Source organism: Pseudomonas sp. G1002, assembly GCF_013385455.1.
GTDB lineage: Bacteria > Pseudomonadota > Gammaproteobacteria > Pseudomonadales > Pseudomonadaceae > Aquipseudomonas.
In genome coordinates this window covers 19,909-63,503 of record NZ_JACAPY010000058.1, presented here as the reverse complement: position 1 = coordinate 63,503, position 43,595 = coordinate 19,909, and the positions used below count along the sequence as shown (strand labels likewise).

30 protein-coding genes are annotated in these 43,595 nt (G+C 63.4%); 13 read left to right on the top strand and 17 right to left on the bottom strand.

What is annotated here, in order from left to right:
- Positions 1–107: 107 nt before the first annotated feature.
- The 5 genes from HX801_RS30850 to HX801_RS30830 form a co-directional block, all read right to left on the bottom strand.
- Complete coding sequence (locus HX801_RS30850) at positions 108–881, bottom strand: enoyl-CoA hydratase-related protein (protein ID WP_177023352.1); 774 nt, start codon at positions 879–881, stop codon at positions 108–110.
- On the bottom strand, positions 878–2,035 hold the full coding sequence (atuD, locus tag HX801_RS30845; protein WP_003209038.1) for a citronellyl-CoA dehydrogenase: 1,158 nt from the start codon (positions 2,033–2,035) through the stop codon (positions 878–880). Before atuD ends, HX801_RS30850 begins: the two co-directional genes overlap by 4 nt.
- 71 nt (positions 2,036–2,106) lie before the next feature.
- On the bottom strand, positions 2,107–3,723 hold the full coding sequence (gene atuC / locus HX801_RS30840) for a geranyl-CoA carboxylase subunit beta (protein WP_008431693.1): 1,617 nt from the start codon (positions 3,721–3,723) through the stop codon (positions 2,107–2,109).
- A gap of 3 nt (positions 3,724–3,726) precedes the next feature.
- Positions 3,727–4,599, bottom strand: a complete 873-nt coding sequence (locus tag HX801_RS30835; RefSeq protein ID WP_177023351.1) for an SDR family oxidoreductase — start codon at positions 4,597–4,599, stop codon at positions 3,727–3,729.
- 12 nt (positions 4,600–4,611) lie between these two features.
- Positions 4,612–6,390, bottom strand: coding sequence for an acyclic terpene utilization AtuA family protein (locus tag HX801_RS30830; protein WP_177023350.1), 1,779 nt, complete (start codon positions 6,388–6,390; stop codon positions 4,612–4,614).
- A gap of 154 nt (positions 6,391–6,544) precedes the next feature.
- Here HX801_RS30830 and HX801_RS30825 point away from each other — a divergent pair, with 154 nt between their 5' ends.
- The 3 genes from HX801_RS30825 (at position 6,545) to HX801_RS30815 (ending at position 9,136) form a co-directional block, all read left to right on the top strand.
- Positions 6,545–7,168 (top strand): TetR/AcrR family transcriptional regulator, encoded by a 624-nt coding sequence (locus HX801_RS30825; protein WP_087695088.1) that lies wholly within the window; start codon positions 6,545–6,547, stop codon positions 7,166–7,168.
- A 99-nt stretch (positions 7,169–7,267) separates the two neighbouring features.
- Positions 7,268–8,056 (top strand): ABC transporter substrate-binding protein, encoded by a 789-nt coding sequence (locus tag HX801_RS30820; protein ID WP_102369610.1) that lies wholly within the window; start codon positions 7,268–7,270, stop codon positions 8,054–8,056.
- A gap of 66 nt (positions 8,057–8,122) precedes the next feature.
- Positions 8,123–9,136 (top strand): GNAT family N-acetyltransferase, encoded by a 1,014-nt coding sequence (locus HX801_RS30815; RefSeq protein WP_177023349.1) that lies wholly within the window; start codon positions 8,123–8,125, stop codon positions 9,134–9,136.
- A 138-nt stretch (positions 9,137–9,274) separates the two neighbouring features.
- Here HX801_RS30815 and HX801_RS30810 read toward each other — a convergent pair whose 3' ends face one another.
- Positions 9,275–9,826: an RNA polymerase factor sigma-70 gene (locus tag HX801_RS30810; RefSeq protein ID WP_003209024.1), complete on the bottom strand. Its 552-nt coding sequence runs from the start codon at positions 9,824–9,826 to the stop codon at positions 9,275–9,277.
- A 278-nt stretch (positions 9,827–10,104) separates the two neighbouring features.
- On the opposite strand from HX801_RS30810, the gene HX801_RS30805 reads away from it, so the two are divergent.
- From HX801_RS30805 to HX801_RS30795, 3 genes are all read left to right on the top strand, one after another.
- Complete coding sequence (locus HX801_RS30805) at positions 10,105–10,863, top strand: thioesterase II family protein (protein WP_177023348.1); 759 nt, start codon at positions 10,105–10,107, stop codon at positions 10,861–10,863.
- Positions 10,864–10,923: 60 nt separating this feature from the next.
- Positions 10,924–23,862 carry a non-ribosomal peptide synthetase gene (locus HX801_RS30800; RefSeq protein WP_177023347.1) on the top strand — a complete coding sequence of 4,313 codons (12,939 nt, stop codon included), beginning with the start codon at positions 10,924–10,926 and terminating at the stop codon, positions 23,860–23,862.
- 132 nt (positions 23,863–23,994) lie between these two features.
- The gene (locus tag HX801_RS30795; RefSeq protein WP_177023346.1) at positions 23,995–26,583 is read left to right on the top strand and encodes a hypothetical protein; all 2,589 of its coding nucleotides are present in this window, start codon (positions 23,995–23,997) and stop codon (positions 26,581–26,583) included.
- A 61-nt stretch (positions 26,584–26,644) separates the two neighbouring features.
- Here the strand turns inward: HX801_RS30795 and dsbG are convergent, their stop codons facing one another.
- Genes dsbG through dsbD form a run of 3 tightly spaced genes read right to left on the bottom strand, consistent with a single transcriptional unit; the run spans position 26,645 to position 29,981 of the window.
- Complete coding sequence (gene dsbG, locus HX801_RS30790) at positions 26,645–27,406, bottom strand: thiol:disulfide interchange protein DsbG (protein WP_003209017.1); 762 nt, start codon at positions 27,404–27,406, stop codon at positions 26,645–26,647.
- A complete protein-coding gene (locus tag HX801_RS30785; RefSeq protein WP_087695093.1) occupies positions 27,382–28,251 on the bottom strand; it encodes a TlpA disulfide reductase family protein in 870 nt (289 codons plus the stop codon). Before HX801_RS30785 ends, dsbG begins: the two co-directional genes overlap by 25 nt.
- On the bottom strand, positions 28,251–29,981 hold the full coding sequence (gene dsbD / locus HX801_RS30780; protein WP_177023345.1) for a protein-disulfide reductase DsbD: 1,731 nt from the start codon (positions 29,979–29,981) through the stop codon (positions 28,251–28,253). The genes HX801_RS30785 and dsbD overlap by 1 nt, the downstream gene beginning before the upstream one ends.
- 175 nt (positions 29,982–30,156) lie before the next feature.
- Between dsbD and HX801_RS30775 the strand changes: the two genes are divergently transcribed.
- The 5 genes from HX801_RS30775 (at position 30,157) to HX801_RS30755 (ending at position 34,909) form a co-directional block, all read left to right on the top strand.
- On the top strand, positions 30,157–30,837 hold the full coding sequence (locus tag HX801_RS30775) for a response regulator (protein WP_003209011.1): 681 nt from the start codon (positions 30,157–30,159) through the stop codon (positions 30,835–30,837).
- A complete protein-coding gene (locus HX801_RS30770; RefSeq protein ID WP_008431673.1) occupies positions 30,837–32,156 on the top strand; it encodes an ATP-binding protein in 1,320 nt (439 codons plus the stop codon). The genes HX801_RS30775 and HX801_RS30770 overlap by 1 nt, the downstream gene beginning before the upstream one ends.
- 123 nt (positions 32,157–32,279) lie before the next feature.
- Positions 32,280–33,053 (top strand): N-acetylmuramoyl-L-alanine amidase, encoded by a 774-nt coding sequence (locus HX801_RS30765; RefSeq protein ID WP_003209007.1) that lies wholly within the window; start codon positions 32,280–32,282, stop codon positions 33,051–33,053.
- A gap of 150 nt (positions 33,054–33,203) precedes the next feature.
- A complete protein-coding gene (locus HX801_RS30760; protein ID WP_177023344.1) occupies positions 33,204–34,604 on the top strand; it encodes an aspartate aminotransferase family protein in 1,401 nt (466 codons plus the stop codon).
- A gap of 80 nt (positions 34,605–34,684) precedes the next feature.
- Positions 34,685–34,909: an MbtH family protein gene (locus tag HX801_RS30755; protein ID WP_003209001.1), complete on the top strand. Its 225-nt coding sequence runs from the start codon at positions 34,685–34,687 to the stop codon at positions 34,907–34,909.
- 149 nt (positions 34,910–35,058) lie between these two features.
- Here HX801_RS30755 and HX801_RS30750 read toward each other — a convergent pair whose 3' ends face one another.
- Genes HX801_RS30750 through HX801_RS30715 form a run of 8 tightly spaced genes read right to left on the bottom strand, consistent with a single transcriptional unit; the run spans position 35,059 to position 41,213 of the window.
- Positions 35,059–36,006, bottom strand: coding sequence for a metal ABC transporter solute-binding protein, Zn/Mn family (locus tag HX801_RS30750; protein WP_003208999.1), 948 nt, complete (start codon positions 36,004–36,006; stop codon positions 35,059–35,061).
- Positions 36,006–36,905 (bottom strand): metal ABC transporter permease, encoded by a 900-nt coding sequence (locus tag HX801_RS30745; protein WP_177023343.1) that lies wholly within the window; start codon positions 36,903–36,905, stop codon positions 36,006–36,008. Before HX801_RS30745 ends, HX801_RS30750 begins: the two co-directional genes overlap by 1 nt.
- A complete protein-coding gene (locus HX801_RS30740) occupies positions 36,902–37,648 on the bottom strand; it encodes a metal ABC transporter ATP-binding protein (RefSeq protein WP_003208997.1) in 747 nt (248 codons plus the stop codon). Before HX801_RS30740 ends, HX801_RS30745 begins: the two co-directional genes overlap by 4 nt.
- On the bottom strand, positions 37,645–38,565 hold the full coding sequence (locus tag HX801_RS30735) for a metal ABC transporter substrate-binding protein (RefSeq protein WP_023659272.1): 921 nt from the start codon (positions 38,563–38,565) through the stop codon (positions 37,645–37,647). Before HX801_RS30735 ends, HX801_RS30740 begins: the two co-directional genes overlap by 4 nt.
- A 26-nt stretch (positions 38,566–38,591) precedes the next feature.
- Complete coding sequence (locus tag HX801_RS30730; RefSeq protein ID WP_177023342.1) at positions 38,592–39,152, bottom strand: DUF6162 family protein; 561 nt, start codon at positions 39,150–39,152, stop codon at positions 38,592–38,594.
- A complete protein-coding gene (locus tag HX801_RS30725) occupies positions 39,149–39,478 on the bottom strand; it encodes a hypothetical protein (RefSeq protein ID WP_003208992.1) in 330 nt (109 codons plus the stop codon). Before HX801_RS30725 ends, HX801_RS30730 begins: the two co-directional genes overlap by 4 nt.
- A complete protein-coding gene (locus HX801_RS30720) occupies positions 39,475–40,014 on the bottom strand; it encodes a hypothetical protein (protein ID WP_008431660.1) in 540 nt (179 codons plus the stop codon). Before HX801_RS30720 ends, HX801_RS30725 begins: the two co-directional genes overlap by 4 nt.
- Positions 40,011–41,213 (bottom strand): PepSY domain-containing protein, encoded by a 1,203-nt coding sequence (locus HX801_RS30715; protein WP_008431658.1) that lies wholly within the window; start codon positions 41,211–41,213, stop codon positions 40,011–40,013. Before HX801_RS30715 ends, HX801_RS30720 begins: the two co-directional genes overlap by 4 nt.
- Before the next feature lie 251 nt (positions 41,214–41,464).
- Here HX801_RS30715 and leuC point away from each other — a divergent pair, with 251 nt between their 5' ends.
- Positions 41,465–42,886 carry a 3-isopropylmalate dehydratase large subunit gene (leuC, locus tag HX801_RS30710; RefSeq protein ID WP_003208986.1) on the top strand — a complete coding sequence of 474 codons (1,422 nt, stop codon included), beginning with the start codon at positions 41,465–41,467 and terminating at the stop codon, positions 42,884–42,886.
- Entirely contained in the window at positions 42,883–43,497 is a 615-nt protein-coding gene (gene leuD, locus HX801_RS30705) for a 3-isopropylmalate dehydratase small subunit (RefSeq protein WP_177023341.1), read from the top strand. The genes leuC and leuD overlap by 4 nt, the downstream gene beginning before the upstream one ends.
- The last annotated feature ends 98 nt before the right edge of the window (positions 43,498–43,595 follow it).

Here is a 43,595-nt window from a genome sequence, read left to right as displayed (position 1 = left end):
GTGGTGGGGCAAGAGCGTTTTGGTTACTTTTGCGCTTTTCAAAAGTGACCCGCTGTAAGAGCGGAACCCATAGTCGCCATTACAAAAATAACGGATATGCCCCCGATTCATCGCGCCCACCCCGGCCTGCGCTTCTGCACAAACGCCTGAGTCCCCTCAACCCCTTCCTCACCACAAACCGCCTCGGCAAACCACTCGGCAGCCTGGTCCAACAACGGCCCCAAAACCTGCTCACCACTGGCCAGCAGCAACGTCTTGGTCCGCGCATTAGCCCCCGGAGCGCACCGCAAAACCTGCCCCAACACCTCATCCAGCCGCTCCGCCAACGCCTGCGGATCGTGCTCCACAAAATGCACCAACCCCAACCGCAGCGCCTCAACCCCATCAAACCGCGCCGCCGTCAAAGCCAGCCGCCGCGCCTGGGTCAGCCCGATACGCTTCACCACGAACGGGGCAATCTGCGCCGGCAATAACCCGAGGCCGGTCTCCGGCAACCCAAACTGCGCCTGATGATCCGCAATCGCCACATCACTGACACACACCAACCCAAACCCACCGCCCAGCACGGCACCCTCAAGCACCACAATCACCACCTGCGGCAGCGCCTCCACTTCCTGCAACAGCGTACCGAACGCCCGGTTCAACGCCTGCAAGCCACCCGCGGCTCCCGCGCGAGCCATGTCCTTCACATCGCCACCGGCCGAAAAATGCCCACCCGCGCCGCTGATAACCAACGCCCGCACGCTCTTGTCCCCAGCCACATCGGCCAGTACCGCACGCAGTTCGTTGACCATTTCCAGGCTCATGGCATTGCGGCTGTCCGGCCGATTGAGGGTCACATGCAGCACCCCGTTATGCGGTTCCAGCAACAACGTGTTCACGACTTCTTCCCCGGCAGGGTGCCCATCAATTTGCAGATGATCCCCAGCATGATCTCGTCCGCCCCACCACCAATCGACACCAGCCGCACATCGCGATAAGCCCGGGCCACCGGGTTGTCCCACATGAACCCCATGCCGCCCCAATATTGCAGGCAACTGTCGCTGACTTCCCGGCCCAGGCGGCCGGCCTTGAGCTTGGCCATGGAGGCCAGGCGCGTCACGTCCTGGCCCTTGATGTACTGCTCGGTGGCCTGGTACACCAGCGCCCGCAGGCATTCGATTTCGGTGGACAGTTCGGCCAGGCGGAAGTGGATCACCTGGTTGTCGATCAGCGCCTTGCCGAAGGTCTTGCGTTCCTTGCAGTAATCGATGGTGCTGTCGATGCAGTACTCCAGGCCCTTGACCATATTGGCCGCGCCGAACAGCCGCTCTTCCTGGAACTGCAGCATCTGCATCATGAATCCCGCACCTTCATGGCCGATGCGGTTGCGCTGGGGGATGCGCACGTCGTCGAAAAACACCTGGGCGGTTTCCGAGCTGTGCATGCCGAGCTTTTCCAGGGGCGGGCTGACGCTGATGCCGGGGGTGTTCATCGGCACCATGATCAGCGACTTGTTGATGTGCGGCTTGTCGTCCGAGGTGTTGGCCAGCAGGCAGATGAAGTCGGCGCTCGGTGAGTTGGTGATCCACATCTTGCTGCCGTTGATCACGTAGTCAGTGCCGTCCTTGCGGGCATGGGTTTTCAGCCCGGCCACGTCGGAGCCGGCGCCGGTTTCCGAGACGCCGATGCAGCCCACCTGTTCGCCGCTGATGGCCGGGCGCAGGAATTCTTCGCGCAATTCATCGGAGCCGAAGCGGGCGAGGGCCGGGGTGCACATGTCGGTCTGCACGCCGATGGACATCGGGATGCCGCCGCAGCGAATGCTGCCGAACTCTTCGGCGGCGACGATCGAGTAGCTGTAGTCGAGGCCCATGCCACCGAATTTTTCCGGCTTGGAAATACCCAGCAAACCGAGGTCGCCGGCCTTGCGGAAGATCTCGTGGATCGGAAAGCGTCCGGCCTTTTCCCACTCATCCACATGCGGGTTGATCTCGCGCTCGACAAAGCCACGGACGGTGCGACGCAGTGCTTCGTGTTCCTGGGTGAAGATCATTTTTATTGTTCTCCCTATGGGGACGCGGGGCGTCCCGGGCTGCATTCCCACGCGGGGCGTGGGAACGATCATCAAAACCGCGCTGCACCAAAGCTGTTGGGCTGTAGTTGCCGCACCTCGGCCTCGTGGCAGATGTCCAGCAGAAACCCGAGCAAGGTCCGTGTATCCCGTGGGTCAATCAGCCCGTCGTCCCACAGGTTCGCGCTGCCATAAAGGGCGGTGGACTGGCTGTCGAGTTTCTGTGCGGTGACCTGTTCGAGCATGTCGAGCACCTTGGGGTCGGGCACCAGGCCGTCTTTCAGTTGCTTGGCTTCGGTGACGATCCGCAGCACCTTGCCCGCCTGGGCGCCGCCCATCACGGCGGTGCGGCTGTTGGGCCAGGCGAAGATAAAACGCGGGTCGAGCCCACGGCCGCACATCGCATAGTTGCCGGCACCATAGGAGCCGCCGACGACGATGGTCAGTTTCGGCACCCGGGCATTGGCCACCGCCTGGATCATCTTCGCGCCGTGCTTGATCACGCCTTGCTGTTCCGACTCGGTGCCCACCATGAAGCCGGTGGTGTTGTGGAAGAACAGCAGCGGTGTCTGGCTCTGGTCGCACAGCTGGATAAATTGCGCGGCCTTGCTCGCACCCTTCGGGGTGATCGGCCCGTTGTTGCCGATAAAGCCACAGGCGCGGCCCTGGATATGCAGGTGGCCGCAGACGGTGTGCGGGTCGAACTCGCCCTTGAATTCGAGGAAGTTGGAAGCGTCCGCCAACCGCGCGAGGATTTCGCGCACGTCGTAGGGCTTTTTCGGATCGTCGGGGATCAGCCCCAACAGCTCGTCAATCGGGTACAGCGGCTCGCTGTAAGCGCGCTTTGGCACAGGCGGCAAGCGGTCATCCCACGGCAACAGGCTGACAATCTCACGCACGATGCGCACGCCGTCAGCGTCGTTTTCCGCCAGGTATTCAGCGGTGCCGGCGGTTTGCGCATGCATCTCGGCGCCGCCCAGTTCTTCATCGGTGGCGACTTCGCCGGTGGCGGCCTTGAGCAGCGGCGGGCCGGCCAGGAACAGCTTGGCCTTGCCACGCACCACCACCACGTAATCCGAAAGACCCGGCTGATAAGCGCCGCCCGCCGTGGCCGAGCCATGCACCACGGTGATCTGCGGCAGGCCCATGGCCGACATCCGCGCCTGGTTGGCGAAGCTGCGGGCGCCTTCGACGAAAATCTCGGCGGCGTAGTTGAGGTTGGCGCCGCCGCTTTCTGCCAGCGTCACCACCGGCAGTTTGTTTTCCATGGCGATCTGTTGCAGGCGCAGGGATTTTTTCAGGCCCGAGGGGGAAATGGTCCCGCCCTTGATCGCGCTGTTGTTGGCCACCACCAGCATCCGCACGCCGCTGACGTAGCCGATGCCGGCGATCAACCCGCCCCCAGCGGCGCTGCCGTCCTTGTCATCGTGCAGTTTGTAGCCGGCCAGGCTCGCCAGTTCGAGGAACGGCGCGCCGGGGTCGAGCAATAAATTCAGGCGTTCCCGTGGCAGCAGTTGCCCGCGCTTGTCGAACCTGGCCTTGGCTTCGGCGGCCTTGCCCAGCAGGTTTTGCTCCAGCTGGCGCAATTGATTGACGCCCGTGAGCATCGCTTCGCGGTTCTGCGCGAATTGCGGGCTGTGGGCGTCGAGTTGCGAGTCGATCACCGGCATGGCTTATTTCTCCTCCTTGAGCACGTCCGGCAAGTAAGCCCGGTGGAAACCATTAAAGGACACGCTCGGCGGTTGCGCCTTGTGCAGCGGCCAGGCGCGGCTGCCCAGGCTGGCGGCGCCGTCGATGCGCAAGGTGCTGCCGCTGACGAACGCGGCGGCGGGGCTGAGCAAGAACACAATCGCCGCGCTGACTTCCGATTCGGTGCCGATGCGCTTGAGCGGCACGTGTTCGCGCAAGGTCGGGATCACCGCCTTGAATGCGCCTTCGTAGGTGTCCATGCCGCTGGAGGCAATCCAGCCCGGCGCCACGGCGTTGACCCGCACCCCGGCGTAACCCCATTCAACGGCGGCGGTCTTGGTGAGGTTGTCCATGCCCGAACGTGCCGCACCGGAGTGGCCCATGCCGGGCATGCCGCCCCACATGTCGGCGAGCATGTTGACAATGGACCCGCCGTGCTTGCTCATGCTCTGGTTGAACACTTCCCGGGCCATCAGGAAACCGCCCACCAGGTTGGTGCGCAACACGGTTTCAAAGCCCTTCTGGTTGATCGACGCGAGCGGCGAGGGGTACTGGCCGCCGGCGTTGTTCACCAGGCCATGAATCGGGCCGTGCTCCTGCAGGACCTGGCCGACCAGCGCCTTGACCGCTTCTTCATCACGAATATCGCAGGCCTGCCAGCTGGCGCGACCGCCGTCCTCACTGACCTCCGCCGCCACCGTTTGCAGTTTTTCCGGCTTGCGCCCCACCAGGATCACATGGGCGCCGAGGGCTGCCAGCTCGTGGGCGGTGCAACGGCCAATGCCACTGCCGCCGCCGGTAACGATGATGGTCTGCCCCTGGAACAGGTCGGCTTTGAAGATCGAGTCGAAGGCCACGGCGCGGGTCCTTTAAGTGAATTGATCGGCAATGTGCTGCGGCACGGCAATCGGGATTTCCAGCAGTTGCTGGGCGAAGGCCTTGCCTTGGGGATCGATGCGCAGGCTGGCAATCCCGCCGCCACCCAGGGCGTTTTCCAGCAGGAAGTTCAGGCTGTGGCTGCCGGGCAAATACCAGCGCTCGACGCGGCCGTGGATCGGGTCGAGCACGTGGCTCATCCAGTCGACGATCACTTCGGGCGTCAGCGCCTCGGCGATCCACGGCAGGTACTCGGGCTCGCGGGCGATCACCCCGATGTTGCTGTGGTTGCCCTTGTCGCCGGATCGGGCCACGGCCAGCTTGACCAGCGGCACGTTGGCGTCGGCGCGGCCTTGGGGTTTGGGCGGGTCGATCAATGCGATCGAGGTGTTCAGCGGTTTGGTGACGGGCAATTCGCAGGCATGCCGTTCGCCAAGGAAGTCGACCTGCAATTGGCAGGCGCTTTTATCGATCAGGAATGAAAACAACCGAATCAGCGGGTACACCGTGGGTCGCCCGCCGACGATCCCGGTGAGCCCCGGCGCCATGCCGGTGGCCGCCTGGGCAATCTCCCGGGCGAACAGCACCAGCGCCTGTTTGCTGGGGTGACGCACCGCCAGTTTCACCACCACTTCGCGGCAGTCCTGGCGTTGGGCATGGGGGCCATAGGTGGTTTCGCTGCCCAGCAGTTCGATGTTGATGTCGGTGTAGGGCGCCCAGCCGCGCTGGCTGAACAGCTCTGAGGTCTTGTTGATGATCGCCTGGCTGACCCGTTCGGCCTTGGCCACCGCGTCGATCCCGGCGATCAGGCAACTGGCGGTGCAGCGAAAACCATCCGGGTAGGTGGCGCTGACCTTGTACTGGTCGGTGGGCGGCAGGCCTTTGGCGCCGTGCAGGTGCACGCGGTTTTTGCCTTGTTGCCGGAGCTTGACCTGGCTGAAGTCGCAGATCACGTCGGGCAACAGGTAGGCGCGCGGGTCGCCGATTTCATACAGCAGTTGCTCGGCGACGCTCAGTTCGCTGATCAGTCCGCCGGTGCCCTCGACCTTGCTGACGGTGAACTGGCCGTCGGCACTGACCTCCACAATCGGGAAACCGATGTGTTCGTAGTCCGGCACCTCCCGCCAATCGGTGAAGTTGCCGCCGGTGCACTGCGCGCCGCATTCGATGATATGCCCGGCCAATGCCGCCTGGGCCAGGCGGTCGTAGTCCTGCCAGGACCAGTCGAACTCATGCACCAGCGCCGCGCTGACCACCGCGCTGTCCACCACACGGCCGGTTATCACGATATCGGCACCCAGCTCCAGCGCCTGCACGATGCCGGGCGCGCCGAGGTAGGCGTTGGTGGATACGCACATCGGCGGCAAGGGCGCGCCGCTGAACATGTCGGTGACGCCTTGCAGTTGCTTGAACTGCGGTTGCAGGTCATCCCCCAGTAGTACGGCGATCTTCAACGGGATTCGGGCCTGGTCGCAGGCCGCCTGCAACGCGGCGGCGCAGGCCTGGGGGTTGATCCCGCCGGCGTTGCTGATCACGCGTATGCCCTGGCGCTGGATATCCGCCAGCAGCGGCGTCAGCACCTCGACGAAATCCGTGGCATAGCCGGCCTGGGGGTCTTTCATTCGCGCTCCGGCGAGGATCGACAGGGTGACTTCCGCCAGGTAGTCGAACACCAGGTAATCCAGCGTGCCGCCGTGCACCAACTGCGCGGCGGCGGTGCAGGTGTCGCCCCAGAAGGCGCTGGCGCAGCCGATGCGTACCGTCTTGTTCATGGGGCGTCCTTCCTCTGGTTTTCTGGCACCCACACTACCAAGCAAGCGCTTGGTTTGTAAACTCTGGTCATAACTTTGCCCCAAGCGCTTGCTTGGTTGGCTGCCACGGCCTAAATTGCCGCCCAAGACGTAAACAGAAGTTAAGGAGAGCAGCATGGATGAGCAAAAAGCCCTGCGGGTGATGCGCACCATGGTCGACGCCGGCCAATTGACCGACCCCGACAGTGCCCGTGGCAAGCTGCTGCAAACCGCGGCCCACCTGTTTCGCAACAAGGGTTTTGAGCGCACCACCGTGCGTGACCTGGCCGGCGCGGTCGGGATCCAGTCCGGCAGCATCTTTCATCACTTCAAGAGCAAGGACGAAATCCTGCGGGCGGTGATGGAGGAAACCATCCACTACAACACCGCCCTGATGCGCGCTTCCCTGGCCGAGGCGAGCAACGTGCGCGAGCGGGTGCTGGCGCTGATTCGTTGCGAATTGCAGTCGATCATGGGCGGCAGTGGCGAGGCCATGGCGGTGCTGGTGTATGAATGGCGTTCCCTGTCGGCCGAGGGCCAGGCCCAGGTGCTGGCCTTGCGCGACATCTACGAAGAGATCTGGTTGCAGGTGCTGGGGGAGGCGAAAAACGCCGGTTACATCAAGGGCGATGTGTTTATCACGCGGCGTTTCCTGACGGGCGCCTTGTCCTGGACCACCACCTGGTTTCGCGCCCAGGGCAGCATGACCCTGGAGCAACTGGCCGACGAAGCCTTGCTGATGGTGTTGAAAGCTGACTAGCCCTTTCGCGCAAGCTATTAATTGTGTGGCAGAAAGTTGTCTCGATAGACAAAAACGCCTAGCTTAGCGGGATCAAAGTTTTCGACGGTGTGTGCCTTGATGTTTTCGCCTTGGCGATTGGCTGCAGGACTCTCAATATGGGCACTTGGCGCACTGTGGCTGATGCCTGCCTCGGCCGCCCAACTGGTGAGGGTCGGTGCTGCGCATTTCCCGCCATACACCGTGCGCCCGGAGCAGGGCGCCGACACCGGGTTGCTGCCGCAACTGGTGGAAGCCTTGAACGCCCTGCAAACCGACTACCAGTTTGTGCTGGTACCCACCTCGATTCCCCGGCGTTTTCGCGACTTCCAGCAAGGTCGGGTGGACATGGCGATCTTCGAAAACCCCAAGTGGGGCTGGCAGGATATTGCCCACACCGATGTCGACATGGGCCTGGAGGATGCGGAAATCTTCGTGGCCCAGCAGGAGCCCGGTCGCGACCAGTCGTATTTCGCTGACCTGACCGGCAAGCGCCTGGCGGTGTTCAGCGGTTATCACTACGCGTTCGCCAACTTCAACCCCGACCCCAAGTACATGGCGGAGCACTTCAACGCCACCTTGACCTATTCCCACGACAGCAACCTGCTGATGGTCGCTCGGGGCCGGGCCGACATCGCCCTGGTGACACGTTCCTACCTCAGTGATTTCCTGGTGCGCAATGCCGATACGGCGGCGCAGTTCCTGGTGTCCGAGCGGATCGACCAGGTGTACCACCACTATGCGTTGCTGCGGCCCAAGGCGCCGATCTCGGGGCCGGCGTTCGCCGGGCTGCTCAAGCAGCTGAGGGACAACGGCCAGTTGCTGAAGATCTTCGAGCCTTACCGCATCGATGTAATGCCGGTACCGTGATCGTCTAAATTTTTGCCCTCGGCTCACGTCACTTGTTGAACTGTCGACGATTCGTGAGCCCATCCCATGTCCTATCTGAATGACCTGTCAGTGCTGCCCTTGCCGGCGGGACCCGCCCTGAATGCTGATGAAACTGATAGCCGCCTGAGCCTCACCCTTGAGGGCCAGCCGCTGATTCGCCTGCGCCTTGAGCGGGGTGATGAGGTGCAGGTGCATTTGCAGGAGCCCGCCAGTGTGCCGGCTGCCCGTGCCTTGTGGGCGGCGTGTTATTGGCTGTTTGCCAGGGAGCCCGGGCGTCAGCGACTGGTCTGGTGTCTTGAGCATGCGCCGGAAGATGCCTTGCGCAGTGGGTTGCTGGTGGCGACCGGGGTTGCCGGGCAGTTTCATTGCGAGCGCACGTTGTTCTGGCAGTTGCCGCAACCGTGGCTGGGGCAATCTCTCACGGGGACTTATCCGCAGCAGATGATCATCAGCGGTGGCAAGCGTCATCCTGCCCGTGCGCCGAAGCCGCGGGGCGAGGTGTATCGACGGTTTGATGCGCGGCTGGGGGCGTGGATTTCACTGCGTACGGTGGAGATTGATGTTGATCTGGCGCGCTTCAATCGTTGGCAGAACAGTGCGCGGGTGGCGAATTTCTGGCAGGAAACTGGCAGCCTGGAACAGCATCGGGAGTATCTGGACAAGCTGGAAGCGGATCCCCATGCGTTGACGTTGATTGGCTGTTTCGATGATGAGCCGTTTGCTTATTTCGAGGCGTATTGGGCGAAGGAGGATCGGATTGCGCCGTTTTATGATGCGGCGGATTACGATCGCGGGATTCATATGCTGGTGGGCGAAGAGCACCACCGTGGTCCGCACAAGGTAGCGAGCTGGTTGTCGGCGCTGGTGCATTACTTGTTTCTCGATGATCCGCGTACGCAGCGTGTGGTGGCTGAGCCTCGGGCGGATAACGGGAAGATGATTGGGCATATGCAGAATCAGTGTTTCCACTGTGAGAAGGAGTTTGATTTTCCTCATAAGCGGGCGGCGTTGATGATTCTGGGGCGGGAACGGTTTTTTGAGCGGTGTGGGTTGGTTTGACTGAGCAAAAAATCTGAGTGCACGAAGATCAAATGTGGGAGCGGGCTTGCTCGCGAAAGCGCAGTGTCAGTCAATGCATGTGTGACTGATCCACCGCTTTCGCGAGCAAGCCCGCTCCCACATGGGATGTGTGGCGCGTCAGGCCCGCCGCGCAAACGTGTCGCTATGGGTCCCGGAAACCTTCCGGCAATGCACCAGCGCATCGCGAATCATAAAGTTCACCAACGTCGGTGAAACCCCCAGCTCCTTGGCAATATCCTTCTGCGGCACCCCGTGCAGCCGGTACATCTCAAACGCATAACGCGTGCGCTGAGGCAACTCGGTCAAGGCGTCGGCAATGTTCTCCAGCGTCGAAAAGTTGATGTGCGAGGTCTCAGGTGAAGCGCCGTGAATAACCACATTCAAGCCTTCCTCTTCCGTGCCGGAATATTTCAGCTCCAGCGCCTGCTTGCGGTAGTGATCAATAGCCAGGTTGCGCACGATCTGGAACAGGTAACTGAGCTGCGCCTTGAACGATGACGTGATGGTGGGGGCCGATTGCAACCGGAAGTAGGCGTCTTGCACCACGTCTTCGGCGCGGGATCGGCAGCCGGTAATACGCGCTGCGATCTTGACCAGGATCAGTCGATTGTCGACGAAGGCCTGGAGTAGGGGTGAGTCGCACCTGCCTGTGGATACTTGTTCCGTCATGGAAATCACCTTGTTGCAAGAGAAGGTTGGGGGAGGGCGTCCTTGCTGAGGCCTCCTACACATCGGGCAACAAATTATGCTTAATGATAATGATTGTCAAATGAGAAGACGAACTAATCTTATGCTTTATCGAGAGGTGTGAACGGCGTCTCGCTGACTAATTATTTCCCGGTGCCATCCGTTCTCATGGGTGAAAGGCCAGTTAACAAACCGGCCAAGGATCAGCGCCTGGAGGAGGACAAAATGGGTTTTTATCGTGTGAGCGGGAGTGGTCTGAAATGAACACGCCGGCTCGATTACGCCTGTTTTGCCTGCCTTACTCCGGCGCCAGCGCCATGGTCTACAGCCGCTGGCGGCGGGCGCTGCCGGAGTGGTTGCAGGTGCGGCCGCTGGAGTTGCCGGGGCGCGGCATGCGCATGGACGAGCCGTTGCAGCGCGATATCAAAAAACTGGCCGGGCAACTGGCTGATGAGATCCGCGCCGAGCTGGACGGCCCCTACGCCTTGTTCGGCCACAGCCTCGGCGGCCTGCTGGCCTTCGAGCTGGCCCATGCCCTGCGCGAACGGGGCGCGCCGCCGCCATTGGCGCTGTTTGCCTCGGGTACCGCCGGCCCGGCCTGTCGCGATGTCAGCGAATACGCCATCGAGAAAAACGACGAACAACTGATCGCCCGCCTGCGAGAACTCAAGGGCACGGGCGAAGACGTGCTGGCCAACGCCGAACTGATGCAGTTGATGCTGCCGATCCTGCGGGCCGACTTCCTGCTGTGCGGCAGTTTCGAATACGGCGAGCGTGAGCCGCTGAGCCTGCCCATCCATGTATTCGGCGGCAAGCAGGACACGGTGCGCGCCGATCAACTGCTGGACTGGCAGCAAGACACCGCCAGCGGTTTCTCCCTCGACATGTTCGACGGTCACCACTTCTTCCTGGTGCAGCACGAGAGTTCCGTACTGCGCTGTGTGCGGCGTTACGCCGACGAACACCTGGCCCGCTGGCGCAACGACGCCGCGCGGCAGATGGCCCGGGCGACCGGCTGAACAAGCCCCCGGCCACACATTCCCCGATTTCCCAGTAAGCCGATTTCAGGCAGGAACCCCATGATGGACGCCTTCGAACTTCCCCGCACCCTGGTTCAGTCCCTTCAACGCCGCGCCGCGCAAACCCCGGATCGACTGGCATTGCGCTTCCTTGCCGAGACGGCCGAACAGAGCGTTGTCCTCAGTTACCGCGACCTCGACCTGCGCGCCCGCACCATTGCCGCCGCCTTGCAGGCCGACGCCGGGCTGGGCGATCGTGCGGTGCTGCTGTTCCCCAGCGGGCCGGATTACGTCGCGGCGTTCTTTGGTTGCCTGTACGCCGGGGTCATCGCGGTGCCGGCCTATCCGCCGGAGTCCGCCCGCCGCCATCATCAGGAGCGGCTGCTGTCGATCATTGCAGACGCCGAGCCGCGGTTGCTGCTGACCACGTCCAGCCTCGGTGATTCGCTGGCGCAACTCGAAGGCGCGCCGCAGTTGCTGTGCGTTGACAGCCTCCATGCCGAAATCGCGGGCAATTGGATCGCGCCCAACTTGCAGGACGATGACATCGCCTTCCTGCAATACACCTCCGGCTCCACTGCGTTGCCCAAGGGCGTGCAAGTGACCCACGGCAACCTGGTGGCCAACGAATTGCTGATCCGTCGCGGCTTCGGCATCGACCTGAACCCCGACGACGTGATCGTCAGCTGGTTGCCGCTGTACCACGACATGGGCCTGATCGGCGGGCTGCTGCAGCCGATCTTCAGCGGTGTGCCGTGCGTATTGATGTCGCCGGCGTACTTCCTTGGCCGGCCATTGCGCTGGCTCGAAGCGATCAGCGAATACGGCGGCACCATCAGCGGCGGGCCGGACTTCGCCTATCGCTTGTGCAGCGAGCGAGTCAGCGAATCGGCATTGGATCGCCTGGATTTGAGCAAGTGGCGCGTGGCGTACTCCGGCTCCGAGCCGATCCGCCTCGACACCCTCGAACGCTTCGCCGAGAAGTTCGCCGCCTGCGGTTTTACCCCGAACAATTTCTTCGCCTCCTACGGCTTGGCGGAGGCCACCTTGTTCGTTGCCGGCGGCACTCGTGGCCAGGGCATCCCGGCCCTGCGCCTGGACGAACAGGCCCTGGCCGCCAATCGCGCCGAGCCAGGGCAGGGCGCGGCGATCATGAGTTGCGGCACCAGCCAGCCCGAGCACGCGGTGCTGATTGCCGACCCCGCCACCCTGGCGACGCTCCCCGACAATGCCGTCGGTGAAATCTGGGCCACCGGCCCGAGCATCGCCCACGGCTACTGGCGCAACCCTGAAGCCACCGCCAAGACTTTCGTCCAGCACGAAGGCCGTACCTGGCTGCGGACCGGCGACCTCGGGTTTATCCGCGAAGGTGAAGTGTTCATCACCGGCCGGCTGAAAGACCTGCTGATCGTGCGGGGCCACAACCTGTATCCCCAGGACATCGAGCAAGCCATCGAGCGCGAAGTGGAAGTGGTGCGCAAGGGCCGGGTCGCCGCGTTCGCGGTGAATGACCAGGGCCTGGAAGGCATTGGCATCGCTGCCGAAATCAGCCGCAGCGTGCAGAAAATCCTGCCGCCGGAAGCACTGATCAAGGCGATTCGCCAGGCGGTGGCCGAAGCCTGCCAGGAAGCGCCGAGCGTGGTGGTGCTGCTCAACCCCGGTGGCTTGCCGAAAACGTCCAGCGGCAAGGTGCAGCGCTCGGCCTGCCGCACACGCCTGGCGGACGGCAGCCTCGACAGTTATGCGCAGTTCCCCGGCGTGCAGGCGCCGGTCGGCGATGCTGTCCTGCAATCCGAACTGCAAAACCAGATTGCCGCGATCTGGTGCGAGCAATTGCAGGTGACGCAGGTCGCCGCCGACGATCACTTCTTCCTGCTGGGGGGCAACTCCATCAGCGCCACCCAGGTCGTCGCCCAACTGCGGGAAACCCTCGGCCTGGAACTGAACCTGCGCCTGTTGTTCGAAGCGCCCACCCTGGCTGCCTTCGCCACCAGCGTCGGGCAATTGCAGCAGGACGGCGGCGTGGCCCAAGGCGCAATCCATGGGTTGTCGCGACAGGAAGACCTGCCGCAATCCCTCGCGCAAAACCGCTTGTGGATCACCTGGCAACTCGACCCGCACAGCAGCGCCTACACCATTCCCGGCGCCTTGCGGTTGCGCGGCGAGCTGGATGAAGACGCGGTGCGCGCAACCTTCCAGCAACTGATCCAGCGCCACGAAGCCCTGCGCACGCGCTTCTTCGAGCGCGATGGCCAGGCCTTCCAGCGGGTCGACGCCAAGGCTGATTTCGATCTGCAAGTCATCGACCTCAGCGATTTGCCTGCCGCCGAGCGGGAAGCCCGTGCCAAGCAGATTCGTGAAGACGAAGCCCGCACCCAGTTCGACCTGGAGAAAGGCCCGCTGCTGTGGGTAACGCTGGTACGCCTGGATGACGAAGACCACCAACTGCTGGTGACCCTGCACCACATCATCGCGGACGGCTGGTCGCTGAACGTGTTGATCGACGAATTCTCGCGACTGTACGCCGCTGCATCCCAGGGCCAACCCCTGGAGCTGCCAGCGCTGGCCCTGCAATACGCCGACTACGGAAGTTGGCAGCGCCAGTGGCTGGCCGAAGGCGAGGGCCAGCGGCAACTGGCTTACTGGAAACAACAACTGGGCGACGAGCACCCAACCCTGAGCCTGGCCACCGATCACCCGCGTTCGGCGCAGCACCTGCGCAGTGCCTCGCGTCACAGTGTGCGTGTGAGCGCGAGCCTCGGCGAAGCCATTCGCAAGACTGCCCAAAGCCACGAATCCACGCCGTTCATGCTGTTGCTCGCGGCGTTCCAGAGCCTGCTCTATCGCTACAGCGGCCAGCGCGATATCCGCATCGGCGTGCCCAACGCCAACCGCCCGCGCCAGGAAACCCAAGGCCTGATCGGGTTCTTTATCAACACCCTCGTACTGCGCGCCGAACTGGATGCGCGCCTGCCCTTCGCCGAGTTGCTGACGGCAACCCGCACCGCAGCGCTGGGTGCCCAGGCCCATCAGGACCTGCCTTTCGAACAACTGCTGGAAGCCTTCCCCCAAGCCCGGGAACAAGGCCTGTTCCAGGTGATGTTCAACCACCAGCAGCGTGACCTCGGCGCCCTGCGCCGCCTGCCGGGCCTGCTTGCCGACGAGCTGGCATGGCACAGCCGCGAAGCCAAGTTCGACCTGCAACTGCACACGGAAGAAGACCGCAACGGGCGCCTGAGCCTGTCCTTCGACTACGCCGATGAGCTGTTCGACGCCGCCACCATCGAACGCCTGGCCGGACACTTCATCAACCTGCTGCAAGCCATCTGCGAACAGCCGCAACAGGCCATCGGCGACCTGAAGCTGTTGCACGCCGACGAGCAGCGCCAACAACAGCAGTGGAGCGCTGCGCCGTGCACACCGGCGCAGCGCTGGCTGCCGGAACAACTCAACCAACACGTCTCGGAACGCACCGCACTGGTGTGGCAGGACGGCAGCCTGACCTTCGCGCAATTGCACACCCAGGCCAACCGCCTGGCCCATTACCTGCGGGACAAAGGCGTGGGCCCGGACGTGTGCGTGGCCATCGCCGCCGAGCGTTCGCCGCAACTGCTGATCGGCCTGCTGGCAATCATCAAGGCCGGCGGCGCCTATGTGCCGCTGGACCCGGATTATCCCGCCGAACGCCTGGGCTACATGCTCAAGGACAGCGGCGTGCAACTGCTGCTGACCCAGACTTCACTGCTGGAACAACTGCCCACGGCGCAAGGCGTGTGCGTCATCGCCATGGACAGCCTCAAGCTCGACAGTTGGCCGACCCACGCGCCGGGTTTGCACCTCAATGGCGACAACCTCGCCTATGTGATCTACACCTCCGGCTCCACCGGCCAGCCCAAGGGCGTGGGCAACACCCATGCCGCGCTGGCCGAGCGCTTGCAGTGGATGCAAGCCACCTACCAATTGGATGAAACCGATGTGCTGATGCAAAAGGCGCCCATCAGTTTCGACGTGTCGGTGTGGGAGTGTTTCTGGCCGCTGATCACCGGTTGCCGCCTGGTGCTGGCCGGCCCCGGCGAGCATCGCGATCCCCATCGCATCGCGCAGTTGGTGCAGGAGCACGGCGTGACCACCCTGCACTTTGTGCCGCCGCTGTTGCAGCTGTTTGTCGACGAACCGTTGGCTGCCGAATGCACCAGCCTGCGTCGCCTGTTCTCCGGCGGTGAAGCGCTGCCTGCCGAGTTGCGTAACCGGGTGCTGGCGCAGTTGCCGGCGGTGCAGTTGCACAATCGGTATGGCCCCACCGAAACCGCGATCAACGTGACGCACTGGCATTGCCAGGCCGAGGACGGCGAGCGTTCGCCGATTGGCCGGCCGCTGGGCAATGTGATTTGCCGGGTGCTGGATGATCAGTTCAAGCCGCTGCCGACGGGTGTGCCGGGTGAGTTGTGCATCGGCGGCATCGGCCTGGCCCGGGGTTACCTCGGGCGTGCGGGGCTGACCGCCGAACGCTTTGTCGCCGACCCGCTGGGCGAGGCGGGCGCACGCCTGTATCGCACCGGTGACCGCGTGCGCTGGAGCACCGAGGGTGTACTGGAATACCTCGGGCGCCTGGATCAGCAGGTCAAACTGCGTGGCTTCCGTGTCGAGCCTGAAGAAATCGAAGCCCGCCTGCTGGCTCTCGACGGCATCGCCCAAGCGGTGGTGCTGGTGCGGGAAACCGCAGCCGGTGCGCAGTTGATCGGCTACTACACCGCCAGCGAACCGTTGGATGAACAGGACGTAAAAACCGCCCTGGCCGCCGAGCTGCCGGAGTACATGGTCCCGGCGCAATTGATGCGCCTGGACGCGATGCCCCTGAGCCCCAGCGGCAAACTGGATCGCCGCGCCTTGCCGGAGCCGGTGTGGCAGGTACGTGAGCACGTCGAACCTGAAACAGCGCTGGAACAGCAAATCGCCGCGATCTGGCGTGAAGTCCTGGCGCTGCCACGCATCGGCCTGCGGGACGACTTCTTCGCCCTTGGCGGCCATTCGTTGCTGGCGACGCAAATCATCTCCCGCACCCGCCAGGCCTGTGACGTCGAACTGCCGTTGCGCACGCTGTTCGACGCCAGCGAGCTGGGGGCTTTCGCCGAGCAGGTCCGGCTGATCCAGGCCGCCGGGCAACGTAACCAACAGTTGGCCATCGGCAAGGTCGACCGCAGCCAGCCGGTGCCACTGTCCTATTCCCAGCAGCGCATGTGGTTCCTCTGGCAGATGGAGCCCGACAGCCCGGCGTATAACGTCGGCGGCATGGCGCGCTTTCGCGGGGTGCTGGACGTGGGCCGTTTCGAGGCGGCGTTGCAGGCCTTGATCATGCGTCATGAAACCCTGCGCACGACTTTCCCGAGCATCAATGGCGTGGCGCAGCAGAAGGTTGCGGCGCAAACCGCCGTGCGCATGGATTGGCAGGACTTCTCTGCGTTGAATGAGGCCGAGCGCCAACGGCGTGTGCAGCAACTGGCCGATCATGAAGCCCACACGCCGTTCAATCTGGAGACCGGTCCACTGCTGCGCGCCTGCCTGGTCAAGGCCGGCGAGCAGGAACATTACCTGGTGCTGACCCTGCACCATATCGTCACCGAAGGCTGGGCCATGGACATCTTTGCCCGTGAACTCAGCGCGCTGTATGAAGCGTTCATCGACGACCGCGAATCGCCACTGGCGCCATTGCCGGTGCAGTACCTCGACTACAGCGCGTGGCAGCGCCAGTGGCTGGAGTCCGGCGAACGCCAGCGCCAACTGGATTACTGGACCGCGCAACTGGGCACCGAACATCCGCTGCTGGAACTGCCGGCCGACCGTCCGCGGCCGCCGGTGCAAAGTCACCAGGGCGAGCTGTACCGTTTTGATTTGAGCGACGACCTCGCCGCCCGCGTGCGTGCCTTCAACGCCGAACGCGGCCTGACCCTGTTCATGACCATGACCGCCACCCTCGCGGTATTGCTCTACCGCTACAGCGGCCAGACTGACCTGCGCATCGGTGCGCCGGTGGCCAACCGGATTCGCCCGGAAAGCGAAGGGCTGATTGGCGCATTCCTCAACACCCAGGTGCTGCGTTGCCAGCTCAACGGGCAGATGAGTGTCGGCGAACTGTTTGACCAGGTTCGCCACACCGTGATCGAAGGCCAGTCCCATCAGGACCTGCCGTTCGACCATCTGGTGGAGGCCCTGCAACCAACCCGCAGCGCGGCGTACAACCCGCTGTTCCAGGTGATGTGCAACGTGCAGCGCTGGGAATTCCAGCAAAGCCGCACCCTGGCCGGGATGACCGTCGAATACCTGGCCAACGATGCCCGCGCCACCAAGTTCGACCTCAACCTGGAGGTCACCGACCTCGATCATCGCCTGGGTTGCTGCCTGACCTACAGCACCGACCTGTTCGACGAGCCGCGTATTGCGCGCATGGCGGCGCATTGGCAAAACCTGCTGGAAGCCTTGCTCGGCGATCCGCAACAGCGCCTGAGTGAGTTGCCGTTGCTGGAGGCTGGCGAACAGCGCGCCCTGCGAGACAGCCTTGGCATTGAGGCTGGCGAGCATCGCCTCGACCAGTGCATCCATCACCTGTTCAGCGAGCAGGCCCTGGCCCGTGCCGATGCACCGGCGTTGACCTTTGCCGGGCAGACCCTGAGCTACAGCGAACTCGACAGCCGTGCCAATCGCCTGGCCTGGATGCTCCGCGAGCGCGGCGTGGGCCCGCAGGTGCGGGTCGGCCTGGCGTTGCCGCGTTCGCTGGAGATGGTGGTTGGCCTGCTGGCAATCCTCAAGGCCGGCGGCGCCTATGTGCCGCTGGACCCGGAATACCCGCTGGACCGCCTGCACTACATGATCGAAGACAGTGGCATCGGCCTGTTGCTTAGCGATGCCGCGATGTTCGACGCATTGGGCGAACTGCCTGAGAGTGTCGGCCGCTGGTGCCTGGAAGATGACCTGCTGACCCTGGCGGACTACCCGGCAAGCGAGTTGCCTTTCATCAGCCTGCCGCAACATCAGGCCTACTTGATCTACACCTCCGGTTCCACCGGCAAGCCCAAGGGCGTGGTGGTGTCCCACGGTGAAATCGCCATGCATTGCCAGGCGGTGATCGAACGCTTCGGCATGCGCCCGGATGACTGCGAGCTGCACTTCTATTCCATCAACTTTGACGCTGCCACCGAGCGTCTGCTGGTGCCGTTGCTCAGTGGCGCCCAGGTTGTGTTGCGGGCCCAGGGCCAGTGGGACGCGGAAGAAATCTGCGGGCTGATTCGTCGGCACCGCATCAATATCCTGGGCTTCACCCCAAGCTATGGCAGCCAGTTGGCGCAATGGCTGGCCACGCAAGACCAGACCCTGGCGGTGCGCATGTGCATCACCGGCGGTGAGGCCCTTACCGGCGAACACTTGCAGCGCATTCGCGCGGCATTCAAGCCGGCGCTGTTTTTCAACGCCTATGGCCCGACTGAAACCGTGGTGATGCCGTTGGCCAGCCTGGCCCCGGAAGCCCTGGAAGAGGGCGCCGGCAGCGTGCCGATCGGCAGCATCATCGGCGCGCGTGTGGCCTACATTCTGGATGCGGATCTGGCGCTGGTGCCGCAAGGCGCGACGGGTGAGTTGTACGTCGGCGGTGCCGGCCTGGCCCAGGGGTATCACCAGCGTCCGGGGATGACGGCGGAGCGGTTTGTCGCGGATCCGTTTGCCACGAACGGCGGTCGCCTGTATCGCACCGGCGACCTGGTGCGCCAGCGTGCCGATGGCCTGGTGGAATACCTCGGTCGTATCGACCATCAAGTGAAGATTCGCGGGTTCCGCATCGAGCTGGGGGAAATTGAAACCCGCCTGCTGGAACACCAGGCGGTGCGTGAAGCAGTGGTGTTGGCGCTGGATTCCCCGAGCGGCAAACAGTTGGTGGCCTACCTGATCAGCGACGAAGAACACGGTGCACTGCGTGAATCCCTCAAGGCGCATTTGAAAGCGCAGCTGCCGGACTACATGGTGCCCGCGCACCTGATCGTTCTCGACAGCATGCCGCTGACTACCAACGGCAAACTCGACCGCCGCGCCTTGCCGCAGCCGGACCCCGAGGCGAATCGTCAACAGTACGTGGCGCCGCGCAACGAGCTGGAGCAAACCTTGGCGGTCATCTGGTGCGCGGTACTGAACGTGCAACAGGTAGGCCTTGACGACAACTTCTTCGAGTTGGGCGGTGACTCGATCCTGTCGATCCAGGTGGTCAGCCGGGCCCGGCAGGCGGGGATTCATTTCAGCCCGCGTGATTTGTTCCAGCACCAGACCGTGCAAACCCTGGCCGCCGTGGCGACCCGCAGCGAGCAGGTCAGCGCCGAACAAGGCGTGTTGACCGGCACGTCCGGGCTGACGCCGATCCAGCACTGGTTCTTCGACACCGACATCCCGGAGCGCCAACACTGGAACCAGGCATTGCTGCTGGAGCCGGTTCAGGCCCTGGAACCTCATCGCCTGGAGCAAGCGTTGCTGGCGGTGCTGGAACATCACGACGCCCTGCGCCTGAGCTTCACCCAGCGCGACGCCCAATGGCACGCCGAACACTTGGCGGTGCCGGAAGGCGGCCTGCTGTTGCAAGCCCAGGTAGCGGACATGGAGCAGTGCAGCGCGCTGTTCACCGACACCCAGCGCAGCCTCAACCTTGCCCATGGCCCGTTGTTGCGCGCGTTGCTGGTGGACGGCCCGCAAGGCCAGCGCCGGCTGCTGATCGCGATCCATCACCTGGTGGTGGACGGCGTTTCCTGGCGGGTATTGCTCGAAGATTTGCAAACCGTGTATCGCCAGTTGAGCGACGGCCAGCCGGTCAACCTGCCGGCCAAGACCAGCGCCTTGCGCGACTGGGCGGCGCGGTTGCAGGCGTATGCCGGCAGCGAATCCCTGCGTGAGGAGCTGCACGTGTGGCAGCAACAGTTGGCCGGCCCTGCCGTTGAATTGCCGGTGGATCGCCCACAGGGTTCGCTGCGCAATCGCGACGCGGATACCGTCAGCGTGCGCCTGGATGCCGAGCGCACCCGCCAGTTGTTGCAGCAGGCACCAAGTGCCTACCGCACCCAGGTCAACGATTTGCTGCTGACGGCCCTGGCCCGTGTGCTGTGCCGTTGGAGTGGCCATGAATCGGCATTGATCCAGCTGGAAGGCCACGGCCGCGAACCGCTATTCGACGAGATCGACCTGACCCGCAGCGTCGGCTGGTTCACCAGCGCCTACCCGCTGCGCCTGACCCCGCTGCATATCGAAGAGGCCGCCGGGCAGGGCGCCTCGATCAAGGCGATCAAGGAGCAACTGCGCGGCGTGCCCCACAAGGGGTTGGGTTATGGCGTGCTGCGCTACCTGGCCGACGACCTGTGCCGCCAGACCATGGCCGCGTTGCCGAGCGCCAGTATCACCTTCAACTACCTCGGCCAGTTCGATCAGAGCTTTGGCGCCGACGCACTGTTCCACCCGCTGGACGAGTCCGCCGGGATCGCCCACGACCCGGACGCGCCGTTGCCCAACGCGCTGAGTGTCGACAGCCAGGTGTACGGCGGTGAGCTGGTGCTGCGCTGGACCTTCAGCCGCGAGCGTCACCACAGCCAGACCATCGCTGAGCTGGCGGACGCTTACCTGGCGGAACTGCAAAGCCTGATCGAACATTGCCTCAAGGCAGACGCGGGCGGCCTTACGCCGTCGGACTTCCCGCTGGCGCACCTGACCCAGGGGCAACTCGATGCGCTGCCGGTGCCGGCCAATGCCATCGAAGACGTGTACCCGCTGACCCCGATGCAGGAAGGCTTGCTGCTGCACACCCTGCTGGAACCGGGCACCGGCCTCTACTACATGCAGGACCGCTACCGCATCAACAGCGCCCTGGACCCCGAGCGTTTCGCCCAGGCCTGGCAGGCGGTGATCGCCCGTCATGAAGCCTTGCGCGCCTCGTTCTGCTGGAACGTCGGCGAAGACATGTTGCAGGTTATCCACAAGCCCGGCAGCACGCCGATCGAGTACCTCGACTGGAGCCAGGAGCCGGAAAGCGAGCAGGAACCGCGCCTGCAAGCGTTGCTGAAAAGCGAGCGTGAAGCCGGTTTCGATCTGCTTAACCAGGCGCCCTTCCACCTGCGGCTGATCCGCGTAGGCGAAGCCCGCTACTGGTTCATGATGAGCAACCACCACATCCTGATCGATGCGTGGTGCCGCTCGCTGCTGATGAACGATTTCTTCGACATCTACATGGCCCTCGGCGAAGGTCGCGAAGCGCAACTGGCGACGCCACCGCGTTACCGCGATTACATCGCCTGGCTGCAACGCCAGAACCTCGCCGAGGCGCGCCAGTGGTGGCAGCAGAACCTGCAAGGGTTCGAACGCACCACACCGATTCCGAGCGACCGGCCGTTCCTGCGCGAGCATGCCGGCCACAGCGGCGGCATGGTGGTAGGCGACTGCTACACCCGCCTGGATATACGCGACGGCGCGCAACTGCGCGAGCTGGCCCAGGCTCATCAATTGACGGTGAACACCTTCGCCCAGGCGGCATGGGCCCTGGTGCTGCGGCGCTTGAGTGGCGATCGCGACGTGCTGTTCGGCGTCACCGTGGCCGGGCGCCCGGTAGAAATGCCCGAGATGCAGCGCACTGTCGGACTGTTTATCAACAGTATCGCCTTGCGGGTCAAGCTGCCGGAGGACGATCAGCAGTGCAGCGTGCGCCAATGGTTGAGCGGCCTGCTCGACAGCAATATGCAACTGCGCGAGTACGAGTACCTGCCGCTGGTGACCATCCAGGAGCACAGCGAACTGCCGAAAGGCCAGCCGCTGTTCGACAGCCTGTTCGTGTTCGAGAACGCCCCGGTGGAAGTCTCGGTACTGGACCGTGCGCAAAGCCTGAATGCCACCTCGGATTCCGGTCGCACCCACACCAACTTCCCGCTGACGGCCGTGTGCTACCCGGGCGATGACCTGGGCTTGCACCTGTCCTACGACCAGCGTTATTTCGATGAAACCACCGTGCAAGGCATGCTCGCTGAATTCAAGCGGCTGCTGCTGGCGCTGGTACAGGGCTTCCATGGCGACATGGCCGACTTGCCGCTGATTGGCGAGCAGGAGCGTGAGTTCCTGGTGGACGGCTGCAACCAGAGCGAGCATGAATATCCGCTGGAGCGCAGTTACATCGAGCTGTTCGAAGCCCAGGTGGCACAGCATCCACAGCGGATTGCCGCCAGTTGCCTGGATCAGCAATGGACCTACTCTGAGCTGAACCGGCGCAGTAACCGCCTGGGCCATGCGCTGATTGCCGCGGGTGTCGGGCTGGACCAACCGGTGGCGTTGCTGGCTGAACGTAATCTGGATTTGCTGGGCATGATCATCGGCAGCTTCAAGGCCGGCGCGGGTTACTTGCCGCTGGATCCGGGGCTGCCGACCCAGCGCTTGAGCCGGATCATCGACCTCAGTCGTACGCCGTTGCTGGTGTGCACCGAGGCTTGTCGGGAACAGGCGGATCTGTTGCTGGAAGAGTTTGCCTGTGGCTCGCGACCGAGGCTGCTGGTGTGGGAGGAGCTGGTGGGTTCAGAGCAGAACCCGGGCATCTACAGCGCGCCGGATAACCTGGCCTACGTGATCTACACCTCGGGCTCCACTGGCCTGCCCAAGGGCGTGATGGTCGAACAGCGCGGCATGCTCAATAACCAGTTGAGCAAGGTGCCGTATCTGCAACTGACTGAGCACGATGTGATCGCCCAGACCGCCTCGCAAAGTTTCGATATCTCGGTGTGGCAGTTCCTCGCGGCGCCGCTGTTCGGGGCGCGGGTGGACATTGTGCCGAATACCATTGCCCATGATCCGCAAGGCTTGCTCGCTCACGTCCAGGCCCAGGGCATTACCGTGCTGGAAAGCGTGCCGTCACTGATCCAGGGCATGCTCGCCCAGGAGCGCATGAGCCTGGATGGCTTGCGCTGGATGCTGCCGACGGGTGAAGCGATGCCGCCGGAACTGGCGCACCAGTGGTTGCTGCGTTATCCGCAGATTGGCCTGGTCAACGCGTATGGCCCGGCGGAATGTTCGGACGACGTGGCGTTCTTCCGCGTCGACCTGGCGTCGACCCGTGGCACTTATCTGCCGATTGGTACGCCGACCGACAATAACCGGTTGTACCTGCTGGACGGTGCGCTGGAACTGGTGCCTCAAGGCGCCGTCGGCGAGTTGTGCGTGGCCGGGACCGGCGTGGGTCGTGGTTATGTCAGCGATCCGCTGCGCACGGCGCAAGCGTTTGTGCCGAATCCATTGGGTGCGGACCGGTTGTATCGAACAGGGGATTTGGCCCGCCGTCGCAGCGACGGTGTGTTGGAGTACGTCGGGCGCATCGACCATCAGGTGAAGATTCGCGGTTACCGGATCGAGCTGGGTGAAATCGAAGCGCGCCTGCATGAGCAGCCTGAAGTGCGGGATGCGGCGGTGGGCGTGCAGGAGGGCGTCAACGGCAAGCATCTGGTGGGCTACCTGGTGGCGGCGGATGCGCAGCTCAACCCGGGTGAGCGCCTCGATCGCATCAAGCAACGCCTGCGGGCCGAGCTGCCGGAATACATGGTGCCGTTGCATTGGTTGTGGCTCGACCGGTTGCCGCTGAACGCCAACGGCAAGCTGGACCGCAAGGCCTTGCCGGCACTGGAGATCGGCCAGTTGCACAGCCAGGAATATCTGGCGCCGCGCAATGAGCTGGAGCAGACGCTGGCCGGGATCTGGGCCGAGGTGCTCAAGGTCGAGCGCGTCGGCGTGCAGGACAACTTCTTCGAACTGGGCGGGCATTCGTTGCTGGCCACGCAGATAGCTTCACGGGTGCAGAAGACGCTGCAGCGGGATGTGCCGTTGCGGGCGATGTTCGAGTGCAGCACGGTGGAGGCGTTGGCGGGGTATATCGACGGGCTGGCGGCGAATGAGATCAGCGCCGAGAAGGTGGATCGGTTGAGTGATTTGATGGCGGAGCTGGAGGGTTTTTAACTCGGATCGCAACGCGCCACTCGTCGGGTGGCGCGGTTGTTAAGGTTCGAACTGTGAATTCTGACAGTAGGCAAGGGGGGCATTTCGGCGTGTGATGGGCAACACCATCACTCGTTGAAATGGAGTTCTATCATGCCCAAGTCATCACCGTTGACCCTTGATCTGCCCAAGCCACAGTTGGTCGAAGCCGAGGGAGAGCCCCGGGTTGACCCGCTCCAGTTGCTGGAGGGGGCTACTGTCCGGGTGTTCTACGAAGGGATGCTCAGCACCGACAGTATTGTGTTGCGCTGGCAGTCGACACCGGGGGAATACGCGCCGATTGCCTCCCAGGATGGCGTCGAAGCGGGCTCGGTCGAGTTCCACGTACCCCCGTATTACGTAGGGCTGCGCATTGATAACTTCGCGCTGTTTTCCTATGTCGTTACCCGCGATGGCGAGGAACATCCTTCCCCCGTTGCCGACGTGTTCATCAAGCTGCCGTCCAATTTGCCGCAACTGCAGATTCTGCAAGCCTCAGGCGGTGTTCTGGATCTGTCCTTGTTGTGCGGTGAAGACCCGGTTCTGCATGTCGACGCCTGGCCGTTCATCGACCCGGTTCAAGTGGCTCAGGTCTATATCGGGGGGATTTACCCTGATGGGTCCAAGGCCAGTCTCTACCCTTATGAAGATGCACCGGTAACAGAGGAGGACGTGCGCCACGGCTGGACCCGAAAGTTGTCCCGTGCCGAGCTGGCCACGCTCAAGCATGACAGTGAGCTTTATATTGCGTTCTACGTTGAGTTTTTGCCGCGTGCGGATTCCAGGCCGGTGTATCGGCTGATTTCTGGTTTGGTGTTGACGTTGCTCATCGAGCCTCATTTGGATCTCGTAGCGCCCACGGTGGTGGAAGCCACGCAAATCACACCTGAAAATCTCGTATTGAATCCGGTCAATACCCAGGACGGTGCGACCATCCGGGTCAGCTATGAGCATATGTGCCCTTGCGACTGGGTTTGCGCCTTCTGGGAAGGGACTGCCGGGGCAGGCACTCCGGTACTCGAGTGCAAGCAGGCCGACAATCGGGACGTTGTTGATTTTAATGTGCCGGCGTCAGCCATCAGCGCCAATTTCAATAAGCAGGTGTCGGTCCGCTACACCGTCCGACGGGAAGGGCAAACCTGGTCGGCGCTGCCGCGACCGGTAAAAATCCTGAATATCTCCGGCCTGCCCAAGCCGCAGGTGGAACAGGCCACGGGCAGTACGCTGGACCTCAATACGTTCCAGGGGGACGCGCAACTGACGGTGGCGGCCTATGCCTACGGCGCCTTGGGGCAGCCCTGCTGGATGTGGGTAACCGGTGAGCGGGAAGATGGCGCGCCTTATCGCTTCGATGTGCTGGACGGCGAGCCGCTCTCCGAGCAATGGCTGCAGGAGGGCGTCAGTACGCTGCTGTCCCGCCGCGATCTGCAAAAGCTGGCCGATTGCAGCCGCTTTGACGTGCATTTTGCGGTGAACTTCGATGGCCGGTCCGACAGGGCCAGCGCCCAGCCGTTTCCTGTGCTGCACCTGGATATTCATCAGGAAGACCTGGTCCTGAAACCCTTGACCATTCGGGAGGCCGTGGGCTCGCAGTTGACGGTATGGAATGGCCGTGATGGCGTGACGGCACGGGTGGAATATGACCACATCAGTGCTCATGACGAGATCAGCGTGTGTTGGACACAATCGGACGGTAGTTGCCTGCCGTTGCCACCCAAGCCGGGTAACACTGATCCGAAGTACGTTGACTTCACCATTCCCCGCGAGGCTGTAATCGCTGGAAGCGGCAAAACAGTGCCCGTCAGTTACAGCGTCGCGAGCGCATGCAAGCACGTCACGTCAGCTGACCTGGAGCTACAGATCAGTGTACCGCAGCGCTTGCCTGCGCCAGAGGTGCCGCAGGCCACTCAATTGCCCGGTGGCCAGGGGACACTGGACTTGCGCACCTTTACCGGGGATGCCGAGATTACGCTGCAAGCCTGGTGGTTCATCCTGGCGGGGCAAAAGGGCTGGCTGGAATGTACGGGAACCTTGCTCGACGGGTCGTCCCATACCCTCAAGCTGCTGGTCAATGAGCCGATCACGCAAGAGCAGGCAAACCATGGGTTGTCGCACGTTCTGCCTCGTGAGGAACTGGAAAAGTTTCGCCACAGGTCCGTATTGAACATCGTGTTCAAGGTTACGGCGGACGGCAGCTCCAATGTGAGCGAAGCAATTGTGTTCCCTGTGCTGATGTTGCTGTTGCGCAAGCAGTACAGAGACCTGACGGATTTCAACGATCAGACCTTGGGTTTATGGACCGTAGGGTCAGGCGCACCCGATGCCAGGGATATCAGCATTGAATATATGGGGACGGGACCTGACGGCAAGCCCGATTACGCAGTCAGGAATTTCACGTTTACCAATAACAGTTTCGGCCCGATCCTGCAGCGGCGCTTCTTGGATTTGGAGAGCGGTTTTACTTACCGGTTTTCCGTACGGGTTCGACGGTACAGCGTTGCGTTCGCGACGCCCAAGTTATCGTTGCGCAAAGACTCCATTCAACAAACACCGGTGGAAGAGTTGGTTGACCTGAACTGGCACACACTGAGCTTCACCTTTACGCCAACCATCGCTCCCGTGCTGCTGGAAATCTATAGCCATGAAGGCGCTACGAGCGGCAACGATTGGTACATGGATGATTTCCTGGTCGAGGGGATTTAATCCGCGCTGAAAAGACAATGCCCGCTTCGATGCGGGCATTGTCTTTACAGGCTAGGGCTGATTATTTCGGACCGAGAATCTTCACCAGCTTATCCGGCGACGGCGCTCCTTGCTGTTGCTGCAACCCACCCTTGTCATCCAGATAGAAAATTGCCGGCGTGGCCGACAACTCCAGTTCGTCCATCAGCTTCATATTCGAATCAAGCTTGGCCTGGATATCCGCCGGGATCTTCTCCAGCGCCTGCAACTTGCTGCCTTTACCGGCCGACTCATGGGCTTCCAAGGCCTGTTGCGGGTCCTTGGCGGCAAACAGCGCGGCCGACTTGCCCGGGCTGTCTTCACGGATAATCCCCACCATGATGTGCCGCAACTGTACCTTGCCCGACTTCACCCACGGCCGTGCCTGTTCCCAGAACATGTTGCAGTACGGGCAGTTCGGGTCGCTGAACAGGTACACGATGCGCGGCGCGTCCTTGTTGCCGTCCTGGATCCAGTTGCTGTGTTCCATCTTGGCCCAGACTTCCTTGGCCATCGGCGCATACACCAGTTTCTCCAGCGGCGCGGTGCTCAGGTCATTGCCGTCGGCGTCGTACAGGTTGCCGGCGATCACGCTTTTGCCGTCTGCGGTCAGGTACAGCGCCATGCCGCGGTTCTGGTATTGCGCCGCATAACCCGTGAGGCCGCTGGGCGCATCGAACTTGCCGATGATCTTGGCCCCCTTGGCCTCGATGTTCTTGATCGGCGCCGGCCAGTCTTCGGCGTGGACCAGGCTGGCGGCCAGGGTCAGGGGCAGGAGTGTCAGCAGGTGGCGGAGGCGGAGCATGGCGAATTCCTTGTGGTGGCCGGCAAGGCCGGTTTGGCGGGGGTCGGCTCGAAGCGCTCCATGGCGCGGGCCAGGCTGGCCTGTGAGAGTTCGCCCAGGTGGCTGTTGATCAGGCGACCATCAGGTTGGTAGAAGAGGGTGGTGGGCAAGGCCATGGAGCCGACGGCCTGGCCCAGGCGGCCGCTGGCGTCGAACAGCACGTTGTCCAGGTTCAGGCCCTGGGTCGCCAGGTAGGTGGCGACGCTTTGCATGCTTTCGGCCTGGTTGACGAACAGGAAGGTCACGTCCGGGCGCTGGCGCTGGGCACTTTCCAGTACCGGCATTTCGCGCCGGCACGGCGGGCACCAGGTGGCCCACAGGTTGATCACCAGCGGGCCGCCCTTGTAGTCGGCCAGTTGCACGGTTTCGCCATTGGCGTTGCGCAGGGCAATGTCCGGCAGGTGCGTGCCTTTTTCGTAGAGGGTCAGGGACAGGCTGGTCAGGGCCCAGAACGCCAGGCCGGTGATCACGCCGGCGCTCAGCGGCTTGCGCAGCAGCGGGCGGCGCCAGCCGTAGATCAGCGCGCCGATGATCAGCACGATCACGCCGGGCCAGGCGAGAAAACCGCCGTCGCGCAGGTCGACGATTTGCAGCGGGTCATTCTGGTAGTACGACCAGTACATCAATACGAAGCTGACGCGTGCGGCGAGCATACCCAGCAGAAACAGGGTGAACAGCACCGACTCGGGGTTCTCGCCGCCGCGCTTGGCCACCCGCCAGCCCACCAGGGTGGCGAGGATCAACGCCGTGATCAGCAGCAAGTGATTCAGGGCGATGGCGAAGGTGCCGATGGTCAGTGTCAGCATCAGAGGGCTTCCCGGGCTTGGGTCCAGCGTTGCAGGAAGGCGGCGGCGTCGACTTCGCCGGTGATGCGCTGGGCGCGGCGCTCTTCACCGTCGGGGCCGATCCAGACGAAGCTCGGCGGGCCGGGGACCTTGTAGCGGCCCAGCAGCTCGCGGCTGGCGGCGTTGTCGGCGGTGACGTCGAGGCGCAGCAGGCGCACATCCTTGAGGGCGTCCAGTACCTCGGGTTTGCCGAACACCTGTTTTTCCATGATCTTGCACGACACGCACCAGTCGGCGTAGTAGTCCACCAGCACCCATTGGCCCTGGGCCTTGGCGCTGTCGAGCTGGCTTTGCAGCACGGCCGGGTCGTTGATGGTCATGAAGGCATCGTGGGCGGTGGGAGCACCGGCTACCCGCGAGCCGCTGTAGACCTTCAGCGGTTGCCACAGGTCGTCGCTGCCGCCGGCCGCGCCGATCACCAATACGCTGCCCCAGAGGCCCAGCACCAGCGAACCGGCGCCGAACAGCATGGCGGTGCGCCCGAAATCGCGGGCCAGGCGCCAGCCGCAGTAGGCCATGACCAGCGCCAGCACACCCCACAAGCCGAGCCACAGGGTTTCACCGACCACCGGGCGAATCATCAGCACGGCGGTGGCGAGGAACAGGAAACCGAAGATGCCCTTGAGGATATTCATCCAGGTGCCAGGCTTGGGCAGGAAGCGGTTGCCCACGGTCACCAGCAGCAACAGTGGCACACCGATGCCGATGCCCATGGCAAACAGGATCAGGCCGCCGTGCAGGGCGTTGCCGCTTTGGGCGATGTACAACAGCGCGCCGGCCAGGGGCGCGGTCATGCACGGGCCCACCAGCAAGCCGGACAGGGCGCCGAGCACGCCGGCGCCTACCAGGCTGCCGCCGCTTTGGTTGCGGCTGACGTTGTCCAGGCGATCGCGCAGGAAGGCCGGCAGTTGCAGTTCAAAGAAGCCGAACATCGGCAGGGCGAGAATCACAAACAACGCAGCGAAGCTGCCGAGGATCCACGGGATTTGCAGCAGGGCGGCGAGGTTGCCGCCGAGCAGCGCAGCCAATACACCGAGCGCGGCATACACCAGCGCCATGCACACCACGTAGCTGGCGGCCAGGGCAAAGCCGCGCCGTGGGCTGGCGCCGCTGCCGACCACAAGGCCGGCGAGGATCGGCAACATCGGCAGGGAACACGGGGCGAAGGCCAGCAGCAGGCCCAGGCCGAAGAACACCAGCAGGCTCCAGCCCAGGCTGCGTTGTTGCAGGCCGCTGGCCAGGCTTTGGTCCTGGGCCTGGCCGGTGGCGGCGACGGCAGGGTTGCCGCCCAGGTCCACGGTGATCGATTGCGGCGGGTAGCACAGGCCGGCATCGGCGCAGCCTTGCCAGCCGAGCTTGACCTGGCCGGTGGCGCCAGCGGGAATCTTCACTTCCAGGCCCTGGCGATAGACTTGCTGCTCGCCAAAGAACTCGTCGCTGTGGGCTTCGCCCTGGGGCAACGTCGGCTTTTCGGCCAGGCCATCGAATTTCATGCGCTGCTGGTACAGGTAGTAACCGTCGGCAATCTGCCAATACAACTGGGTTTCGCCGGAGGCCAGACGCTCGGAGGTAAAGGTGAAGGCTTTGCCCACCGGGAGGAAGTCGGGTTTGGTCTCGAATGGATTGTTGCCAGGCGCGGCCTGGGCGAATCCAGCAAACACTACCAGCAGAAAGATAAACAGATGCCGCATGATCAAGCCTTAGTTCGAAGCAAGTGGGACACACAATGTGTGGCGTTGATTAACCGATGATTAACCGGGCTATCCTAGAAAGAAGGGATTATCCGGGATTCTCGGCGTTGGCGGCATAATGCACGCTTAATCCACTGCCTTTTTAATCACCCTCACATTTTGCAAAGGGTTCACCATGCACGTACTGGTCTGTGAAGACGACGAGCTGATCGCCAGCGGCATTGTTGCCGGGCTCAGCGCCCAGGGCCTGACGGTCGAGCGCGTCGGCACGGCTGCGGCTGCCCGGGCGATGCTCAAGGTGGCGGAATTCGACGTGATGGTACTCGACCTCGGCCTGCCGGATGAAGACGGCTTGAAGCTGTTGCAGCAACTGCGCAGCCAGGGCCTGGAGATTCCAGTGCTGATCCTGACCGCACGGGATTCGGTGACCAACCGCGTCGACGGCCTGCAGGCCGGTGCCGACGACTACCTGCTCAAACCCTTCGACCTGCGCGAACTCGCCGCACGCCTGCACACCCTGTTGCGCCGGGTGGCTGGGCGCAGCGTCAACCTGATCGAGCACGGGCGCCTGACCTACAACCCCAGCAGCCGCGAAACGTTGCTGGGCGGTGAGTCGGTGGACCTGTCCCGCCGCGAGCAGGCGCTGTTGCAAGCCCTGTTGCAAAACCGTGGTCGGGTGCTCTCCAGCGAGCAGCTCAAGGACAGCGTCTACGGCCTGAACGACGAACTGGAAAGCAACGCCCTCAACGTGCACATCCACCACCTGCGGCGCAAACTCGGCAACGGCATCGTCGAAACCGTGCGCGGCCTGGGCTATCGCCTGGGCCCGGCTGACGGTGGAGAGGACGCTTCGTGATGAGCCTGCGCCTGCGGCTGACCTTCAAGCTCGGCGCAGCTTTCGTGCTGATCTGGGTCCTGGCCGCCGCGTGGATGCTCAACGACCTGCGCAACCAGATGATGTTCTCCCTCGACCAGCGCCTGGTGGCGTCGGCGCGCATGGTGGCGGGGCTGATGGAGCAGATGCCCGGCCTCTCCAGCACGGGGGAGGGCGCGCACTTCAGCGCCGAACAATTGAATGTGCCAGGCGGTATGGCGTGCCAGGTCAGTTCCTTGCGCGGCGTGGTTTTGGCCCGCAGCCACACCACGCCGGACCAGGGCCTGGAGTCGCGCAAGAGCGGCTTTCGCGACCAGATGATTGATGGCGTGGGCTGGCGCAGCTTTACCCTGTCCCGTGGCGATTTGTTTATCACCACCGCCGACCGGCAGGTGGAACGTGAAGCGTTGAACCTGTCGATCCTGCTGGCCGCCTCGGTGCCGGTGGGCGTGGCATTGTTGGGCTGCCTGTGCCTGTTGTGGCTGGGGATCGGCCAGAGCCTGTTGCCGCTCAACCGCATGCGTGACGCCTTGATGCGCCGCAGTGCCGACTCCCTCGAACCGTTGCAGATCAGCCCGCTGCCCAGCGAACTCAAGCCACTGCTCGACACCCAGAACCAGTTGCTGCAGCGCATCGCCAAGACCATCGAACGCGAACGCCGCTTGACCGGTGACGCGGCCCACGAACTGCGCAGCCCGTTGACCGCGATCAAGACCCACCTGCAAGTGGCGCGCATGACCGAAGGCGCCGCCCGTGACCAGTCCCTGGCCCATGCTGAAGAGGGCGCCGACCGCTTGCACCGCACCCTTGAGCAGTTGCTGCTGCTGGCGCGGGTCGAAGGCAGCCTGTCGTTTGATGACGGCCTGCAATCGAGTGCCGAGCAAGTTGCGCAACTGGCGATCCAGGATGCCAACGGCGGCGACAATCAGCGTATTGACCTGATCCTGGCAGACGGTTTGTCCGAAAAACCTTTGGAAATGCCGGTGGGCCTGGCCGTCGCGGCCCTTCGCAACCTGCTGGACAACGCGTTGCGCCACACCCCGGCCGATACTCGGGTGGAGCTGAGTGTGTCCAGCGCTGGCGACAATGTGGTGTTCCGGGTGCGTGACCATGGCGCGCCGATTTCCAGCGAAGACTTGCAACACTTGACCCAGCGCTTCTGGCGCAACGGCAACAGCCCGGGTTGCGGCCTGGGGTTGGCGATCGTCCAGGCCATCGTGCAGCGCTGCTCGTGCTCCCTGAAATTCGACAGCCAGGCCGATGGCATGCGCGTCGACCTGGGCATGCCGTTGCGGCGCTGAAACCTTCTTTTCACAGCACACATAGCTACCGCCATCCTCAAGCGCAACGCTTCAGGATGGCGGTCATTTTTTTGTGTTTGAACCGGCTGAATGACTCGGCCTGTGTTGAAAAGGACAGCCCCTATGTTGGTTATCGATTCCACGTATCCCGCAAACGACTTCAATGAGCGCAATGGCCAGGCCGTGCGCCAGGTGATTGTGCATTACACCGCCGCGCCCTTTGCCTCGTCATTGCGTGCACTGACCCGCGACGGTTTCAGTGCCCACTACCTGTTGGCCGACCCCCATGACGCCAGCTACCGCGCCGCCGGCTATGACGAGTTGCGGGTATTTCGCCTGGTGGACGAAGCGCAACGCGCCTGGCACGCCGGCACCAGCCACTGGGCCGGGCGCGATAACCTCAACAGCCGCTCCATCGGCATTGAAATCGTCAACCAGGCCCGGGATGACGCCGGTGTGTTGACCTTCCCGGCCTATGGCGCAGAGCAGATTGACGTGTTGATCGCCTTGATTCGTGACATTCAGGTGCGTTACCCGGCGATCGGTCCTACCGACATCCTCGGGCATTCCGACATTGCCTATTGGCGCAAGAGCGACCCCGGCCCCCGCTTGCCATGGCGCTGCCTGTTCGAGGCGGGCGTGGGAGCCTGGTATGAAGAGGTGGCCAAGATGGCCTATCAACGTCGGTTCGACATCGGCCTGCCGCCAGAGGTTGAGGTGGAGCGGGCGTTCCAGCGCTACGGTTATGCCCCGGCGAAAAATCGCCTGGGTTTCCAGCAACGTGTCCGTGCGTTCCAGATGCATTTTCGGCCCTCTGACTACAGTGGGCGGCTGGATGCGCAGACCTGCGCGATCCTGTATGCGTTGAATGAAAAATACACCGGGGTGGCCGGGTAAATCCGCTAAAGCTGTTTTTAACGACCACAGGTGTAAATCCTCCCTTCGCTGATGCGTTTCCAGAACAGGAAATCCGTGCGCGGCCCTTGGGCCTGGCGCCAACGGGTGGGCAGTTTGGTCACCATCATCAGCGTATTGAGGGATCGAGAGATGTCAGTCGCTACCAGCCGTATCGAAGAGACCCAGGCGGTCCCTGCGGAAACGCTTTACCAGTTCGATGAAACCCCGCTGCTGGCCCGCCAGCGCCAGCAGGAATCCAATGCCCGCAGCTACCCACGGCGCATTCCCCTGGCGCTCAAGCGCGCCCGCGGGATCTATGTCGAGGACGTCGAAGGACGCAGCTTTATCGATTGCCTGGCCGGTGCCGGCACCCTGGCGCTGGGGCACAACCACCCGGTGGTGATCGATGCCATTCGCCAGGTGCTGAGCGATGAATTGCCGTTGCACACCCTGGACCTGACCACGCCGGTCAAGGACCAATTCGTGCAGGACCTGTTCGGCCTGCTGCCGCCGGCGCTGGCGCGGGAAGCCAAGATCCAGTTCTGCGGCCCCACCGGCACCGATGCGGTGGAAGCCGCGCTGAAACTGGTGCGCACCGCCACCGGGCGGAGCACGGTGTTGTCATTCCAGGGCGGTTATCACGGCATGAGCCAGGGCGCCCTGAGCCTGATGGGCAGCCTGGGGCCGAAGAAGCCACTGGGCGCGTTGCTCGGCAATGGCGTGCAATTCCTGCCATTCCCGTACGACTACCGTTGCCCGTTCGGGCTGGGCGGCGCGGAAGGGGTCAAGGTCAACCTGCATTATCTGGAAAACCTGCTCAACGATCCCGAGGCCGGTGTATTGCTGCCGGCGGCGGTGATCGTCGAGGTGGTGCAAGGCGAGGGCGGCGTGATCCCGGCTGATCTCGACTGGCTGCGCGGCCTGCGGCGCATTACCGAGCAGGCTGGCGTGGCGCTGATTGTCGACGAAATCCAGAGCGGCTTTGGTCGCACCGGCAAGATGTTTGCCTTCGAACATGCCGGCATTGTCCCGGACGTGGTCGTGCTGTCCAAAGCCATCGGCGGCAGCCTGCCACTGGCGGTGGTGGTGTATCGCGACTGGCTCGACACCTGGTTGCCGGGCGCCCATGCCGGGACCTTCCGTGGCAATCAGATGGCCATGGCGGCCGGCTCGGCGGTGATGCGTTACCTCAAGGACCACGACATTCCCGCCCACGCGGCCGCCATGGGCGAGCGCCTCGGCGAACACCTGCGCATCCTGCAGCGCGACTTCCCGCAGTTGGGAGACATTCGTGGCCGTGGGCTGATGCTCGGTGTGGAACTGGTGGACCCCGCCGGTGCGCCTGATGCCCAGGGCCACCCGCCGGTGCATCGCCAACTGGCGCCGCTGGTGCAGCGTGAATGCCTCAAGCGCGGGTTGATTCTCGAACTGGGCGGGCGACACGGCAGCGTCGTGCGTTTCCTGCCGCCGCTGGTGATTACTGCCGTAGAAATCGACCGTGTGGCCGAGATTTTTGGTCGCGCCCTGGCGGCGTCGGTCACCAGCCTCTAATTTTTTATCGGGCTGGCACGTTCCTTCTTACATCAGCTGTGCGTGGTGCGCAGCCAGCCTTACCCCGACGGAGAACAGCAATGACCTCAGTATTCGACCGCGAAGACATCCTGTTTCAGGTAGTGGTCAACCATGAAGAACAATATTCCATCTGGCCCGACTACAAGGCCGTGCCGGAAGGCTGGCGCACCGTGGGCAAGAGCGGGATGAAGAAAGAGTGCCTGGCCTACATCGAAGAAGTGTGGACCGACATGCGTCCGCTGAGCCTGCGCCAGAAGATGGATAGCCAGGCACTTGCCGGCTGACCCGGACCTCGGGCATAACACCGACTCAAATGTGGGAGCGGGCTTGCTCGCGAAGGCGTTGTTTCAGTCACCGTATGTGTTGACTGTCACACCGCATTCGCGAGCAAGCCCGCTCCCACATTTACTGTGTTTCGCCGGTGAGAGGCGCGTTACAGCGCCTTGATCACCTGATCCACATTGCCTTCCAGTTCCGCCACCGGGTCGGCGCCATCGGTGCCCAGCACCAGCAACTTCGCCCCGCCCGCCGTGACCGCCGCCTGCACTGCATCGCTTGGCTTGCGGTGATGCAGCACCACGGCCACCTCATTCTCCTTCAAGCCTTCGCTCAGTTGCTGCAACGCCTCGGGTGTCCACTCGGTATCCGCCCTTGCATCGGTGCTGACCAGCTCCAGGTTCAAGCCACTGACGAGATAACCAAAGTGATCGCTCAAGCTGGCCACCGTCAGGTTATCGGCCTTGGCCAGTCGCGCTTCGCTGTCGGCGGTGAGCTTGAGCAAGCGTTGCTTGAGCGCGGCCAGGTTGGCTTCGATCTGCGGCTTGGCCTCGGGTGCCAGGCGGCTCAGGTCGGCGGCCATCACATCGGCCATGCGCCCCATGTTGTTGCTGGCTTGCCACGGCTGGCTGTTCAGGCCGTCGGTGGCGCCCGGCTGCACGGCAATCCCCGGCAAGCCGCCGTCCACCGGGCGCGCGGCGTCGACTTCGACGATGCGGATATTGCTGCGCCGGGCCACCGGGTACAGCGGGTCGTCGGGCCACAGCGAGCGCAGGCCGATGGCTGCATCGGCGTCCAGCGCCAGGGTGTTCAGCGCCTGCGCACCGCGCCCGGTGAAATAGGCGACTTGCCGCGAGCCGGGCAGGTTGGCCGGTGCCGCGCGCTCAAGCTGCACATCAGTGCCTTTGAGCAACACCTGCGCCAAGCCATAGGTGATCGGCAAGGCGGCGAGGACTTTCACCGGTTTTGTCGCCTTGGCCTGGTTCAAGGCAGCATGGCCAACGCCTTGGTTGGCGGTGATCTGTAGTGGCTTGACGCCGTCGGCGGCGAATGCCGGTGTGGCGATGGCCAGGGCCAGAAGCAGTGGTCGAAACATCGGGCGCATTATCCAAGATTCCCTTTCAGGCTGGGGACCGTGCCGCGGGCGATGGCGGCGAGGGCGAAGGCGATACCGGCTACCAGGATGATCGCGGCACCGGACGGAATCGGCAGGTCGAAGATGATCGGCAGCAGGATCCCGCACAGGGTGCTGACGGTGGCGATCACCACCGAGATCCAGAAGAAGCCCTTGAGCGACTGGCTCAACAGGCGTGCGGCGGCCGCCGGAATCACCAGCAACGCACCCACCAGGATCGCGCCGATGACCTTGACCGCCGCCACGGTGATCAGGGTCACCAGGATCACGAACAGGTAGTCCAGGGTCTTCACCGCCACCCCGCGCACCGCCGCCAACTGCGGGTTGAAGCTGGCGAGCATGATGCGGTTGTACAGCGGCAGGGCCAGGGCCATCACCAATGCGCCGACAATCGCCAGCACCAACAGGTCATTGCCGTTGACGGTCAGCACCGAGCCGAACAGCACGTTTTCGAGAATGTGCACGTTGATCTTGCCCGCCAGAATCAGCAGCAGGCTCGCGCCCAGGGCCAGGGACACCGAGAGGAATACGCCAATCAGCGTGTCCGGCGCCAGGCCCGTGCGGTTGCGCAGGTAGCTGAGCAGGATCCCGAACAGCAGGCAGTAGCCGAACAGGCTGCCGTAAGGTCCGGTGTACGGTTCCCCCAGCAGAATGCCCACGGCCACGCCGGTCAGTGCGGCATGGCCCACGGCTTCGGAAAAGAACGCAAAGCGCTTGACCACCACCAGGGTGCCCAAACCACCCAGCACCGGGCCGATCAGCAGGCCGGCGAGCAGGGCGTTGACTACAAATCCATAGGCCAGCGCTTCCGGCAGATACCCGGAAGACGCCCAGCCCTGGACCATCAGGCGAAAGGCTTCATAGCTCATAAGGCCGGGCTCCGTGGGTGGGTGGAGAACAGGGTCAGCAGGCGGTCCGGGGTCAGTGCCTCTTTCGGCGTGGCGTCGAACAGCACACGGCGGTTCAGGCCGGTGACGCGATCGGCCAGGCGGCCGACGGCTTCCAGGTCGTGTTCGATCCACAGCACGGTGATCCCGGCCTGGCGCCAATCGTTCAGCAGCCGCTCGAACACCTGGATCCCGGCTTCGTCCAGCGCCGACATCGGTTCGTCCAGCACCAGCAAGTGCGGTGTCGGGATCAAGCCCTGGGCCAGCAGCACCCGCTGGCGTTCACCGCCAGACAGGGCACCCATGCGCCGCTTGCGCTTGTCCTGCATGCCGACCCGTTCCAGTGCGTCGCCAATCGCGGCGGCGTAATGTTTGGACAGCCCGAGAAACGCCGGACGCCGCTGGCACATCGCGGCCATGAAGTCGTCGACGGTCATCGGCAAGCCCCGGTCGAACTCCAGCGCCTGGGGTACGTAGCCGATGGTGCCGGGTGCATCCGGCCAATGCAGGCTCAACTGGCCCTGGTGCGGCGTTTGCCCCAGCAGGGTCTTGATCAGCGAGCTTTTGCCGCCGCCGTTGGGGCCCACCAGCGCATGGATGCTGCCGGGCTGCACCTGGAAACTCACTGCATCGAGGATCACCGTACGGCCCAGGGTCAGCGCGACGTTATCGAAGTCGAGGGTCGGGCCAACGCTGGCCACACTGAGGTGTTCAGCCGCCGTCATGCCCCGGACTCCTGAATCGCCCGCACCACGGTGTTGAGGTTGCCGGTCATTTCCACTTCGTATTTTTCCGCGCTGTAGTCGCCATAGGAAATATGCGACAGCGGGTACAGCTTCACCCCGGATTCACGCTGGATGGTGTCGACGTAGCTGGACGGGAAATCCATCTCCGAGAAGATCACTTTCACGTCCAGTTCCCGCAGTTGGTCGATGGTTTTCTTCAACTGGCTGGGGCTCGGCTCGATGCCGTGGGCCGGTTCCACCACGGCGGTGACTTCCAGGCCGAATTCCCGCAGCAGGTAGTCATATGCCGCGTGCACGGTGGCCACCCGCAGGTCGGGGTTGGGCGCGCTGGTGAGCTTGGCCAGGGCGTCGGCGCGCATCTGGCGCAGGCGCTTGCCGTAGGCGCGGGCGTTCTGGGTGTAGGTCTTGGCGTTGTCCGGGTCGAGTTTGCCCAGTTCCCGGGCAATGTTGTTCACCTGGGCAATCGAGGCGCTGATGGACAGGAAGGTGTGCGGGTTGACCACCTTGCCCGCACCGCGCGCAGCGTTGCCGGTGGCGGCCAGCAGCGGCACGTTGGCGTTGGCCTCGATCACCGGGATGTCCGGGCGCTCGCTGGTGGCGATCATGCGGTCGGCGAAATCGTCATGGCCGACGCCGTTGAGCACGATCACATCAAGGGTGCCGATGCGTTTGATGTCTTCGGCGCGGGGTTCGTAGGCATGGGGATTGAAACCGGCCGGGATCAGCGGGACAACTTCAGCCTTGTCGCCGACGATATTGGCGACGTAGCTGTAATACGGGTGCAGGGTGATGCCGATGCGCAGGCGTTTTGCCGGGTCGGCACTGGCGAACGGGGCCAGCAGCACGGTGATCAGGCCGACCAGCACCAGACGTAATAATGGAGATGAAATAGACATGGTCTTCTCTCGGCTGCAACGTGAATTCAGTGACGATGCTGGCGGGTGACACCGGCATCGAATTGCGCGACTACCTGCTGCCAGCCCGCGCTGATCAGCGCCTGGTCAGTGAGGTCGGTGGGGGCGGTGAGGTGGGCGCTGCGGTTGAGCCAGATATCCGGCTCGGCGCCGCGGATGCGCATCAACAGCGAACCGCTGAGGTCCGGCGTCTGGCTCAGGCCCAGATAGGCCGCGTCCAGCAACTGCCAGCGGTGGTCGCCACGGCTCACCGAACTGGCGTCCTGGGCGAAGGGCGCGAAGCCCTCTTCGGCCAGCTGTTCAGGCGTCGGCAGAGCGCTGTGTTCCTCCTGCAGCAAGTGGATTTCATCCAGGGTCACCCGCAGGTCGGCGTAGATGCCTTGCTCGGCGGCGCTGAGGTCGCGGCGGGCGTCCAGTTGGTGGCTGGGCACGGTGGCGATCTCCTGGTTTTCACCGCGCAAGGCCACCACCGTGCCGGCAACGGCGAGGATGATCAGGCACAACAGCAGGACATACAGGGTTTCGTGCCCGGCGCCGGCCGGGCGCACGACTTGGGTTGTACGGCTCATTGGGGCTGGATATCCGCTTGGTCGATTTCCACCACGTGGCCGGGGCCGGCATCAAACAGCACGTAGAACTCGGCGGAGGGTTTCTTGAAGGTCAGCTTCGAGTCTTCTCCCAGCTTGCCGGGCACCAGGATGGTCTCGTCGTAGCCGATCACATCCAGGGTCACGCCGGGGGCACCGCTGCCATCGGAGAAACCACCGGTACACTGGATCTGCTCGCCGGCGATTTCCTTGCATTCGCACATCGGATTGTGGGCGAGGGCGACGGTACTGAAACCGGCACTGAGGATCAGCGCGCCAACGGTGCGGGCCAGTTGCGGCAAAGTCATGGTTTAACTCCTCGTTTTTTCAGCCAGTCGATGGTGGCCGGCGATGCCTGGCTCAAGGGAATGGAGGCCTGGTGCATGGCGCCGTCCCAGCCTTCCATGGTGATCCACACTTCGGCGTCCAGCGGGGTGCGCTCAGGGATCGGCAACGCAGCGCCCATGCGGTATGGGGTGCCGAAGAAAATCACCCCGGCCGCCCGCAGGCTGCGGGGCTTGCCGATACGCAGGTAGGTCGCCTTGACCTGGTCGATGCACGTGGCACACAGGGCAGCGTTGAAGGATTTCATCGGGCCTGCCGGGTCCGGGCGCGGCGGCTCGTTGCGTAGTTCGGCGAGCTTCAGGCTCCAGGGGCCGACCTGTACTTCGCCGATCTCCCGTTCACCCAGGCCGCTGTCGCCGCGAAACAGTGCCGCGTCGGCAAAGTACTTGGGCATGAAGCCCAGGGGCACCAGCAACAGCAGGATATTGATGTGGAATCGCCATTTGAGCCAGAAGGCCCGCAGGGGCGAGGGGGGTTGAACCGTCATGGCCTTGTTCATGGGGTGGCCTCCGTGGTCTCAGCCTGCAAGGCCTGGGTTTTCGCCGGTTGACGGGCTGCCTTGGCTTCGCGTTTCAGCGCATTGAGGGTGGCCAGGGCCGTGCGTTTGGTCCAGATCAGCAAGCCGCTCAAGACCATCATGCTCAGCACCAGGCCGAAGAAGGCCCAGATCAGCTTGATCCAGATCCCGCCAAAGTCCCCGGTGTGCAACGGGCGCATGGATTCGGTGACGAACTCCAGGGCCGAACGGTCGGACAGCAGGTGCGAGGCGGCGATTTCGCCGTTGTACGGGTTGATTTCCGCGGTCTGGAACATCAGCGGGTACCAGCCACGCCCGCCGATGCGCAGGTGGCTGTAGGCGTTGCTGGGCAGGCTCACGAAGCTGGCCTCAAGCCCGGGAATGCGCTGGGTGGCGATGTTGATCGCCTCGTCCAGGGGAATCATGGGCGCCGGTACGCCCGGGGCGGACATCGGCACTTTGTCGCGGGCAATCGCCGGGACGATCGGCTCGCTGGAAATGGTGATCTGGTTATCACCCAGGATCGCCTGGATCAGGAACCAGGTGCCTGTGATGGAAATCACCGCGATAAACCAGATCGACCAGATGCCACTCAACCGGTGGAAGTCGCCCCAGAAAATCCGCGCACCGTGACGAATGCGCAGGGTCGGCCTGAAAAAACCTTTCCAGAAACGCTTGTAGACCACGAGGCCGGTGACCAGCGAGGCCAGCAGCGGCAAGCCCAGCAGCGAGACCAGGTACCAGCCCCAGCTGTAGCCATTGGTGAAAGGCACCAGCCACCAGCCATGCAGGGCACGGGTAAATTGCTGGAAGTTGAACGATGGGCTGATGCCCTGGATCACCCCGGTGTATGGGTTGACGTAGACCTCCAGCGAGCGCCCGTCGGGGTAGCTGAGGTCGGCGCTGAGGGCGAAGTGCGATTCGTCCGGGCGGCTCAGGGATTCGACGATCACCTGGGGTTCGGCGCGCTTGATGGCGCCGATCACCTGGTCGTAGGTGAGCGGTTCGGCATCGTCCGACGGCTTGCTGGCGCGGATGTCCGGGTTGGCCAGCCAGACGATCTCCTGGCTGACCACCGCCAGGGTGCCGGTGACGCAGACGATCAGCACAAAGAACCAGATGGGCAATGCCAGCCAGCTGTGCACGAGAAACCAGAGTTTTGAGCGTGACTTCTTCGACATGTGAATGAGGGTCTTGATCGGAGGGAGGCGGTAAAGGCCCGGAAAACGCCACCCGTAGCTTTTGCTGACGCGAGCGGCTGTATCTAAGTTAAGACGGATGAGAAACACAAAACCCTAAGGCGGATATGAAAGTAAATGTTTCAGATACGCATTCATGCAACACGAAACATGTTCCGAGCCATCACCAAGGCGGGATTGATGGGGCGGGGGCGCTGCCTATGATGGGGTCATACCGTTGAGCGAGCCCCATAATGACTTCTGCCAGAACCCTCTACGACAAACACATCGATTCCCACACGGTGTGCCGCCTGGATGACCAGGGCCATGTGCTGCTGTACATCGACCGCCAGGTGATCAATGAATACACCAGCCCGCAAGCTTTCAGCGGCTTGCGCGAGGCGGGCCGTGGTGTGTGGCGGCCCGGTACGGCGCTGGCGGTGGTCGACCATGTGAACCCCACCACGCCCAAGCGCATCGCGACCATGCCGGATGCGGGCGGTGCGCGCCAGGTGTCGTACCTGGCGGAAAACTGCCGGGATTTCGGGATCGAGCTGTTGGATATCCTCGACAAGCGCCAGGGCATCGAACATGTGATCGCCCCGGAACAGGGTTTTATCCTGCCGGGCATGGTGATCGCCGCCGGCGACAGCCACACCACCACCTACGGTGCCTTGGGCGCGTTCGGCTTTGGCATTGGCACTTCGGAAATCGAGCATTTGCTGGCCTCGCAAACCCTGGTCTACAAGCGTCTGAAAAGCCTGCGTGTGACCGTGGACGGCGAACTGGCTCGTGGGCTGACCTCCAAGGACGTGATCATGGCGCTGATCGGCAAGATCGGCGCTTCGGGAGCCACCGGCTACGCCATTGAGTTTTGTGGGTCGACCATCGATGCCCTGAGCGTCGAGGCGCGCATGACCATCTGCAACATGGCGGTGGAAGCCGGTGCACGTGGAGCCTTCATGGCGCCGGACGAAAAGGTCTTCGCCTACCTCAAGGGCAAGCCACGCGCGCCGAAGGGCGAGTTGTGGGAACGCGCCCTGGTGGGCTGGCGCCAACTGCACTCGGATGCCGACGCGGTGTTCGACCTCGAAGTGCAGCTGGATGCCAGCGCCCTTGAGCCGATGGTCACCTGGGGCACCAGCCCCGACCAGGCCGCCCCCATCGGTGCCCGCGTGCCGGACCCGCAAGACATCAGCGACCTGATCCTGCGCCAGGACATGCGCCGTGCCTTGAACTACATGGGCCTGGAAGCGGGCATGCCGTTGAGCGACATTGTGATCAGCCACGCGTTTATCGGCTCCTGCACCAACGCCCGCATCGAAGACCTGCGCGACGCCGCCAGCGTGGTGCGCGGCAAGCACGTGGCCGACCATGTGCGGGCGATGATCGTGCCGGGCTCCACCGAAGTGCGTGACCAGGCCGAAGCCGAAGGCCTTGCTGCGATCTTTATCGACGCCGGGTTTGAATGGCGCCAGTCGGGCTGCTCGATGTGCCTGGCGATGAACGACGACGTGCTGGAGCCGGGCGACCGCTGCGCCTCCAGCACCAACCGCAATTTCGAAGGCCGCCAGGGCGCGGGTGCCCGCACGCACCTGATGAGCCCGGCCATGGTCGCCGCTGCGGCCATCACTGGCCGGCTGACGGATATTCGCCACTTTGGAGACCGCACATGAGCTTGCAACCCTTCACTCGGATCACCGGCAAGGCGGCGCCGATGCTGGCGGCCAATATCGACACCGACGTGATCATGCCCAAGCAGTTTCTCAAGGGCATCGACCGCAACGGGCTGGATCGCGGGTTGTTCTTTGATTTGCGCTTTTTGCCCTCGGGTGAGCCTGCCCCGCAATTTGTGCTGAACCAGCCGGCCTGGCAGGGCGCGAGTTTTATGGTAGTGGGGCCGAACTTCGGCTGTGGTTCCAGCCGGGAGCATGCGGTGTGGGGCCTGAAGCAGATGGGCATTCGCGCGTTGATCGGCAGCAGCTTTGCGGGGATTTTCTATGACAACTGCCAGCGTAACGGGGTGTTGTTGATCACGCTGGAGGAGGCGGTGTTGCAGCGGTTGGGGCAGATGGTGAGTCAGCCTGAGCAGGCGCAGATCAGTGTGGACCTGGAGGCGCAGGAGATCCTTTTGGCGGACGGGCAGGTGATTGCGTTCCAGATCGATACGTTGCGCAAGACTGCGTTGTTGTTGGGGTTGGATGCTATTGGCACGACGTTGCAGCGCAGTGAGCAGATCAAGGCGTTTGAGCGTGAGCATTTGGCGGCCAATCCTTGGCTCGGGTGATGGGGCTGTAGTTGCAGGTTGGCTGCTGCGCACTGCCTGCGTTCGGCCTCGGGCTGAATGGGGCAGTCAGATCAAAATCAAGAGCACAGCGGCCTCCC

Bases quoted from the DNA above. Each gene is read 5' to 3' on its own strand.
- HX801_RS30830 (WP_177023350.1), bottom strand. From the start codon at position 6,390: ATGAACAAGACGGTACGCATCGGCTGCGCCAGCGCCTTCTGGGGCGAC.
- atuC (WP_008431693.1), bottom strand. From the start codon at position 3,723: ATGCCGGTGATCGACTCGCAACTCGACGCCCACAGCCCGCAATTCGCG.
- HX801_RS30720 (WP_008431660.1), bottom strand. From the start codon at position 40,014: ATGAACAAGGCCATGACGGTTCAACCCCCCTCGCCCCTGCGGGCCTTC.
- HX801_RS30735 (WP_023659272.1), bottom strand. From the start codon at position 38,565: ATGTCTATTTCATCTCCATTATTACGTCTGGTGCTGGTCGGCCTGATC.
- HX801_RS30730 (WP_177023342.1), bottom strand. From the start codon at position 39,152: ATGAGCCGTACAACCCAAGTCGTGCGCCCGGCCGGCGCCGGGCACGAA.
- HX801_RS30825 (WP_087695088.1), top strand. From the start codon at position 6,545: ATGGATGAGCAAAAAGCCCTGCGGGTGATGCGCACCATGGTCGACGCC.
- HX801_RS30725 (WP_003208992.1), bottom strand. From the start codon at position 39,478: ATGACTTTGCCGCAACTGGCCCGCACCGTTGGCGCGCTGATCCTCAGT.
- leuC (WP_003208986.1), top strand. From the start codon at position 41,465: ATGACTTCTGCCAGAACCCTCTACGACAAACACATCGATTCCCACACG.
- HX801_RS30745 (WP_177023343.1), bottom strand. From the start codon at position 36,905: ATGAGCTATGAAGCCTTTCGCCTGATGGTCCAGGGCTGGGCGTCTTCC.
- HX801_RS30800 (WP_177023347.1), top strand. From the start codon at position 10,924: ATGATGGACGCCTTCGAACTTCCCCGCACCCTGGTTCAGTCCCTTCAA.
- HX801_RS30760 (WP_177023344.1), top strand. From the start codon at position 33,204: ATGTCAGTCGCTACCAGCCGTATCGAAGAGACCCAGGCGGTCCCTGCG.
- HX801_RS30740 (WP_003208997.1), bottom strand. From the start codon at position 37,648: ATGACGGCGGCTGAACACCTCAGTGTGGCCAGCGTTGGCCCGACCCTC.
- HX801_RS30765 (WP_003209007.1), top strand. From the start codon at position 32,280: ATGTTGGTTATCGATTCCACGTATCCCGCAAACGACTTCAATGAGCGC.
- HX801_RS30755 (WP_003209001.1), top strand. From the start codon at position 34,685: ATGACCTCAGTATTCGACCGCGAAGACATCCTGTTTCAGGTAGTGGTC.
- dsbD (WP_177023345.1), bottom strand. From the start codon at position 29,981: ATGCGGCATCTGTTTATCTTTCTGCTGGTAGTGTTTGCTGGATTCGCC.
- dsbG (WP_003209017.1), bottom strand. From the start codon at position 27,406: ATGCTCCGCCTCCGCCACCTGCTGACACTCCTGCCCCTGACCCTGGCC.
- atuD (WP_003209038.1), bottom strand. From the start codon at position 2,035: ATGATCTTCACCCAGGAACACGAAGCACTGCGTCGCACCGTCCGTGGC.
- HX801_RS30770 (WP_008431673.1), top strand. From the start codon at position 30,837: ATGAGCCTGCGCCTGCGGCTGACCTTCAAGCTCGGCGCAGCTTTCGTG.
- HX801_RS30785 (WP_087695093.1), bottom strand. From the start codon at position 28,251: ATGCTGACACTGACCATCGGCACCTTCGCCATCGCCCTGAATCACTTG.
- HX801_RS30775 (WP_003209011.1), top strand. From the start codon at position 30,157: ATGCACGTACTGGTCTGTGAAGACGACGAGCTGATCGCCAGCGGCATT.
- HX801_RS30815 (WP_177023349.1), top strand. From the start codon at position 8,123: ATGTCCTATCTGAATGACCTGTCAGTGCTGCCCTTGCCGGCGGGACCC.
- HX801_RS30820 (WP_102369610.1), top strand. From the start codon at position 7,268: ATGTTTTCGCCTTGGCGATTGGCTGCAGGACTCTCAATATGGGCACTT.
- HX801_RS30795 (WP_177023346.1), top strand. From the start codon at position 23,995: ATGCCCAAGTCATCACCGTTGACCCTTGATCTGCCCAAGCCACAGTTG.
- HX801_RS30805 (WP_177023348.1), top strand. From the start codon at position 10,105: ATGAACACGCCGGCTCGATTACGCCTGTTTTGCCTGCCTTACTCCGGC.
- leuD (WP_177023341.1), top strand. From the start codon at position 42,883: ATGAGCTTGCAACCCTTCACTCGGATCACCGGCAAGGCGGCGCCGATG.
- HX801_RS30750 (WP_003208999.1), bottom strand. From the start codon at position 36,006: ATGCGCCCGATGTTTCGACCACTGCTTCTGGCCCTGGCCATCGCCACA.
- HX801_RS30715 (WP_008431658.1), bottom strand. From the start codon at position 41,213: ATGTCGAAGAAGTCACGCTCAAAACTCTGGTTTCTCGTGCACAGCTGG.
- HX801_RS30810 (WP_003209024.1), bottom strand. From the start codon at position 9,826: ATGACGGAACAAGTATCCACAGGCAGGTGCGACTCACCCCTACTCCAG.